General features: G+C 69.7%; 51 protein-coding genes (1 of these 51 running past the window's edge). 26 read left to right on the top strand and 25 right to left on the bottom strand.

What is annotated here, in order from left to right; genetic code table 11:
* A protein-coding gene (locus AB0J78_RS06370) for a Rieske 2Fe-2S domain-containing protein (RefSeq protein WP_363787603.1) crosses the window boundary here: on the top strand, window positions 1-720 show its 3' portion. It extends 156 nt beyond the left edge of the window; 720 of the gene's 876 nt are visible here — the last part of the coding sequence; its start codon lies beyond the left edge, outside the window; the stop codon is at window positions 718-720.
* A 34-nt stretch (window positions 721-754) separates the two neighbouring features.
* Here AB0J78_RS06370 and AB0J78_RS06365 read toward each other — a convergent pair whose 3' ends face one another.
* Window positions 755-967, bottom strand: coding sequence for a DUF2188 domain-containing protein (locus AB0J78_RS06365; RefSeq protein WP_363787602.1), 213 nt, complete (start codon window positions 965-967; stop codon window positions 755-757).
* A 172-nt stretch (window positions 968-1,139) separates the two neighbouring features.
* Here AB0J78_RS06365 and AB0J78_RS06360 point away from each other — a divergent pair, with 172 nt between their 5' ends.
* Window positions 1,140-1,529, top strand: a complete 390-nt coding sequence (locus tag AB0J78_RS06360; protein WP_363787601.1) for an ectoine synthase — start codon at window positions 1,140-1,142, stop codon at window positions 1,527-1,529.
* 23 nt (window positions 1,530-1,552) lie between these two features.
* Here AB0J78_RS06360 and AB0J78_RS06355 read toward each other — a convergent pair whose 3' ends face one another.
* The gene (locus AB0J78_RS06355; RefSeq protein ID WP_363787600.1) at window positions 1,553-2,203 is read right to left on the bottom strand and encodes a UdgX family uracil-DNA binding protein; all 651 of its coding nucleotides are present in this window, start codon (window positions 2,201-2,203) and stop codon (window positions 1,553-1,555) included.
* 217 nt (window positions 2,204-2,420) lie between these two features.
* Between AB0J78_RS06355 and AB0J78_RS06350 the strand changes: the two genes are divergently transcribed.
* The gene (locus AB0J78_RS06350) at window positions 2,421-2,762 is read left to right on the top strand and encodes a hypothetical protein (RefSeq protein ID WP_363787599.1); all 342 of its coding nucleotides are present in this window, start codon (window positions 2,421-2,423) and stop codon (window positions 2,760-2,762) included.
* A gap of 40 nt (window positions 2,763-2,802) precedes the next feature.
* Here AB0J78_RS06350 and AB0J78_RS06345 read toward each other — a convergent pair whose 3' ends face one another.
* From AB0J78_RS06345 to AB0J78_RS06325, 5 genes are all read right to left on the bottom strand, one after another.
* The gene (locus AB0J78_RS06345) at window positions 2,803-4,452 is read right to left on the bottom strand and encodes a phospholipase D family protein (RefSeq protein WP_363787598.1); all 1,650 of its coding nucleotides are present in this window, start codon (window positions 4,450-4,452) and stop codon (window positions 2,803-2,805) included.
* 89 nt (window positions 4,453-4,541) lie between these two features.
* A complete protein-coding gene (locus AB0J78_RS06340; RefSeq protein WP_363787597.1) occupies window positions 4,542-4,697 on the bottom strand; it encodes a hypothetical protein in 156 nt (51 codons plus the stop codon).
* Between the two features lie 102 nt (window positions 4,698-4,799).
* The gene (locus AB0J78_RS06335) at window positions 4,800-5,888 is read right to left on the bottom strand and encodes a DUF1015 family protein (RefSeq protein WP_363787596.1); all 1,089 of its coding nucleotides are present in this window, start codon (window positions 5,886-5,888) and stop codon (window positions 4,800-4,802) included.
* Window positions 5,885-6,892, bottom strand: coding sequence for an NAD(P)-dependent oxidoreductase (locus AB0J78_RS06330; RefSeq protein ID WP_363787595.1), 1,008 nt, complete (start codon window positions 6,890-6,892; stop codon window positions 5,885-5,887). Before AB0J78_RS06330 ends, AB0J78_RS06335 begins: the two co-directional genes overlap by 4 nt.
* Window positions 6,893-7,020: 128 nt before the next feature.
* On the bottom strand, window positions 7,021-7,263 hold the full coding sequence (locus AB0J78_RS06325; protein WP_363787594.1) for a hypothetical protein: 243 nt from the start codon (window positions 7,261-7,263) through the stop codon (window positions 7,021-7,023).
* Between the two features lie 261 nt (window positions 7,264-7,524).
* Here AB0J78_RS06325 and AB0J78_RS06320 point away from each other — a divergent pair, with 261 nt between their 5' ends.
* Window positions 7,525-8,547 (top strand): SDR family oxidoreductase, encoded by a 1,023-nt coding sequence (locus tag AB0J78_RS06320; protein ID WP_363787593.1) that lies wholly within the window; start codon window positions 7,525-7,527, stop codon window positions 8,545-8,547.
* Between the two features lie 57 nt (window positions 8,548-8,604).
* Here the strand turns inward: AB0J78_RS06320 and AB0J78_RS06315 are convergent, their stop codons facing one another.
* From AB0J78_RS06315 to AB0J78_RS06305, 3 genes are all read right to left on the bottom strand, one after another.
* On the bottom strand, window positions 8,605-9,033 hold the full coding sequence (locus AB0J78_RS06315; RefSeq protein ID WP_363787592.1) for an OsmC family protein: 429 nt from the start codon (window positions 9,031-9,033) through the stop codon (window positions 8,605-8,607).
* Between the two features lie 117 nt (window positions 9,034-9,150).
* Window positions 9,151-10,005, bottom strand: a complete 855-nt coding sequence (locus tag AB0J78_RS06310) for an SAM-dependent methyltransferase (RefSeq protein WP_363787591.1) — start codon at window positions 10,003-10,005, stop codon at window positions 9,151-9,153.
* A 163-nt stretch (window positions 10,006-10,168) separates the two neighbouring features.
* Window positions 10,169-11,482, bottom strand: a complete 1,314-nt coding sequence (locus AB0J78_RS06305; RefSeq protein WP_363787590.1) for a hypothetical protein — start codon at window positions 11,480-11,482, stop codon at window positions 10,169-10,171.
* 165 nt (window positions 11,483-11,647) lie between these two features.
* Here AB0J78_RS06305 and AB0J78_RS06300 point away from each other — a divergent pair, with 165 nt between their 5' ends.
* Window positions 11,648-12,247, top strand: a complete 600-nt coding sequence (locus AB0J78_RS06300; protein ID WP_363787589.1) for a hypothetical protein — start codon at window positions 11,648-11,650, stop codon at window positions 12,245-12,247.
* Window positions 12,248-12,266: 19 nt separating this feature from the next.
* Here AB0J78_RS06300 and AB0J78_RS06295 read toward each other — a convergent pair whose 3' ends face one another.
* Genes AB0J78_RS06295 through AB0J78_RS06285 form a run of 3 tightly spaced genes read right to left on the bottom strand, consistent with a single transcriptional unit; the run spans window position 12,267 to window position 14,396 of the window.
* Complete coding sequence (locus AB0J78_RS06295) at window positions 12,267-12,953, bottom strand: haloacid dehalogenase type II (RefSeq protein WP_363787588.1); 687 nt, start codon at window positions 12,951-12,953, stop codon at window positions 12,267-12,269.
* A 26-nt stretch (window positions 12,954-12,979) separates the two neighbouring features.
* Complete coding sequence (locus AB0J78_RS06290) at window positions 12,980-13,783, bottom strand: thioesterase family protein (RefSeq protein ID WP_363787587.1); 804 nt, start codon at window positions 13,781-13,783, stop codon at window positions 12,980-12,982.
* Between the two features lie 28 nt (window positions 13,784-13,811).
* Window positions 13,812-14,396 carry a TetR/AcrR family transcriptional regulator gene (locus AB0J78_RS06285; protein WP_363787586.1) on the bottom strand — a complete coding sequence of 195 codons (585 nt, stop codon included), beginning with the start codon at window positions 14,394-14,396 and terminating at the stop codon, window positions 13,812-13,814.
* Between the two features lie 80 nt (window positions 14,397-14,476).
* On the opposite strand from AB0J78_RS06285, the gene AB0J78_RS06280 reads away from it, so the two are divergent.
* From AB0J78_RS06280 to AB0J78_RS06270, 3 genes are all read left to right on the top strand, one after another.
* The gene (locus AB0J78_RS06280; protein WP_363787585.1) at window positions 14,477-15,511 is read left to right on the top strand and encodes an NADP-dependent oxidoreductase; all 1,035 of its coding nucleotides are present in this window, start codon (window positions 14,477-14,479) and stop codon (window positions 15,509-15,511) included.
* Between the two features lie 39 nt (window positions 15,512-15,550).
* On the top strand, window positions 15,551-16,252 hold the full coding sequence (locus tag AB0J78_RS06275) for an SDR family oxidoreductase (RefSeq protein ID WP_363787584.1): 702 nt from the start codon (window positions 15,551-15,553) through the stop codon (window positions 16,250-16,252).
* Between the two features lie 200 nt (window positions 16,253-16,452).
* A complete protein-coding gene (locus tag AB0J78_RS06270; RefSeq protein WP_363787583.1) occupies window positions 16,453-16,890 on the top strand; it encodes a glycerophosphodiester phosphodiesterase family protein in 438 nt (145 codons plus the stop codon).
* A 253-nt stretch (window positions 16,891-17,143) separates the two neighbouring features.
* Here AB0J78_RS06270 and AB0J78_RS06265 read toward each other — a convergent pair whose 3' ends face one another.
* Window positions 17,144-18,562 (bottom strand): alkaline phosphatase PhoX, encoded by a 1,419-nt coding sequence (locus AB0J78_RS06265; RefSeq protein WP_363787582.1) that lies wholly within the window; start codon window positions 18,560-18,562, stop codon window positions 17,144-17,146.
* Window positions 18,563-18,981: 419 nt separating this feature from the next.
* Here AB0J78_RS06265 and AB0J78_RS06260 point away from each other — a divergent pair, with 419 nt between their 5' ends.
* The 4 genes from AB0J78_RS06260 (at window position 18,982) to AB0J78_RS06245 (ending at window position 26,390) form a co-directional block, all read left to right on the top strand.
* Window positions 18,982-19,620, top strand: coding sequence for a TetR/AcrR family transcriptional regulator (locus tag AB0J78_RS06260; RefSeq protein ID WP_363787581.1), 639 nt, complete (start codon window positions 18,982-18,984; stop codon window positions 19,618-19,620).
* A gap of 9 nt (window positions 19,621-19,629) precedes the next feature.
* On the top strand, window positions 19,630-21,333 hold the full coding sequence (locus AB0J78_RS06255) for an AMP-binding protein (protein ID WP_363787580.1): 1,704 nt from the start codon (window positions 19,630-19,632) through the stop codon (window positions 21,331-21,333).
* Between the two features lie 18 nt (window positions 21,334-21,351).
* The gene (locus tag AB0J78_RS06250) at window positions 21,352-24,573 is read left to right on the top strand and encodes a carboxyl transferase domain-containing protein (RefSeq protein WP_363787579.1); all 3,222 of its coding nucleotides are present in this window, start codon (window positions 21,352-21,354) and stop codon (window positions 24,571-24,573) included.
* Window positions 24,574-24,803: 230 nt separating this feature from the next.
* On the top strand, window positions 24,804-26,390 hold the full coding sequence (locus tag AB0J78_RS06245) for an SLC13 family permease (RefSeq protein ID WP_363787578.1): 1,587 nt from the start codon (window positions 24,804-24,806) through the stop codon (window positions 26,388-26,390).
* Between the two features lie 55 nt (window positions 26,391-26,445).
* Here AB0J78_RS06245 and AB0J78_RS06240 read toward each other — a convergent pair whose 3' ends face one another.
* Window positions 26,446-27,075: a hypothetical protein gene (locus tag AB0J78_RS06240; protein WP_363787577.1), complete on the bottom strand. Its 630-nt coding sequence runs from the start codon at window positions 27,073-27,075 to the stop codon at window positions 26,446-26,448.
* A gap of 244 nt (window positions 27,076-27,319) precedes the next feature.
* On the opposite strand from AB0J78_RS06240, the gene AB0J78_RS06235 reads away from it, so the two are divergent.
* Entirely contained in the window at window positions 27,320-29,101 is a 1,782-nt protein-coding gene (locus tag AB0J78_RS06235; protein WP_363787576.1) for a CocE/NonD family hydrolase, read from the top strand.
* A gap of 160 nt (window positions 29,102-29,261) precedes the next feature.
* On the opposite strand, the gene AB0J78_RS06230 is transcribed toward AB0J78_RS06235, so the two are convergent.
* Window positions 29,262-29,966: a GntR family transcriptional regulator gene (locus AB0J78_RS06230; protein ID WP_363787575.1), complete on the bottom strand. Its 705-nt coding sequence runs from the start codon at window positions 29,964-29,966 to the stop codon at window positions 29,262-29,264.
* A 99-nt stretch (window positions 29,967-30,065) separates the two neighbouring features.
* On the opposite strand from AB0J78_RS06230, the gene AB0J78_RS06225 reads away from it, so the two are divergent.
* The 3 genes from AB0J78_RS06225 (at window position 30,066) to AB0J78_RS06215 (ending at window position 33,281) form a co-directional block, all read left to right on the top strand.
* Entirely contained in the window at window positions 30,066-31,232 is a 1,167-nt protein-coding gene (locus tag AB0J78_RS06225) for a mandelate racemase/muconate lactonizing enzyme family protein (RefSeq protein WP_363787574.1), read from the top strand.
* 110 nt (window positions 31,233-31,342) lie between these two features.
* Entirely contained in the window at window positions 31,343-32,707 is a 1,365-nt protein-coding gene (locus AB0J78_RS06220; RefSeq protein ID WP_363787573.1) for a cation:dicarboxylase symporter family transporter, read from the top strand.
* 1 nt (window position 32,708) lies between these two features.
* Window positions 32,709-33,281, top strand: coding sequence for a sulfite exporter TauE/SafE family protein (locus AB0J78_RS06215; protein WP_363787572.1), 573 nt, complete (start codon window positions 32,709-32,711; stop codon window positions 33,279-33,281).
* A 425-nt stretch (window positions 33,282-33,706) separates the two neighbouring features.
* On the opposite strand, the gene AB0J78_RS06210 is transcribed toward AB0J78_RS06215, so the two are convergent.
* Window positions 33,707-34,294, bottom strand: a complete 588-nt coding sequence (locus tag AB0J78_RS06210; RefSeq protein ID WP_363787571.1) for a nuclear transport factor 2 family protein — start codon at window positions 34,292-34,294, stop codon at window positions 33,707-33,709.
* Between the two features lie 228 nt (window positions 34,295-34,522).
* Between AB0J78_RS06210 and AB0J78_RS06205 the strand changes: the two genes are divergently transcribed.
* The 7 genes from AB0J78_RS06205 to AB0J78_RS06175 all read left to right on the top strand — a co-directional run bounded on the left by AB0J78_RS06205 (window position 34,523) and on the right by AB0J78_RS06175 (window position 41,925).
* Complete coding sequence (locus AB0J78_RS06205) at window positions 34,523-34,855, top strand: hypothetical protein (RefSeq protein ID WP_363787570.1); 333 nt, start codon at window positions 34,523-34,525, stop codon at window positions 34,853-34,855.
* 129 nt (window positions 34,856-34,984) lie between these two features.
* The gene (locus AB0J78_RS06200; RefSeq protein ID WP_363787569.1) at window positions 34,985-35,746 is read left to right on the top strand and encodes an IclR family transcriptional regulator; all 762 of its coding nucleotides are present in this window, start codon (window positions 34,985-34,987) and stop codon (window positions 35,744-35,746) included.
* Between the two features lie 169 nt (window positions 35,747-35,915).
* Window positions 35,916-37,835: an FAD-dependent monooxygenase gene (locus AB0J78_RS06195; protein ID WP_363787568.1), complete on the top strand. Its 1,920-nt coding sequence runs from the start codon at window positions 35,916-35,918 to the stop codon at window positions 37,833-37,835.
* Between the two features lie 68 nt (window positions 37,836-37,903).
* Window positions 37,904-38,833 carry an alpha/beta hydrolase gene (locus AB0J78_RS06190; RefSeq protein WP_363787567.1) on the top strand — a complete coding sequence of 310 codons (930 nt, stop codon included), beginning with the start codon at window positions 37,904-37,906 and terminating at the stop codon, window positions 38,831-38,833.
* Window positions 38,834-38,947: 114 nt separating this feature from the next.
* The gene (locus tag AB0J78_RS06185; RefSeq protein WP_363787566.1) at window positions 38,948-39,832 is read left to right on the top strand and encodes an aldo/keto reductase; all 885 of its coding nucleotides are present in this window, start codon (window positions 38,948-38,950) and stop codon (window positions 39,830-39,832) included.
* Between the two features lie 14 nt (window positions 39,833-39,846).
* Window positions 39,847-40,833 (top strand): aldo/keto reductase, encoded by a 987-nt coding sequence (locus AB0J78_RS06180; protein ID WP_363787565.1) that lies wholly within the window; start codon window positions 39,847-39,849, stop codon window positions 40,831-40,833.
* 174 nt (window positions 40,834-41,007) lie between these two features.
* Window positions 41,008-41,925, top strand: a complete 918-nt coding sequence (locus AB0J78_RS06175; RefSeq protein WP_363788130.1) for a helix-turn-helix transcriptional regulator — start codon at window positions 41,008-41,010, stop codon at window positions 41,923-41,925.
* Between the two features lie 60 nt (window positions 41,926-41,985).
* Here the strand turns inward: AB0J78_RS06175 and AB0J78_RS06170 are convergent, their stop codons facing one another.
* From AB0J78_RS06170 to AB0J78_RS06145, 6 genes are all read right to left on the bottom strand, one after another.
* Window positions 41,986-42,783, bottom strand: coding sequence for an SAM-dependent methyltransferase (locus AB0J78_RS06170; RefSeq protein ID WP_363787564.1), 798 nt, complete (start codon window positions 42,781-42,783; stop codon window positions 41,986-41,988).
* Between the two features lie 69 nt (window positions 42,784-42,852).
* Window positions 42,853-44,052, bottom strand: a complete 1,200-nt coding sequence (locus tag AB0J78_RS06165) for an MFS transporter (protein ID WP_363787563.1) — start codon at window positions 44,050-44,052, stop codon at window positions 42,853-42,855.
* Window positions 44,053-44,069: 17 nt separating this feature from the next.
* On the bottom strand, window positions 44,070-44,957 hold the full coding sequence (locus AB0J78_RS06160) for a dihydrodipicolinate synthase family protein (RefSeq protein ID WP_363787562.1): 888 nt from the start codon (window positions 44,955-44,957) through the stop codon (window positions 44,070-44,072).
* 99 nt (window positions 44,958-45,056) lie between these two features.
* On the bottom strand, window positions 45,057-46,388 hold the full coding sequence (locus tag AB0J78_RS06155) for an aminotransferase class I/II-fold pyridoxal phosphate-dependent enzyme (RefSeq protein WP_363787561.1): 1,332 nt from the start codon (window positions 46,386-46,388) through the stop codon (window positions 45,057-45,059).
* 194 nt (window positions 46,389-46,582) lie between these two features.
* Window positions 46,583-47,776, bottom strand: coding sequence for a DUF418 domain-containing protein (locus tag AB0J78_RS06150; protein ID WP_363787560.1), 1,194 nt, complete (start codon window positions 47,774-47,776; stop codon window positions 46,583-46,585).
* 128 nt (window positions 47,777-47,904) lie between these two features.
* Window positions 47,905-48,405, bottom strand: a complete 501-nt coding sequence (locus AB0J78_RS06145) for a DUF5994 family protein (RefSeq protein ID WP_363787558.1) — start codon at window positions 48,403-48,405, stop codon at window positions 47,905-47,907.
* 210 nt (window positions 48,406-48,615) lie between these two features.
* Between AB0J78_RS06145 and AB0J78_RS06140 the strand changes: the two genes are divergently transcribed.
* The 3 genes from AB0J78_RS06140 (at window position 48,616) to dnaE (ending at window position 53,553) form a co-directional block, all read left to right on the top strand.
* On the top strand, window positions 48,616-49,188 hold the full coding sequence (locus AB0J78_RS06140) for a GNAT family N-acetyltransferase (RefSeq protein ID WP_363787557.1): 573 nt from the start codon (window positions 48,616-48,618) through the stop codon (window positions 49,186-49,188).
* 145 nt (window positions 49,189-49,333) lie between these two features.
* On the top strand, window positions 49,334-49,789 hold the full coding sequence (locus AB0J78_RS06135; protein WP_363787555.1) for an STAS domain-containing protein: 456 nt from the start codon (window positions 49,334-49,336) through the stop codon (window positions 49,787-49,789).
* Between the two features lie 173 nt (window positions 49,790-49,962).
* Window positions 49,963-53,553 carry a DNA polymerase III subunit alpha gene (dnaE, locus tag AB0J78_RS06130; protein ID WP_363787553.1) on the top strand — a complete coding sequence of 1,197 codons (3,591 nt, stop codon included), beginning with the start codon at window positions 49,963-49,965 and terminating at the stop codon, window positions 53,551-53,553.
* 79 nt (window positions 53,554-53,632) lie between these two features.
* Here the strand turns inward: dnaE and AB0J78_RS06125 are convergent, their stop codons facing one another.
* The gene (locus AB0J78_RS06125) at window positions 53,633-54,895 is read right to left on the bottom strand and encodes a phosphodiester glycosidase family protein (RefSeq protein WP_363787552.1); all 1,263 of its coding nucleotides are present in this window, start codon (window positions 54,893-54,895) and stop codon (window positions 53,633-53,635) included.
* Between the two features lie 142 nt (window positions 54,896-55,037).
* The gene (locus AB0J78_RS06120) at window positions 55,038-56,201 is read right to left on the bottom strand and encodes an MFS transporter (RefSeq protein WP_363787551.1); all 1,164 of its coding nucleotides are present in this window, start codon (window positions 56,199-56,201) and stop codon (window positions 55,038-55,040) included.
* Window positions 56,202-56,741: the final 540 nt, after the last annotated feature.

Raw genomic sequence — 56,741 nt, 5'->3', positions numbered from 1 at the left:
CACCCCGCGTTGACCGACGTTCCGGTGGGGGCGATGGCGACGGCGCTGATCCTCGATGCCGCCGAGTCGCTCACGGGCTCGCAACGATGCGGCGAGGCCGCGGACGGCGCGCTGGCGGTGGGGGTGTTGGCGACCCTGCCCGCGGCGCTGACCGGCACCTCCGACTGGCGTGACCTCATGGGTGAGACCAGGCGGGTCGCGAGTGCGCACGCCCTGCTCAACGTTGGCGGCCTCGTGCTGAACATCGCGTCCCTCGTGGGACGCGTTCGGGGCAGTCGCCGATGTGCCAAGGCGAGCTCCGGAGCAGCCTTCGCGCTGTCCTCGATCGCGGCTCACATCGGAGGTGAGTTGAGCTACGGCATGAGCGTCCGGGTCAACCAGGACGCGACCCACACCGGTCCTGCCGAGTTCACCGACGTCCTCGCGGAGGAAGACCTGGCGTCCGATGCGCTGATGCGGCTGGAGGTCGACGGTGAGTCCGTGCTGCTCGCGCGCTCCCGCACGGGCGCACCGGTCGCAATCGCGGCGGTGTGCAGTCACGCCGGAGGCCCGTTGGAGGAGGGCGAGCGGGATGGTGACCGGGTGGTGTGTCCCTGGCACGGCTCTTGCTTCGAGATGGAGACCGGCGAGGTTGTCAACGGACCCGCCGTCTTCCCGCAGCCGCGGTACGAAGCCCGTGTGCGCGCCGGTCGGATCTCGATCCGGCGCGCCGAACCCTGAGCACGGGGCTCGACCACCGACGCCCCGACTCCTATCAGATCGTTCGCCGGTCCTGCACCTGACCGGAAAGTCCGTGGATGATCACCGCTCCACCGTCGCCGTGGCGGAGCTGCGAACACGCCTCGTCGATCGCGTCGCACTGCCGTGGAACGTGGAACTCAGCACCGGCACCGGTGACCTTCCAGCCACCTGCGCGCTGGTCCGGCACCACGTGACATTCATCCGTCTCGCGTTGACCTGCAGGCACGGATCTCGCTCCCCAACGTCGGGTCCACTTCAACCGCTGTGATTCCCGGCTGCGGCGCGGCACAAACCCCGCCGCGCTTGAGCCGCCGTGGTTTCGGAACGGCGCATCCGGGGTAGGAACCGTGCTGCGTGGTCTGGGCGTGAGCCCAAACCGTTCGGCCTGGGAGGGCACCGTGTTCGTACGCGACCTGGACGACGTCACCGGCACCGAAGACGATGTCGAGACACCGAACTGGCGCAGCAAGCGACTCCTGCTCGCCAAGCACGGAGCAGGTTTCTCGGTGCACGAGACGACGCTCCAGGCGAACACCGTCAACGACTTCTGGTACGCCAACCACGTCGAGGCCGTGTTCATCACCCACGGGGAAGGTGAGCTCACCGACCAGGAGACCGGCGACATCTACCAGCTCCGTCCCGGAACGGTGTACCTGCTCGACGGGCACGAGCACCACCAGCTGCGCCCGACGACCGAGATGCGCGCGGTCTGCGTGTTCAGCCCGCCGCTCACGGGCAGGGAGGTCCACGACGAGGACGGCGTTTACCCGCTGATCACCGACAGGTGAGCCCGGCCGCGGTGGCGCGACCATCACCGGAGCGCGTCCGAGGCGGTGCGGAGATCGTTCCGGAAGCCGAGGTACGCGGCCTCGCGGTCCGTGGCGCGCAGGACCGAAGAGGGGTGCACCGTCGCGAGGACGTAGTCCGGGCCGTGCTCGCCGACCTCGAAGCCTTCCGGGAAGTCGAGCAGGACTCCGCGGTTGCGGGTGACGCGGAAGGACTCACCGAACAGCGCCTTGGCCGCGGTCGCGCCCAGGCAGACGACGAGTTCCGGCTTTACCAGGCGCAGTTCGGCGGCGAACCAGGGCAGGCACGCGCGCACCTCGCCCACGCTCGGCTTCTTGTGGATCCGCCGCTTCCCCCTCTCGGCGGGCACGAACTTGAAGTGCTTCACCACGTTGGTCAGGTACACGTCGTCGCGGCGCAGACCGGCTTCGCGGAACGCCCGGTCGAGCGTGCGGCCAGCGGGGCCGACGAAGGGGTGGCCCTCCACGTCCTCGGAAGCGCCCGGCTGCTCACCGACCAGCAGGACCCGAGCTCGGGCAGCGCCCTGACCGAAAACGGCTTGGGTCGCGTTCTCGTGGAGGCCGCATCCCCGGCAGGCCTGGACCGCGCTCTCCATCGCGGACAGGCCACCGGTCGCGGGCACGAACGCCTCGGCGCCGGCTTCTCGCTGCGGCATGGTCCCTCCGTTCGTCCGGCGTCTCCGCGCACCGTTGGTCCCGTTCGGGTACCCGGCCGCAGCAGCGGCACACGAACAGCACGTGACGACGGCAGAAGCGCGCTCAGGCCGTCGACGGCGGAGCCGACGTCGCGGAGCGTGGTAGGAATGGCGATGGCCGATGTCCTCGCGGTTCGCGACTCGGTCCCCAGACCTTCCACCGAGAGGAACGAGATCGATGAGCGAGCGAACACCGGACCCCGATGTCGAGCAGCTGACGATCTGGCGCAACGTGCTGGACGCTCTGGGGCAGCTCGACGCGGCCTGGGGGAGCGTGGTGGACGCCTCCGAGGGCAGCGATGGCGTTGCGAGTTCGTCTTCGCGCTTCCCCGACGGGCTCGCTCTGGCGCTCACCAAGGCGGGGATGAAGGGCTCCCAGGCGCTGGCCGGTATCGCCGATGCGCTGAACCAGCGCTCAGGCGAGGACTTCTCGGAGGTCGCCGAGGCCCAGGCCGAGGCGGACGCGCTCTGGAGCGCGATCCACGCCCGGATCAGCGAGAACGAGTCGGACCAGGACTGATACGGCGAGGGCGGCTCGCCCTCCGCTTCGGTCCGGCGGTTCACCAGGTGGTTCCGGGCGGTGCGTGTTCGGACGTGCGAGCCCGGCCCGATCTGAACCGGCCGCGAGACCAATCGGCCAGTCGCGCTCGCATCGGACGGCCGTCGGGATCGATCACCAGTCGGCCCAGGGGGACCGCCCACAACCGCGTTGCCGCGGACTTCGCGCGCCGGGGGTGGCTGCGCAGTTGCCCGCGTGGTCGAGGTGTCCCCCGCCCGGCCTCGTGCCACGCGTCGAGCTCAGCGGCAGCGCTGCGCAACACCTCCACGCCGTTGCCGGCATCGGCAAGTTCCGAATCGTCCCCGGACTCCCGTCCCAGGTGCTCTCGCCACAACCGGAGGCGCAGTTCGCGCGCGAAGCCGGTCGTCGGTCGCCGGTCGTCGAGCACCGCTGCGGTCAGCTCGGTGTCGTAGGTCCAGGAACGGCGGTTGAGGTTCGCCGATCCTACAGCTGCCCAGCTGTCGTCCATGACGCACACCTTCGAGTGCAGGTAGGTCGGGAGTCCTCTGTCGTTCTCCAGCTCGAAGACGTCGACCCGATCGCCACCGGCCTCCTGCAGCAGCTCCATCGCCTTGTCCTGCGCGGCATCGCAGGTGGCGACTTCCACGGCGCCGCCTTTCTCGGGGTGAGCGGGCACCACGGCGACCAGGCGCAGCTCGGGTTCGCGGCGCAGCGCCGCGGCGAAGGCTTCAGCCACCATCGGGGACCAGAGGAACTGGTCCTCGACGTAGACGAGTCGCCGGGCGCGCCGAAGGGCCTTGGCGTAGCCCCGCGCGACGCTGCGTTCCCCGCTCCTGGCGAACAGGTGCGGAGGGTGTTTCGTCGGGTAGGTGCGCAGCAGCTGCACCGAGTGAGGCCCGCTGCGAGCTGGTCGGGGCAGCCGTTCGGGTAGTTCCTCGGCCTCGGGTTCACCTGGACCGAAGCGGCGTCGGAGCCGGGCGAGGGGACCGCGCAGGCGGGTGACGGCGTCCTGCCAGCGTTCCCGGAAGCAGTGCTCGACGTCGTCCACCGCGGGGCCCCGCACCTGCAGGTGCGCGTCGTGCCAGGCCGGTCGCTCGCCGTAGCGCTCGCTGTCGATGGAGAGCTGGACCTCGCCGTCACCGCGATGCTCGTGCTCGTCCAACCGGCTCGGGCACGGGTCGATCCCGCCCAGGAACGCGATGTCGGTCTCGGGACGTCGCGGGCGCCGGATCACGAGGAACTTCTGGTGGTGACACCCCGCTGGGCGAACTCGCTGGTCCAGCACCACGCCGGCACCCATCTCCCGCAACGAGGAGGCGAAATCCCGGTTCGCGGAAACGAGGTCGTGATCGAGGTCCAGGTACGGCCACCACAGCAGCGCGTGGACCGATGCGCCCTCGCGCAGAACGCGGGCGAACTGCGCCCGCATCGTCGTTCCCGTCCCATCGAGGCGCTTGTCCTGGTCGACGATCCACGCCGAGAGGTAGACCTGGTCACCGGCGTGGACGTCGGACAGTTCAGCGACGAGCCGGGGGAAGTACTCAGCACCGTCGATCAAGGGGTGCGCGAGGTTGCCCTCGGACCACGCGACGTTGCCCGGGCCGAGGGCGTCGAGCCTCGACCACGGGTTGCCGCGCTCGGTGTGCGTCAAGAACCACTCGGCGGGGGCGGCTCCGCTCGTTCCGGTCATGCGCCTGCCAGAAGTGATGGGTTTGCAGCTGATTTCGTCGACCCGCTCCCGCCGGAGTCGCGTGCGGTGTGCGGGTGCGTGGTGGTTGTTCAGAACCAGTGGGTTCGGCCGCCGATCGCGTGGCCGGTGCGGCCGGCGATGGCGAGCACGGCGCCGAGGACGACGGCGACGATGCCGAGGATCCAGATGATCTGGACTCCGGTGAGGTATCCGACGATGAGGAGCACGATTCCGAGCGTGATCATGGCTGCTCGTCCTTTCGCGGTGGGTTGTCCGTATTCCAGGCCTACCCGCTGCGATCAAGTTCTACGCATCGGTGACCGAGGAACGGCGCGGACATCGGCGGTTCACGTCGGGTCGGTGAGGTCGCGCAGGAACAGGCCGGGGGCCGGTTTGGGCGCGAACCACGTCGATTTCGGTGGCATCACGAGGCCCGCGTCGGAGACCGCCATGATCTGCTCGACGCTGGGCGGGCGGGCCACGAACAGCACCGCTTCGTCAGCGGGGTGGCGGCAGCTCTCGGGCGGGCCGTTGCCGCAGGAGGTGGGTGAGATCCCGAGCCCTGGCAGCACTTCCTCGTCGAGCGAGACGATGTCGAGCGAGGTGCGCACGTGCCCGTCCGGGCCGTGCGGCCGCAGCTTCAGCCGGTAGAACTCGTCGGCGAAGCGCACCACCACGACACCCGGTTCCGGGATCGCCGCCGAGCGCCCATCCCACCTCTCCAGCACCAACGAGGAGTCCAGCTTCGCGAGGACCCCTGCGGCCGCTTCACCGGACGCGGGCAGGCAACGGTGATAGCCGAAGACCCGCATCTCGTCGGCGGGGAACAGCGCGGCCAGCGTGAACGCGGCCGGGTGCTCCGGGTCGACGTGGTGGCGCGCGACGTAGCGCTGGGCCGCGGCCATCCGGTGGTGACCGTCGGCGATGTAGAGCGCATCGAGGCCGCGCAGGCCCAGCTCGGTGGCCCGCGCGAGACCCGCGTCGCGCGAGAACCACGCCGTGTGCCGCGTGCCGTCTGCGGCCGTCAGGTCCACGTCGGGCTCGGTCCGGGTCACGCTCTCGGTGACCGAGCGCAGGGCTCGGTCCGGGGAGTGCGCGAGAGTCACGGGCGTCCGCTCGATCCCGGACTTCGCGGTGGACTCCTCCAGCAGCCGTTGGCGGTCGGGCTGGGTGGCCTCGTGCGGCCGGATCCGCCCGGCCTCGTACTCCTCGACCGGGACCTCCACGATGACACCGGTCTGCTCGTGGTTCCCGTTCGCGATGCGGTAGACGACCGCGGCCGGACCGGGCATGCGCTGGTACCGATCCGAGCCGAGCGCTTCCCGGATCCGCATCGCACCGGCCGGGTTCTCGCCGCCGCGGCGGTCCACGCGGAAGCCGCGCGGCAGCCTCGCGATGACTCCTGCGTCGGTCGCCTCGGTGCGCGGGGTGCTCATGACGGGTCGTTCGCGGAAAGGGACGGGGCGAACTCCCGGGTTCGGGGGTTCACGCAATGCAATGCCGTGCCCGCTTTCGCGTACTCCTCGATGACGTGCACGGTCTCGGCGGCGACGGCGGCCTGGGCTTGCTCGGTCGACGCTCCGATGTGGTGGGTGCCGCAGACGTTCGGGTGTGCGGCGAGGCGGGAGCGGAAGGTGTCCGTGCCGGTGGTGGGTTCGTCGGCGTGGACGTCGATCCCGGCCCGGACTCCCTTGGTCTCCATCGCCTCGATCAGCGCGTCCTCGTCGATCAGGTCGCCGCGCGCGGTGTTGAGGATGATCGCGCCGGGGCGCACCTGTGCCAGCAGCTCCCGGTCGACGAGCCGCCTGGTGGTGTCGGTGGCGGGCACGTGCAGCGACAGCACGTCGCAGGTGCGCGCGAGTTCGGGGAGGTCGTCGACGAAGGTGATCCCGATGTCCTGGGCGCGTTCCAGGGTCTGCTGGTCGCGGCCGGGCTTGGACACGGCGTGCACCCGCGTTCCGAACGCGGCGGCCCGTTCGGCGAACGCGAGGCCCACCTGACCGAGCCCGACGACACCGACGTCACGACCGAAGATCCCGCGCGCGTGCGAGTAGCGCTTCTTGTCCCACTTGCCCGCGCGCAGGTCGGCCACGCCATCCGCGATGTTCCGGTCGATGGCCAGCAACAGCGCGCACGTCAGCTCGGCGACCGCGATGGCGTTGCGGCCGGGCACGTTGCAGACGTAGATGCCCAGGCGCGAGGCGGTGTCGGTGTCGATCGTGTTGGTTCCCGAGCCGGCTCTGATCACCAGCCGCAGCGCGTTGGCCGATTCCAGCGCCTGAGCTGTCACGCGGGTGCTGCGCACGACCAGCGACTCGTACCCGGCGATCTCCGCGGGCAGCTGGTCCGCGGTCGTGTCGGGCTCGTAGACGCAGTCGTGCGCTGCGGCGAGTCGGTTCCGGTGTTGCTCGGGGAAGGCGTCGGCGATCAGGATCCTCATCGGGCCCTCCAGACGATCAGCGCACCGCGCGGCGGGGTGGAGACGCGGGAATCCGTGTTGCTCATAACGCACCTCGGTGCTGATGACGCAATGGTGCGGGTGGCGTTCCAGGTGCGTCAACACCTCGTTCAGGGCACGCGTTCGGTGTGAGCCGTCGCGTCAGCGGTGACTGAAATCAACCTGCTCCGGGCGGCAAGGCTCACCGTTCCGAGGAGCTCGCCCGGCGGGATGTCGGCCGGCAGATGATGCGTCGCCTTGCCCTTGCCCTGTTCGGATGTGGGCGCTTCCTCCGCGTCCGGCCTGATCCGGTCGCCGGTGCCCTCGTCGTAGGACGTGTCGTCGTCGGTGCCTGCGGCGGGGATCTGCGTCACCGGTTCACCTTCTGCCGGAGTCGGCTCGTGTTCGCCACGTGTCCCGCTCGCCATGATTACCTCCCAACACGTTCTGTTCGAACGCCCGTCGAGTTACCCGAAGGGGCGATGGCCGCAAACCCGCCCGAGTCCGGCCGCCCACCGGCCGGTGTTGCGGTGACGGTTTCGCGGGTAGCCCGGAAGGCGATCGGCGCGTGTGCTGCTGCGCGCGATGGAAAAGATCGTGGCTTCACCTTCGACGGCAGCAAGGGAGGTGCGGGAGTGCGAACCGCAGCGCGGTCACAGGTCGTCGTGATCACAGGTGCGACCGGTGGGGTGGGGCGGGCCGTGGCCCGCGAATACGCTCGGCGGGCTCGGGGCGTGGCCTTGCTGGCTCGGGGCGGCACCGGGTTGAAGGCGGCTGCTGAGGAGGTCCGTGCCGCCGGATGCGCGGCATTGCCCGTGGAGGTCGACGTCGCCGATGAGGAGCAGGTCAGCGACGCCGCCGACGAGGTCGAGGAACGTCTCGGCCCGATCGACGTCTGGGTGAACGCGGCGTTCACCTCGGTGTTCGCACCGTTCTCGGAGATCGCTCCGAAGGAGTTCCGCCGCGTCGTGGAAGTGGACCTCCTCGGATTCGTCCACGGGACGCACGCGGCGCTGGAACGGATGCGTCCGCGCGATCGAGGAACGATCGTGCAGGTGGGTTCGGCGCTGGCCTATCGAGGAGTGCCGTTGCAGTCGGCCTACTGCGCGTCCAAGCACGCCGTGCAAGGCTTCCACGAGTCGCTGCGGTGCGAGCTGCTGCACGAGGGCAGTGGTGTGCGGGTGACGATGGTGCAGCTCCCCGCCGTGAACACGCCGCAGTTCTCCTGGGTGCTGTCGCGGTTGCCGAAGCATCCGCAGCCGCTGCCACCGATCTTCCAGCCGGAGGTGGCCGCCCGAGCCGTGGTGCACGCCGCCGACCACCCCCAGCGTCGCGAGTACTGGTGCGGGGGCAGCACGGTGGCCACCTTGATCGCCAACGCGTTGGCGCCGGGGGTTCTGGACCGCTACCTCGCCCGCTACGGTGTCGCGGCCCGGCAGACGGACGTGGTCGCCGATCCTGACCGGACCGCGAACCTGTGGGCACCCGCCGACGGAGATTCGGGCCGCGACTACGGAGCACGGGGTGTGTTCGACGACAAGTCGCACACCCGCAGTTGGCAGCTGTGGGCGTCGCAACGCCACGGTGCCCTGGCCCTCGCGGCGGTCGGTGCGGCCGCGCTGGCGGCTGCCGTGGCGTCGAGGCAACGGCGACTCTGACGTTCAGCCCGGAGTCACCGGCCCGAGGGCGTTTCTGGCTCGGTTGCGGCGGCGGGGTCACGACGACAGGGAGGCCGTTAGGGAGATCGTCGTGCCTGCGAGGGCCTGGCTCACGGGGCAGTTGGCCTTGGCGTCCTCGGCTGCCTTGCGGAAAGCCTCCTCGTCGACACCGGGCACGTCGGCCTGGACCGTGAGGTGGATGCCTGTGATGCCCTCGCCCGGTGTGAAGGTGACTTCCGCTCGGGTGTTGAGCTTGGTGGGCGGCGTGCCGGCTTGGCTGAGTCCGTTCGAGAGCGCCATGGAGTAGCAGCTGGAATGGGCGGCGGCGATGAGTTCCTCGGGGCTGGTCTTGCCGTTGGGCTGCTCCGCGCGGGACGGCCAGGACACCGGGTACTGCCCGATCTCGGAGGAGTCCAGGGCCACGGTGCCGGTGCCTTCCACCAGGTTGCCTTCCCAGGTGGTGTGTGCGGTGCGCGTGGTGGTCATTCCGGTCCTTTCGGGTCGGCAGAACGGGGACGCTCCCCGAGGGTGAGCGTCCCCAGCATCCGACCAAACCTGACCGCCCGCACCTCGCGCCTCGACGGCCCCGTGGTTGGCAAGGAGTCAGGTCTTGATGCCGACGGCGGCCCAGATCTTGGTCCGCTCCGGTTCCGCGAGGGTTTCGTGGGGTTCTGAGCGCCACTCCGAGCAGTACACGGCTCCGGGTTCGACGATGTCGAATCCGGTGAACAGCTCGGAGGCCTGGGCGCGGGGTCGGTAGGTGACCGGAACGCTTGTCTCGTCGAAGATCGCTTCGACCTCGCGCATCTGTTCCGGCAGGTCCTCATCGGTGAGGTGGCTGATCGCGAGCGCACTCCCGGGGACGAGCCCCCGGCGGTACCGGGCGAGCAGGTCGGTGACGTCATCGCCGACCCAGTGCAGCACCGCGGCCATCATCAAGGCGACCGGTTGCGAGAAGTCGAGCAGCCCCGCGGTCTCCGGTGCGTTGAGCACGGCTTCGGGATCGCGCAGGTCCTCCTCGATGATCGCCGTGTTGGGCTGATCCTGGAGCAGGCGCCGGGTGTGCGCGGCGGCGATCGGTTCGTTGTCCACGTAGACCACGCGGGCATCGGGGTTCATCTCGTGCGCGGCGTCGTGGACGTTGCCGACGGTCGGAACGCCCGAACCGAGGTCGAGGAACTGGGTGATGCCGCGTTCCAGGCAGAAGCGCACGGCGCGACGCAGGAATGCGCGGTTGGAGCGGACAACGGTTCGCGCGTCGGGATCGACCTCGAGCAGCTTGTGGAACGCCTCCCGGTCGGAGGCGAAGTTGTGGTCGCCGCCCAGGCCGTAGTCGTAGATGCGCGCCGGATTCGGCAGCGAGATGTTGACCTCGTGCTTCGAAAGCCCGATGGCATCACGGGATCCGCTCGCATCAGCGGACGCATCGAGGTGCTCGCCGAACCGGTGCTCTGGCATCGTTCCCCCCCTGGTGGATCGTGATCGCGGGCAGCGATCTTACGCAACCGGGTACACCACCCGGGAGTGCTCCATGAGGGTGATGGCCGGCTGCGACCGGAGGGGCGCGTCCGAACCGAAGTGGACCGGGCGGATCCGGCTGGGTCAGCGTGGGCTCCGCCCCTCACTGGGCGTCGTGACCTCGGTCGTGCCAATCGCGCATGTGCGTGGCGTGCGTGCGCAGGTAGGCGCCGGGTTTGAAGAAGTGGTCGTAGAAGTCCAGGTCGAGGTGGTGGGCCTGGACGTAGTTGAGGATGAACACCGTCGGCACCGTTGCGGGGAACTTGCCGAAGGTGTCGAAGAGGTACTGGGCCTGGAGCGCCACGCAGGCCTTGAACGCGTCGTCGTGGACCTGGGCGCTCCCGCGGAACCCGGGGCTGTCGCTCCAGGCGCCCGGCGTGTCGTGGTGGAACGGACCGCCGGGTCCGAACTTGCGTTCCGCGAAGGCCTCCACCGCCGCCCTCATGTCCTGGTGGTGAGGTGGGCAGTAGGCCTCGAAGACCCCTTCGCGGCCGGTGGGGTTGGGCGTCGACCAGCGCTCGTCCTCGTCGTAGCGGAATCCGAGGCCGGGCACGTCGGGGTCGCCCGAGGCGCCGAGCATCGAGAACCGGTCGATCCCGTCGAACATCCAGCCGCCGAGTCCCATCGCCTGCAGCATGAGCACGCCCGCGTAGCAGGCGGTCGCGAGCTCGGCCGTGGCTTCGGTGAGCGCGTACTGCTCGGTGAAGGTCAGTGGGAACGGTTCGTCGACGTCGACCAGTCCGCTGAACTCGTCGAGGCCGGGGATCGTGCGGTCGTTGATGTCGTCGTAGATCGCGTAGCCGTTCTGGACGAAGAAGCACAGCACGGCGATGAGGTGTTGTGCCAGGTCGGCCACCGGGATGACCAGCAGCGAGCCGGGAACGTTGACGCACCAGGTGTTGTGCCCCTCGAGGTGGGGCTCCTCGGCGGGCAGGTGCAGCCTCGCGGTCGAAAGCTGTTGTGACCGCGCGCGGTGGCGCTCGACCATCAGCTCGGGGGTGACCTCCTCGACCGCCGGGTCGACGAGTGCGCCCGCGTCGCGGGTGGGGAAGTAGTAGAGGCCCGAGTCGTCGGTGAAGAACAATTCGGCGGTGTGGAACCCGGCCGCGGAGGGGAAGGTGCGCCCGGCCGCGCTTCCGGCGTAGTTGGAGACGTGCGGTGCGTAGCGGGCGTGCCGGGTGATCGAGTGGTGCCAGCCCGTCGTGCCGCCCATCGCGCTGAGCACGAGCATCCGTTCGAGCTCGGTGAGCGAAAGGGGTTCGTGCCGGGAGCGGTAGGCGAGGGGGCCGTCGGGGATCTCGTTTCCCATGGCGAAGCGTCGGGAGCGTCGACCGAAGAGCGCTTCCACCAGCGGGAAGGCCGCTAGGTCCGCCATCGCCTCGGTTTCGGCGGGCATCCTCTGGTTGAACTTCACCACGACTGATCATCCCCGTCCCTCGGTGTCGCGGTTCAGTCCAGCGCCGGGGCGGGGAAGTGACCAGAGTCGGAGGTCATCGTTCGCAGTCCACGCTTCGGATCCTGGGGCGAGGAGCACGACCATCGGTCGGAGCGGCATCGCGAGCGCCCGCTAAGGTCTTCCCGCGTGACTACTGCTGAGCAGGTCGAGCGGCTGACGGTGCGGGTGGCGCGGTGGCGGCGGATCATGGCGCTGTGCCTCAGCCCCGTGCTCGGGGCCCTCACCTTCTTCGGGTTTCCCGTGCCGCAGTCGGACGGGCCGGGGTACGCCTTCCGCGGGGTGTTGACGGTCCTCGTGCTCGGGCTGGTGTGGGTCCTGATGCTGCGCACGCGGTTGCTGCTGACGGCGGACGAGATCAGCCAGACGGCGTTCGGCGCGCCTCGGAAACGGGTGGCGTTGGCTGAGGTCGCCGAGGTGCTGCGCGTGCGGGTCGTGGTCACCGGGGAGGGTGGTGCCAAGACCTGGTTCTTCCTGGTCGATCGGGACCGGCGGCGGCTGTTGGCGATCCGCGAGGAGACCTACGACGGCGCGGAGCTGGCCGGCCTGCTCGAACGGCTCGGGCGTCCGGTGGTGGAGCTGCGCGGTGAGCTCTCGGCCAAGGAGCTGGAGCGGCGGCGACCGGGGTTGGTGCCGTGGCACCTGCGGCATCCGGTCTTGATCGGGCTCACGGCCGGGTTCGCGATCGTGGCGCTGGCCGCGGTCGTGGCGATCGTGCTGAGCAGTTGATCAGCACGATCGTTCGCCTTCACGCGTCCTGTCCGGCTTCGGGCAGCGTGGCGATCCGCTGGGCGACGTCGACGAGATCGTGTCCGACGACGTCGGCCGGGATGAACACGTCGCTGTAGACGCCTTCGAGGCGGTCGGCCCATCCGGTGGTGAGTCCGGCTCGTTTGGCGCCGTGGCAGTCGAACGCGTGCACGGCCACCAGGGCTACCTCGTGCGGGGCGCGGCCGATCTGGCTGAGGGCGTGGTCGTAGACGCGGACCGGCGGTTTCCAGCTGTGGACGTCGGCCACGCTGATGACCTGGTCGATGTGGTGATCGAGTGCGTTGTGCTCGAGGAATCGGGTCGTGGTCTCGGTGGTGCCGTTGCTCAGGCAGACCATGGAGATGCCCGCGTCGGCGAGCGTGCGCATGGCGGGTTCGACATCGGGGTGCGCGGGGAGTTCGTGGAACCCGGCCAGGACGTGGGCGATGGCGTCGTCGTCGAGGTCGCCGCGGGAGAGCGTCTTCAACGCTGCCGCGGCGACGGCGGGGAAGGTCGCGTAGTCACCGGCGAGGGTCAGGGCCATGCCGTCGCGCAGGAGTCGGTCGAACCAGCGCTCGAGCAGTTCGGGGGCGAGTCCCGCGTCGGCGAACCGGGGCCGCAGGGGTTCCAGGGACATGAGCGTTTCGACGACGTCGAACGCCACCGTGCGAGGTCGAGTGGGCATGACTTCCTCCTGTCCCGGTGTGGTGGTCATTCAGGTGGGTTGAGGCGGATGCCCGCGAGCTGGGTGGCTTGGGCGACGAGGCGGTCGCGGCTGTCCCAGACGAAGCAGGACTCGTCGACGCGGTTGTCATCGATGAGCTGCGCCTTGTGCAGGATCTGCACCGGGCCGGGTGCGGGCAGCGCGCGAACGTAGGCGGTGAGTTCCAGGGTGGGCACCCAGCCGGTGATCGCGATGTTCATCGTGGCGGGTGGGAAGGAGTCGACGGCGTAGAGCAGTGAGATCGGGTCGAAGTGCTCCCCCTCGGGGAGCTCGAGCCATCCGCGCAGCACGCCGGAGCCGGTCGGGGTGCCCCGGCTGAAGCCGGAGTCGTCCGGATGGATGCGCAGGTCGACCTGGTCCATGATGGCCACGCCTCGGGCCCCGTTGACCGGCTCGCAGTCGTGCTGCGCGAAGGACGCCGGTTCGGGCATGCCGTCGCTCCACTGCGGAGTCGCGTCCGGCGCGAGTACTCCGATGGTGAACGTCGCTTCGACGCAGGGGGTGTCGTCCTGGGTCATGCGGGCGCGCACTTGGCTCGCCGAGCGCCCGGCTCGCAGCACTTCGGTGGCGAGGTGGACGGGGCCGGGTTTGGGGGAGCTCAGGTAGTGCGCGCTGGCGGCGAGCACGTGCTGGTGCGTCGCCGACTGCGTTGCCGCGCGCCCGAGCATCGCGAGCAGGTAGCCGCCGTTGGGTTTGCCGCCGATGGTCCACTCCGGATCGGCGTCGGCGGTGTACACGCCCGGTGAGATCTCGTCGATCCGGCTGACGTCGGCGAAAGTGGTCGTGGTCATGGTCGAATCCGTTCGCTGGTGGTGCGTGTCAGTTCCGGGTCGCGTCGTCCAGGATGGCCAGAGCGTTGGTGATGCCCTGGTCGAGGATCGCATCGGAGAGGGTCGGGTCGGCCATCGCGCGGGCGAGCTGCAGCGTCCCGAAGAGCGTGGCGAAGAGGCTGAGGACGCGCGTGCGCGCCGAGTCCGGGTCGTCCGGCGCGAGGCGCGCGGCGATGTCGTCGGCGATGGTCACCAGACCGTCGGTGTAGGCCTGCTTGACGGTGTCGTCGCAGCGCGCGATCTCGTCGAGCAGTGCCGCGGACGGGCAGCCGCGCTCGGGGGCGTCGCGATGCTCGGGCGAGAGGTAGTCGCGGATGAACCGCTCGACGCCGGCCCTGTCCGGTGCGCGTTCGTCGAGCATCGCTCGTTGCCCGGTCAGCTGCTCCGCGACGACGGTCGTGACGAGGTCGTCCTTGGACGTGAAGTGCTTGTAGAAGGCGCCGTTGGTCAGGCCCGCGTCCTTCATGAGCGTGGCGACTCCGGAGCCGTCGAGGCCGTCCTGCTTGAACCGGCGGCCGGAGGTCTCGATGATCCTCCGCCGCGTGGCGTCCTTGTGCTCCTTGTCGTACCGCACCGCTCCTCCTCCGCACGTGCTGGTCCGCCGCTGGCGGTCCGTGCTAGTTTAAATGGAGTACGGTCGTAATTCAATGGCGCGTGATCTCGACGCCGGGTGAGCGCAGGAGGCAGGTCGCGATGAAGGCGTTCGTCGTCGAGTCCTACGGTGCGGACGGTCTGCGAGCAGCAGACGTGCCCGATCCGGTGGTGGGAGAGCGGGACGTCCTCGTCCAGGTCCGGGCGGCCGGGATCAACCCGTTGGACAAGATGGTCCGCAACGGCGAGTTCAAGCAGCTGCTGCGCTACGAGCGACCGTTCGTCCTCGGCCACGACGTCGCCGGTGTCGTGACGCAGGTGGGCGCCTCGGTCCGCCGGTTCGAGGTCGGTGACGAGGTCTACGCCCGGCCTCGCGATCTTCGGATCGGCGCGTTCGCGGAGTTCATCGCGATGGACGAGGACGACGTGGCGCACAAGCCCCGGTCGTTGTCGTTCGAGGAGGCCGCCGCGGTGCCGCTCGTGGCGCTGGCGGCCTGGCAGGCCCTCGTCGACCTCGCCCACGTCGAGGCCGGGCAGAAGGTCCTCGTGCACGCCGGGGCCGGCGGCTTGGGTTCGACCGCGGTTCAGGTGGCCAAGCACCTGGGTGCTCACGTCGCAACCACCGCGCGCGCCGAGAACGCCGCGGCCGTGCGGGAACTCGGCGCCGACGAGGTGATCGATTACCGGACGACGGACTTCAGCGACGTGCTCGCCGGTTACGACGTCGTGCTCGATTCGCTGGGTGGGGCCAACCTGGAGAAGTCGCTGTCGGTGCTCAAGCCGGGCGGTCTGGCGATCAGCGTGGTCGGCCCGCCCGACCCCGCCTTCGCCGAGCAACTGGGCCGCCCCGTGCTGAAGCCGGTCCTGTCGCTGATGAGCCGCAAGATCCGCAAGCAGGCCAAGAAGCTCGGGGTGCGCTACTCGTTCTTCTTCATGCGCGCCAACGGAACTCAGCTGGCGGAACTGGCCGACCCCTACGGCAGCGCAACGTTGCGCCCCGTGCTCGACCGGACCTTCCCCTTCGCCGACCTCCTGGAAGCCATGGCGCACGTCGAGCGGGGACGCGCCAACGGCAAGGTCGTCGTCACCCTGGACTGACTCGTCCGGGCTGGATCTCACGCAGTTTGGAGCTGGAAGATGACCGAGATCAAAGGTGCCGTCGCACTCGTCACGGGCGGCAGCCGCGGCATCGGCAAGGCGCTCGTGGAGGAGCTGTTCGCGCGCGGTGCGAGCAAGGTCTACGCCACGGCCCGCGACCCGAGAACCGTGACACATCCTGACGCCGTGCCGGTGCGACTGGAGGTCACCGACCCCGACTCTGTCGCCGCCGTCGCCGAACAGGCGGGGGACGTCACGATTCTGATCAACAACGCGGGCGGTTCCGTCGGAGTTCCGATGCTGGACTCCTCGATCGAGGACATCCGGCGGGAGTTCGAGACGAACTTCTACGGCCCGCTGCTGGTCTCCCGCGCCTTCGCGCCGATCATCGAGCGCAACGGCGGCGGTCACGTCCTCAACGCCCACTCGGTGCTGTCCTGGCTGGGCAACGGCGGTTCCTACAGCGCTTCCAAGGCTGCCCTGTGGTCGCAGACGAACTCGCTGCGCTTGGAGCTGCACTCGCGCGGCATCGCGGTCACCGGCCTGCACATGGGGTACGTCGACACCGACATGGCCGCCGGGGTCGACGCCCCCAAGGTCAGTGCGGCCGAGGTCGCCCGGCTGGCGGTCGAGGGCATCCAGGTGGGAGCGCACGAGGTGCTCGCCGACGACCTCTCGCGGCGGGTCAAGGCAGGACTCTCCGCCGACCTGACCGTCCTGTACCCGCAGCTCGCCGGCTGAGTTCCGGCCGCGCGGTCTGCTGGCTCAGCACGATCAACTCGATGTCGCGTTCCGGCGTGGATCTGGAGCGGGGCGGGTTGCGGTGTAACGTTCAGGCGCGCGACACCGGTGGGCCAGGATGATCAGGTCCGCGATACCGGATGTCCTCAGTATTCTCCCGTCTTTCCGGACAAAACTGGCACTGACGAGGGGATCGACCTATGTTGCACCGGGTCGCGGCGGTGGCTGCAGCCGCGCTGCTCACGACGATGACGGTGGCGACGGCGGTGACCGCGGCTCCAGCGGAGCCGACCGCCACCGTCACCAACATCGCTCACCGGGGGGCGTCCGCCTACGCGCCGGAGAACACCCTGGAGGCCGTCCGGCTGGGTGCCGAGATGCGGGCCGACCTCGTCGAGATCGACGTCCAGCAGACCAAGGACGAGCAGCTGGTCGTCATCCACGACACCACGTTGTCGCGCACCACGGACGTCGAGCAGAAGTTCCCCGACCGGGCGCCGTGGAGGGTTTCGGACTTCACGCTGGAGGAGATCCGCACGCTCGACGCGGGCTCCTGGAAGGACCCGCGCTACACCGGCGCCGTCGTGCCCACCTTCGCCGAGGTCCTCGACGTCCGCAACACCCGCCCAGCAGCCTGACAACCGGCTCCCGCAAGCCGACCCGGAATACTCCGGTAATCAGGAATCCGATTACCGGAGTATTCCGTTACTTTCCGGATTACCGCCGTAATCAGGGACCGGATTACGGCGGTAATCCGGGAAGTCGGCGCGGGACGTGACACTCCGGGGCACCCCCGTGCGCCGTCCGCTGCGTGGGGGGCGGTTCGTGGGGTAACAGCGACGCCCCGACCAGGTCATCTCTGGTCGGGGCGTCGCTGTTGCAGGGGGTGGGTCAGGCGCCGTGGAGACGGTCCCAGGGGCCGGTGATGGCGTAGAGGACGCCGGGGGTCTGGACGCTGGCGAAGAGGGTGTTGCCGTCGGGGGAGTAGACGGGGCCGCAGAACTCGCTGTACTGGGGCTCGGCGTCGGTACCGGTGTTGATCTCGTTGCGGGCCAGCGGGTAGGTCTGGCCTTCGAAGGTCGCTCCGAACAGGTGCTGCTGCCCGTCACCGTCCTCGGCGAGGATCAGGCCGTTGCCGCGGGAGGAGACGGTGATGTTGTCGGGGCCGTCGAAGTTGGCGCTGTCGTCCTGGTCGTACTCGAAGCGCAGCTTGAGCTCGATGGTCTGGTTGCGCGGGTTGTAGAACCACACCTGACCGTCGTGCGGGGTGCCCGGGCTGTCTTCGACCCGGGCGTAGCTGCAGACGAAGTAGGCTCCACCGTCGCCCCACCAGGCACCTTCGAGCTTGCGCCCGCGGGTGATCTGGTCGTCGGTGAACTGCTTGCGGATCGAGGTCGTGGCCGCGGCGCGGTCCGCCACGGCCACCCAGGTCACGCCGTAGGTGGTGCCGACCTCGGTCGCGCGGGACAGGTCGTCGACGTGCTGACCGGACTTGTCGGCGGCCTTCATCGCTTCGAAGGTGCCGTCGTCGTCGCCGAGCGCGCGGAGCTTGCCAGGGCCCAGCGGCAGTGCGGAGGCCGGCGGGGTGAAGCGGTAGAACAGGCCGTTCGGGCCCGACGCGTCTTCGGTCTGGTAGATGTGCCCGGTGTTCGGGTCGACGACGGCTGCCTCGTGGGAGAACCGGCCGAGCGCCTTGATCGGCTTCGGGTTCTGGTTGGCCTCGCGGTTGTAGGGGTCGACCTCGAAGGTGTAGCCGTGGTCGAACTGCTGACCGTTCTGACCGGCCTTGTCCTCGGTCTCCTCGCAGCTCAACCAGGTGTTCCACGGGGTGCGGCCACCCGCGCAGTTGGTGGAGGTGCCGGCCAGTGCGACGTACTCGGTGACGCGGTTGCCCTCGGCGTCGACCTCGACCACGGTGCAGCCACCGGGGGAGACCGGGTCGTAGGTGAGGCCGTCGAGCCGGGGCACCGGGAACTCGGGGTTCTGGCTGACCTTGATCTCGTGGTTGTAGACGATCACGCTGCCGCCGTCCGGGCGGATGAAAGCGGCCATGCCGTCGTGCTTCTGCGGCGTGGCTTCGCCGGATTCGAGCTTCGTCTTGCCGGCTTCGGTGACGATCTTGTAGCTGAACCCGGCGGGAAGCGACAGCAGCCCCGCGGGATCGGGTACCAGCGGCCCGTAACCGGCGGGCTGGCCGTTCTCGGCCGAGGCCGGGGCGGCGGCGGTGACTGCTCCGACGTTGCCGACGAGGGCGATCCCGATGCCGCCCAGCAGCGAGCGGTTGACGAACTGCCTGCGAGAGAGATCCATGTGCGACTCCACGTGAGAACGATCGGAACAACGCACCAGCCTCGTCGGCCAGCGGGTACGTTCGATGAACCCGGCGAAGCGAAAGCGCGTCGGCACCGCGAATTCGGCACCTGTTCCGGCGATGTGGGCAGCTTCCTCGGCCACGCTGCCACCCGCGCTCGAACCGCCTCGGCCGGATCCGGGGTGCGGTGCGGCTCGCGTATTGACATGGACGTCAACGTCAACGAGTGTTGGTCGGGATCACCTGCCGTCACTCGTTCCGGAGGGGCTGCTTTGACCACATCCATCCCCGAGTTCGGCCATCCGGCATCGACCTGCGGCGACCCGGAAACCGTTCCCGGACAAGGCTTGTCAACCCCCTGATGTCCGCTTCCCGGGCGCGCGCCGAAGGTCGGCACCGAGGTCACGACAATGGAGTCGTGACGACAAGTGATGCCCAGGAGCGCGCGCGGGCCAATCGCCGGGAGACGTCGGGCCCTCGGCGCGAGGAGCTGCTCGCTGCCGCCGCCACGTGCTTCGACGACCTCGGCTACACGGCGACCACGGTCGAGCTGATCGCGGCTCGGGCGCAGACCTCGCGCCCGACCTTCTACGCCTACTTGCGATCCAAGGACGAGGCGTTCCTCGCGGTCACCGAGCAGGTCTGCGCCCAGCTCGAATCCACCCAGCAGCTGGACGGGATCGAGTCGCTCCCGCCGGTCACCGTGCTGCGGTCGACCACTCGCGCGTTCGCCGAGGCGATCTTCGCCAACGGGTCGCTCGTGGCGCAGATCGACAGCCGTGCCGGGGTCGATCCCGACGTGGACGCGCTGTGGAGCACGCTGCGGCGTCGGCTGGAGCGGCGCTTCACCAACTACCTGTCCGGGCTGGACCCGGCCACGATCGATCCTTGCGTGCCACCCCAGCAGCTGGTGTCGATGCTGAGCGACTCGATCGTCCGCGGCGCCGCCCGCCTCGGTCACGCTCCCGACGAGGACCGCGAGCAGTTCATCAACGATCACATCCGGCTCACCGAGCGCGCCGTCGGCGTCGTTGCCGACTCGCGGCCCGAACCGTAGGAGGCCCGAATGCCGTCGTCCCGCCGTGAAGAGGCTTTGGCCGAGGTCCGCCGCCTGCAGGCGGCCAACTGGCCGGAGCAGGTGCCGGGCACCGTCGTGCACCCCGTCGAGGTTCCCGCTCTGCCCGAACACCTCCGGCACTGGGCCAAGACCCGCCCGGACACCATCGCGATCTCGTTCTACGGCCGCGACATCACCTACGCCGAGTACGACGAGCTCAGCGACCGCTTCGCCGGATGGCTCGGCGAACGCGGTGTGGCGGCGGGGGACCGGGTCGGCGTGTTCCTGAGCAACTGCCCCCAGTTCCTCATTGCGATGGTGGGCGTTCTCAAGGCGGGCGCGGTGCACGTGCCGATCAACCCCATGTTCCGGGGCCACGAGCTGCGGTACGAGCTGGACGACGCCGGTGTGACGCTGCTGCTGGCGCAGGATGAGTTCGCCGACCTCGTGGAATCGGTGCGCGGCGACACGCCCGTGCGGCACGTGGCCTACACCGGTCTCGCCGACCTGCTCACGGCCGAACCCGACGTGCCGGTGCCGTTCGAGCTCACCGCCGAGCGCTCGGACTGGGCCGAGATCAGCGCCTCGGCGCCCGCTGCAGCGCGGCCGAGCGATCCCGACGCGCTGGCGGCGCTCAACTACACCGGCGGGACGACCGGGCTGCCGAAGGGCTGCGAGCACACCCAGCGGCACATGGTCTACACGGCGGCGACGGCCAGCGCGGCCGGCGGGACGCAGGTGGGCGATCCCGATGTCGTGTCGCTGAACTTCCTGCCGGTGTTCTGGATCGCCGGCGAGGACTTCGGCATCCTCAAACCGCTGGTTAACGGCCAGCAGGTCGTGCTGATGACGCGCTGGGACCCGGCCACGGCCGTCACCCTGATCGAGCGCCACGGCGTGACCGACCTGGTCGCCACGGTCGACAACTACGTGGAGCTGATGGACGAACCGGGTTTCGAGGGTGCGCGGCTGTCGTCGCTGCGCAACGCGCTCGCGGTCTCGTTCGTGCTGAAGCTGACCCCGGAGGTCCGGGCGCGGTGGCGGGACGCCACCGGCAGCGTCCTGCGGGAGGCGTCCTACGGCATGACCGAAACGCACACGGCCGACACCTTCACGCTCGGGTTCCAGGACGGCGATCGGGACCTGCACGCGGACCCGGTGTTCTGCGGGCTGCCCGTTCCGGGCACCGACGTGCTGATCGTCGACGACTCCGGCGATCCCGTGCCGGTCGGCACGTCGGGGGAGATCATCGTCCGGAGCCCGTCGATCCTGACCGGCTACTACGGCCGGCCCGACGCGACCGCGGAGACGATCCGCGACGGCTGGCTGCACACCGGCGACGTGGGACGGCTCGACGAGTGGGGAGCCCTGCACTACCTGGCGCGCGCCAAGGAGATGATCAAGACCAACGGGATGAGCGTGTTCCCGTCCGAGGTCGAAGCCCTGCTGCGCCTGCACCCGGCGATCCGGTCGGTATCGGTGGTGCCCCGTCCCGACCGCGCGAAAGGGCAAGTGGCGGTGGCGTTCGTGGTGGTGGACAGCAGCGCCGCGAGCGAGGACCTGCGCGCATGGGCGAAGGACAACATGGCCGGGTACAAGGTGCCCGAATTCGTCGTCGTCGACCAGCTGCCGATGACGGCCACGGGCAAGGTGCGCAAGGGCGAACTGCTCGACCGCGCCGCAGAACTGCCCGCCGCCCGTGACCGCGCGTAGACCGAGGGGTTCGTGACGATGAAGAAGCTCCTGATCGCCAATCGCGGTGAGATCGCGCTGCGCGTCGTGCGCACCGCGCGCGAGATGAGGGTCAGCACCGTGGCCCTGTACGCGGAGGACGACGCGGACACCCCGCATGTGCACGCCGCCGACGAGGCGTTGCCGCTGGTCGGAGCCGGCCCGGCCGCCTACCTCGATCACGCGGCGGTGCTGGCCGCCGCCGCGCGCTCCGGCGCCGAGGTCGTGCACCCGGGCTACGGGTTCCTCTCGGAGAACGCGGAATTCGCGCGAGCCTGCGCCGCGGCGCAGGTCGGCTTCGCAGGACCGGATCCTGCGGTCCTGGAGACCTTGGGCGACAAGGTGTCGGCCCGCGCCGCCGCGGTCGCGGTCGGCGCGCCGGTGCTGCCCGCCACCGCCGGTGCCGCGACGGTCGAGCAGGTGCGCGCGTTCCTCGCCGAGAACCCGGGCGGCATCATGATCAAGGCGCTGGGCGGTGGTGGCGGGCGCGGCATGCGGGTGGTGCGCGACGCCGCTGCGGTGGACGAGGCGTACCGGGCGTGCGCGGACGAGGCCGAACTGGGTTTCGGGAACCGAGAGGTGTTCGCGGAGGCCCTGTTCGACGGTGCCCGGCACGTCGAGGTCCAAGTGGTCGCGGACGGCACGGCGGCCCTGGCGCTCGGTGACCGGGACTGCAGCCTGCAACGGCGGCACCAGAAGCTGCTCGAAATCGCCCCCGCAGCAGGTCTGGAACAGGCAGCGCGTCGCGGTGCGCACGAGGCCGCGGTGCGGCTGTGCCGAAGCCTCGGGTACCGCGGCCTGGCCACGGTGGAGTTCCTGGTGCGGGGCGAGGAGCTCGCGTTCCTGGAGGTCAATCCCCGAATCCAGGTGGAGCACACCATCACCGAGGAGATCACCGCCGTGGACCTGGTGGCCGCGCAGCTCGCCCTCGCGGACGGAGCGGGGCTGCACGACCTCGCGCTCCCGGACGGTGTGGTGGCGGATCCGTCCGGCGTGCGCGGCGAACCCGCGGCCGCCGCGAACACGGCGGTGCAGGCCCGGGTGAACCTGGAAACGATGACCGCCGACGGCGGCGCCGCGCCGACTGCGGGCACGCTCACGACGTTCACCCCGCCCACCGGGCCGGGAGTTCGCGTGGACACCTTCGGTCTGCCGGGCCTGGTCGTGAGCCCGCGGTACGACTCCCTGCTGGCCAAGGTGATCGTGCGCGCGGGAACCCGCACCACCGCGCTCGCCAAGCTCGACGCGGCCTTGGGCGAGTTCGCGATCGACGGAGCCGCCACGAACATCCCCTTCCTGCGCGCCCTGCTCGCCGACGACGAGCTGCGCGCGGGTCCCGTGAGCACCGCGTTCCTGGCGGACAACGTCGCACGACTGGTGGCCGAAGCGGGCGCGAGCACCTCCGCGCCCTCACCCGGCACCGCGTTGGAGCTGGGGCCGGGGGAGGAGGTCGTTCGCGCCCCGATGGCGGGCACCGTCGTCTCGGCCGCCGCTGAAGGCGAGGAGGTTCCCGCGGGCGGCCAGCTGGCGGTGCTGGAGGCCATGAAGATGGAGCACGTCCTGTCCGCCGAACACCCGGCGCGAGTGGTGCGCCCGCTGGTGCCGCCGGGCCGTACGGTGGCTCCGGGCGATCCGCTCGTGGTGTTCGTGCGGACCGACGAGGTGGAGGCCGAATCGGCCTTCGAGCTCGACCTGGACTCCTCCCGGCCCGACCTCGACGAGTTGCTCGAACGGCAGGCCATCACCCAGGACTCGGCACGCCCCGAGGCGGTGGCCAAGCGTCACCGCCTCGGTCGCCGCACCGCGCGCGAGAACATCAGCGACCTGGTGGATCCGGGCAGCTTCGTCGAGTACGGGTCCCTGGTTCTCGCGGCCCAGCGCAGCCGACGGTCCGAACAGGACCTGATCACCAACACTCCGGCCGACGGACTGGTCGGCGGCGTCGCGACCATCGGCGCGGACCGGTTCGGCCGGGCGGCGGCCGAGGCCGTGGTGATCTCCTACGACTACACGGTGCTCGCCGGGACGCAAGGGATGCGCAACCACGCCAAGACCGACCGGATCCTCGGGGTGGCCCGGGACCGGGAGGTTCCCGTGGTGCTGTTCGCCGAGGGCGGTGGTGGCCGACCCGGCGACACCGATGTGGATGTCGTTGCGGGGTTGGACGTTCCGACGTTCCGCTTGCTGGGATCGCTGCGCGGCGCTGCGCCGACGGTGGCGATCGCCTCCGGTCGCTGCTTCGCCGGGAACGCCGCCCTGGCCGGTGCCTGCGACGTGGTGATCGCGACCCCCGAGGCGAACATCGGCATGGGCGGGCCCGCGATGATCTCCGGCGGTGGGCTAGGGGAGTACCGGCCCGAGGACATCGGACCCATCGACGTCCAGCGCCGCAACGGTGTCGTCGACCTGGTCGCCAGGGACGACGAGCACGCCGTCGACCTGGCGCGCCGGTACCTGGCGTACTTCCAGAGCCCGCTGTCCCCGGGCGAGGGCATCGAGTGGGAGGCGCCCGATCCGCGGCTGGCCCGGCACGTGGTGCCCGAGAACCGGTTGCGCGCGTACGACGTCCGCAGCGCCATCGACGCCATCGTCGACGTGGACTCGGTGCTGGAACTGCGCTCGGACTACGGCGTGGGCATCGTGACGGCGTTGGTCCGGGTGGAGGGCGTGGCGCACGGCCTGGTGGCCAACAGCAGTCACCACCTGGGCGGCGCGATCGACGCCGAGGCGGCGGACAAGCTGGCCGACTTCCTGGCGCTCTGCGAATCGGGCGGGTTGCCGATCGTCTCCCTCTGCGACACACCGGGATTCATGGTGGGACCGCGGGCGGAGGAGGACGCGACGGTCAAGCGCTTCGGCGAGCTGTTCGTGCTCGGCGCTCGCCTGACGGTGCCGTTCGGCGCGGTCGTGCTCCGCAAGGGCTACGGGCTGGGCGCGATGGCGATGACCGGCGGCTCCTTCCGGGCCCCGCAGTTCACCGTGGCCTGGCCGACCGGTGAGATCGGCGGGATGGGTCTGGAGGGATCGGTCCGGCTGGGCTACAGCAAGGAGCTCGCAGCCGCACCCGACGAAGCCGCACGGCAGCAGCTCTACGACAGCCTGGTCGCCGAGGCCTACGAGCGCGGCCGCGCGCTGCGCGCGGCCACCACCTTCGAGCTCGACGACGTCATCGACCCGGCCGACACCCGCCGCTGGATCAGCACGCTCCGGCCCCGCGACTGACCCCGCGAGACGCTGAAGCGCAACAGGTCGGGGAGACCGTTCGCCGTCGCTCAAAAGCACTGCGGGCGAACCCGGCTCGGGCGGGGGTCTGACTTATTGAGACACCGCATGTATCAATCCGGCGGAAACATGTATTTCACCTTCGTGATTCAGGCGCTTACGGTTCGAGAGATCTCAGATTCACGTGGTCTCACCTACGTCTCTTCCAGCTTGGATTCGAGGGCAAAGCAATGAGCAACCCACTGAGGGGGGAGTCGGACTCGCGACCATCCCCCGCGGGGACCGGGACCGCGGAGCACTCCGCCGCCGCGGCTGCGGAGCAGAAGGGCGATGCTCTCGACTCCGGTGGCAAGCGCCACTGGTGGCTCTTGGCCCTGGGACCGGTGGCCGGCCTGGTGCTGGCTCTGGTCCTTCCGTCCTCGTTGCCCTTCGAGGGCCGTGCGGTGGCCGGTTGCGCGCTCTGGATGGCGATCTGGTGGATGACCGAGGCCGCCCCCATCCCGGTGACCTCGTTGCTGCCCTTGGTCCTGTTCCCGATGTTCGGCATGGCCAGCATGAAGGAGGTCGCGGCTCCCTACGCGGACGCGGTCGTCTTCCTCGTGCTGGGCGGCGTCATCCTCGGACTGGCCACGGAGAAGGCCAACCTGCACCTGCGCGTGGCGTTGCTGACCATCCGGGCCGTGGGCACCCGGCCGGCTCAGATCGTGTTCGGTCTAATGGCCGCATCCGCCTTCATCTCGGCCTGGGTGTCCAACACCGCGACGGCCGTGATCATGGTGCCGATCGCGGTGTCCATCCTGCGGCTGGTGCGCTCGGTCGACGAGCAGGCAGCGGGAAAGAAGTTCGCCGCGTCGATGCTGCTGGGCGTCGCCTACGGCGTGACCATCGGATCGACCGCGACCCTGATCGGGCAACCTCCGATGGCCCTGATGAAGGCCTACCTCGGCAAGGCCCACGACTTCGACCTGCAGTTCGGCCACTGGATGCTGGTGGGCGTTCCGTGGGCCATCGTCCTGCTCTTCGTGGCCTGGCTCGTGCTGACCAAGCTGGTCTTCCGCGCCGAGGTGGACGAGATCCCCGGCGGTGCCGAGATGATCCGGTCCGAACTGGCGAAGCTCGGACGCATGACCACGCCGGAACGCCGCGTGGGCACCATCTTCCTGTTCGCGATCTCGTTCTGGGTCTTCGTGCCCTTCATCGCTGACATCCCGGTCGTGGCGCAGGCCTTGCCGTTCCTCGGCAGGATCTCCGACACCCAGGTCGCCATGGCCGCCGCCATCGCCTGCTTCCTGGTGCCTGCGGAGAAGCGCTCCGCCAACGGTGACGGCACTCCGCTCCTGCGCTGGTCCGCGGCCAAGGAGATCCCGTGGGGCTTGTTGCTGCTGTTCGGTGGCGGCTTGTCGCTGTCGGCGATGTTCACCGCCACCGGCTTCAGCGAGTGGCTCGGCCGGCAGGTCGGCGGCCTCGTCGGTGTGCCGTCCTGGCTGGTGCTCCTCGTTGTCGTCGTCGTCAGCCTCGCGCTGACCGAGCTCACGTCGAACACGGCCACCGCGGCCGCGTTCTTCCCGATCTTCGGTGCCGTGGCCGTCGGCCTGGGCCTGGACCCGCTGTTCATGACCATCGCGGTGACCCTCGCGGTGTGCTCGGCCTACATGCTGCCGGTGGCCACGCCGTCGAACGCCGTGGCCTTCGGCTCGGGCGAGGTCTCCATCAAGCAGATGGTCCGGGCCGGCGTCTGGCTCAACGCGCTCTCGCTGATGCTGATCATGCTGGTCATGTACACGCTGGTGCCGCTGCTGTTCGGCTCCGCCCTGTAGCGGTGGCGGATGTCCCGTGCGGCACCCCGCGGGAACTTCGTTGCGGGGTCTCCCGTCAGATCTTGCCCCCGTGCTCCACGGTGCGGTGTCCGAGTTGTCGGCTGAACTCGGCGCAGAAGCTCTCGGAGAGCGACGGCCAGTCCCAGAAGTCGAAGGCCAGGGCACCCACGGCGAATGCGGGATTCCACTGCCACTCGGTGACCGGGACGGAGGCACCGCAGGCGGAGCAGGGTGCGGCCCCCTCACCGGTCTCCTTCCAGGCGGCGATGGCGTCCTCGAACGGCTGCCAGACCTCGCTGTTCGTCTCGTACTCCGTCGGGTAGTTGATGACCACCGTCTCGCTCTGGCACCGCGGGCAGAAGGCGCTCGAGGCCGAGTCGATCCCCTCACCGCCGGCGTAGTGGGCCCGACCGACGATGACGGCCACCGGGCCCGGCAACCAGTCCGGGTTCGAGGAGTCGTCAACGGCTCGCGCCCAGTTGGGGCCTCGCACGTAGCCCTTGTCCACGGGGTGGCTGAACACCCGGTCGCTGGACATCTCACGCGTGATCAGGCCTTCGGAGACCATCCAGTCGACCATCCGCTCCGCGAGCCGCCCGGCGTCCTCGCCGGTGACCTCCACATCGACGATCCGCTCGAAGTAGTCGCCCATCGTCTCCACCGCCTCTCTTTCAGTGATCAACACTGTGCCACCACCCTCCGACACCTGTCCTGGAATCGGAGGAAACGCCGGGAGTTCGAAACCGGTAACGGTGTGAAAAAGGTTCCTGACTCGCGGCGTTCGATCCTCTAGCGTCACCCGGACGAATCCGCCGGGTGACGTTGAGTTCACCCGGGCGAGGTGCCGTGCGCACCAGTGCCGGGAGGGTGGTCGCTGCATGACAGAGCGGGCGTTGACCAGGAAGTCGTGGCGCCGTCGAGGCGCTGGGGTGGTCGCAGCTGCGATCGCGGCGGTGATGGTGCCTGCGGTGCCGCCGGCGCAGGCGTCGGGCGTGGCGTACCCGGACGCGGAGTGGAGCGAGGCGTGGATCTCCTCCCCGTCGAGCGCGGGCGAGGCGACGCTGCACGCGGACGTCCTGCGGCCCAAAGGCTCCAAGCCCACAGACAAGACGCCGGTGATCCTCTCGATCGGGCCCTACTTCAACCACTCCGGTCAGACCGGGCCCGCCGGTGCTGTCGAAGGCACGCCCTACGACCCGATCGGGCCCAACGACGGCCCATCGGAGCGGTTCCGGGACTTCGTCGAGGGCTCCGGGCTGCTGGAGAAGGGCTACACGTTCGTCATGGTGGACCTGCGCGGCTTCGGCGGCTCCACCGGCTGCCTGGACTGGTCGGGGCCGGGCGAGAAGGCGGACGTGGTCAACGCCGTGCAGTGGGCGGCGAGCCAGCCGTGGTCGACGGGCCGGGTCGGCATGTACGGCAAGTCCTACGACGGGTTGACCGGGCTGGTCGGGGTCAACGAACGGCCTCCGGGGCTGGCCGCGGTGGTCAGCCAGGAACCCGTGTACGACGACTACCGGTACCTCTACGGCGACGGGATGCGACGGCTGAACTCGGTCGCGACGCCCGCCCTCTACGACGGCATCGCCGCCACACCGGGACCGATCACCGACGCTCCTCGGTACAACCTCCAGAGCCTCAGCGATCCGGTCTGCCTCGCCCAGAACTTCGCGCAGCAGGCAGGCGATGACAGGCACGACTCGGCCTTCTGGCAGGAGCGCAACCTGATCCCCGGTGCCTTGGGTTCCAACGTGCCGCTGTTCCTCACCCAGGGCCTGACCGAGAACAACACGGTCGCCGACGGGATGCAGGAGTACCTGGACAACCACCCGGGCTACGAGCGGAGCTGGCTGGGCCCGTGGGAGCACGTGCGCGGCAACGACGTCGACGAGACCGGTCGCCTGAAGATGGGTCGTCAGGGCTGGTTCGACGAGGTCATGCGCTTCTACGACCGCTTCCTCAAGGACCAGGCGCCGGCCGTCCCGGACCCGCCGCACGCGGTGCAGACCAACGACGGCGCGTGGCGCTCGGAGGCCCAGTGGCCTGCGGCGGACATGCGCGAGTTCCGGACGCCGTTGAAGGGCGGCACCTACGTCGACCACGCCCAGTCGGTCTCGACCGCGGCCAACTCCTCGTCCGGTCAGCCCACCGATCCGGCCGTGACCTCGGGTGTGTGGACCGTGTCGAATCCGCTGCCGCACGACGTGCACCTCTCGGGCTCACCGGCAGCCTCGATCGACGTGACGACGTCGATGCCGAACGCCAACCTGGTGGTCGACGTCTACGACCTCGGCTCGGACGGCACGGGCCCGCTGATCACGCGCCAGGGCCACCTCGTGCGCGAGCCGGGTGAGTCGACCGTCCCGCTGCGCCTCTGGGGCGCCGACTGGAAGCTGCCTGCCGGTCACCGCATCGGCGTGCGCGTCACCGACAACAACCAGGACTGGTGGGCCATGGCGGCACCCAGCGGCCAGACCGTCACGGTCCGCGGCGGCTCGGTGGACCTGCCCTTCCTGGAGCACCGCCGGACGATGACCGTGCAGGGCGCACCGGGCGTGCAGCTCGCCGGCTACCTCGAGCAGCAGCGGGCGAGCGCCCCGGCCGATGCCGTGGGTGGTGCCGTCGACTTCGCCCTGCCGGGCCCGCTGGTGGATCCGCCGCCGGACTCGGTGTTCACCGGCGGCTACGTCGAGCCGGTCGGCGGGCGCTGACCGCAGGAACACCGCGGCGGGGCGACTCGATCTGGATTTGCCCCGCCGCGGTCGTTGATGTCACCGACGAGAACGGTTGGCCCTGGCGGAATCCGGACGGGTTCAGGAGGGAAACCGCGACGAGCACCGGGATGCCGTCGGAATGCTCGTCGGCCGTCGGTCAGCTGGCTTCGGAGGTCGTTTCCCCTGCGGTGCGGCGCTCGCGCTGTTCGAGGGCGTCGATCGCCGAGCCGGTGAGGCTGCGTTCGATGTGGGCGCGCATGAGCTCTCGCGCACCGGCGCCATCGCCGGCTTCGACGAGGTCGACCAGGTCGTGGTGTTCGCGGTGGTCCCGCGTGCGCGGTTCCTCGCCGGGCGGCAGCTCCAGGCCGATGCGGCGGTAGCGATCGGACTTGTCCCAGAGGTCGTCGAGCATCCTGATCAGCACGTCGTTGCGCGAGGCCAGGTAGAGGGCCCGGTGGAACGCGCGGTGCGCGGTCAGCGCCTCCTCGCCCCAGGCGCGGGTGACGGGTAGCAGGCGCGCTGCGGCTGCGCGCAGCTTGGCGAGGTCGTCGTCGCTGCGCCGCTCGGCGGCCAGCTCGGCGGCCGTGGGATCGAGGGAGAGGCGGACCTCGAACAGCTGGCGAGCCTCGCCGGCGCTCATGCTCGCCACGCGGGCGTCGCGTTGGGAGTCGAGGTCGATCAGGCCTTCGCTGCTGAGCCTGCGGACCGCTTCGCGCAGCGGGGTGAGGCTCATGTCGAGCTCGGCGGCGAGTTCGTGTTGGGCGAGCCGGGAGCCGGGCAGCAGCGTTCCGGAGAGGATGCGCTCGCGGAGCTCGACGTAGGCGACGTCGCCCTTGCTGGAGAACGCGTGCGCGCCGCCCATCTCTCGCTTCTCCTCCGCGCTGAATCAGGGGTTGTGCTGGAACTCGTCCCGACTCTAGCATCGGCGTGCAATTTATAAATTACAACGAGGAGTGATCCGATGAAGATCACCGCAGTGCACGAGGGCACCGTCCCGATCAGCTCGTCGATCCGCAACGCCTGGATCGACTTCAGCTCGATGGACTGCTCCATCGTGGCGGTCGTGTCGGACGTGATGCGGGACGGCGAACCGGTGGTCGGCTACGGGTTCAACTCCAACGGCCGCTACAGCGCCGGGGAGATCCTGCGACGCAGGGTCGTCCCCCGGCTGCTGGACGCCGACCCGGAGGCGCTGCTCGCCGAGGATGGTCAGCTCGATCCCACCCGCGCGTGGGACTTCATGATGAGCAACGAGAAACCCGGCGGGCACGGCGAGCGCTCGGTGGCGGTCGGCGTGGTCGACATGGCGCTGTTCGACCTCGCCTCGAAGCTCGCCGATCAGCCCCTCCACCGCTGGCTCGCGGGCCGCTACGGAGACGGTGAGCCCGATGACTCGGTGTTCGTCTACGCCGCGGGCGGCTACTACGCACCGGGAAAGACCCTGCGCGACCTGCAGGACGAGATGCGGGGGTTCCTCGATCAGGGCTACAGCGTGGTCAAGATGAAGATCGGCGGGGCGAGCCTCGCTGAAGACCTCGAACGCATCGAGGCCGTGCTGCAGGTCCTCGACGGCGACGGCTCGCGCCTGGCCGTCGACGTGAACGGCCGATTCGACCTGGCGACCGCGCTCGAATACGGCAAGGCCATCGAGCCCTACGGCCTGTTCTGGTACGAGGAGGTCGGCGACCCGCTGGACTACCAGCTCAACGCCACCCTCTGCGAGCACTACGCGGGCCCGGTCGCGACCGGTGAGAACCTCTTCTCGCTGCAGGACGCGCGCAACCTGATCCGCTACGGGGGCCTGCGTCCGGATCGCGACTACATCCAGGTCGATCCCGCGTTGAGCTACGGGCTCACCGAGTACCTGCGGGTCCAGGAGATGCTCAAGCAGCACGGTTGGTCCTCGCGACGCTGCATCCCGCACGGAGGCCACCAGTTCTCCCTGCACATCGCCGCAGCGCTCAAGCTCGGCGGCAACGAGTCCTACCCGGGCGAGTTCCAGCCGACCGGCGGGTTCGCCGACGGTGCGGTGGTCGAGAACAGCTACGTCGGCCTGACCGAAACGCCCGGCATCGGATTCGAGCGCAAGGCCGCCTTCCACGAAGTCCTGCGCGCGCTGCACAGCTGAGCCACGGCGGGGCCGCCACCTGCGGTCCCGCTCAGCGGGCCAGGTGCTCCGGCACCGGCCTCCCGATCGGTTTCCACCCGCCCACAACGTCGTGCAAGGGAGCAACAACGATGTCGTCTACGACAGCCCCGGATCGCCCGCAGCGATCCCGTTTTCGCAAGCTGATGGGCGAACTCTGGTTCCAGGTCGTGGTCGCCGCAGTCCTGGGCGTGGCCGTCGGCCTGGCGTTCCCGTCCGTGGGAGATGACCTCAAGCCGCTCAACGACTGGTTCATCGCCCTGGTCAAGATGATCGTGGTCCCGGTGGTCTTCTGCGTGATCACCACGGGCATCGCCGCGATGGACAACCTGCGCAAGGCGGGGCGCATCGGGGCCAAGGCGATCGGCTACTTCCTGGTGCTGTCCCTGGTGTCCATGTTGATCGGTCTCGTGGTCGGCAACGTGTTCCGGCCGGGCGAGGGGATGAACGTCGACCCCGCGACCCTGGACGCGGGGAGCATCCCCGCGGAGGTCACCGAAGAGCACGCGAGTTTCACGGGGTTCATCTCCAGCCTCATCCCCGATTCCCTGTTCGGCGCCATCACCGGTGACGCGATCCTCTCGGCGTTGGTGGTCTCGATCGTCTTCGGCGTCGCGCTGAACATGGCCGGCCCCCAGGCAGCGCCGCTGACCCGGGGGATCTCGGCCCTGTCGGGAGTGGTGTTCCGCATCGTCGGCTGGGTCATGCGGTTGGCGCCGCTCGGCACCTTCGGCGCTCTGGCCACCGTCGTGGCCACCTACGGCGCGGGCAGCCTGCAGCAGCTCGGCTACCTGATCCTGCTGTTCACGGCGACCTGCCTGGTCTACGTGATCGTCGTGCTCGGCGCGATCATGCGAGCCTGCAAGCTGAGCTTGTTCGGCCTGATGCGATTCCTCAAGGCCGAACTGCTCGTCGCGTTGTCGACCTGCTCCAGCGAAGCGGTCCTGCCCCAGCTGGTCCGGAAGCTGGAGATGATGGGAATCGGGCGGCCGGTCGTCGGCATCGTCATCCCGTCCGGGTTCTCGTTCAACCTCGACGGGTCGGCGGTCTACTTGACGATGGCGTCGCTGTTCCTGGCCCAGGCCTTGGGCATCGACCTGTCCTGGCAGCAGCAGCTGGTCATGGTCGGCGTCATGATGCTGACCAGCAAGGGCACCGCCGGGATCGCCGGTGGCGCGTTCATCGTGCTGGCCAGCACGATCACCGCGGTCGGCCACATGCCGCTGGCCGCCCTCGCCCTCATCGTCGGCATCGATCGCATCCTCAACGAGGGCCGCGTGTTCATCAACGTCCTCGGCAACGCCGTCGCCGCGATCGTCATCGGCAAGTGGGAGAAGGACTTCGACGTCGACAGGGCCAACGCGGTCCTGCGCGCAGGACCGGCCGAACTCGAGCAGATCGAAGCCGAGCACGACGCGGCCGACAACCGCGCCGTCGCCAGCCGGCCGCAGGGCTGATGTGAACCGAACCCGGAGGTTCGCCGGCGCGTGGAACGCGCACGGGCGAACCTCCCGTGGTCGATCTGGAGCGAAGGGCGTCAAGGCCGAGGACCACCGGGACCTCGGCGACGTCCACTCGATCCGCCGGCTGACCGACGAGAACCACTCCGGTGCCTGCCGTGCCCGGGACGGTCGCGTGAACTGGCGTTCCTGCGTGCCGAAATCAGTGCTCGCCGGAGCGGCCGTCGGTGTGCTGACCGGGCTGTTCGGCGTCGGCGGCGGCTTCATCGTCGTCCCGGTGCTGACGCTGCTGCTGGGCTTGGGCGCTCAGCAAGCGGTCGCGACGTCGCTGGTCGTCGTCCTGATCAACTCGGTAGCCGGGCTCACCGCCCACCTGGATGCGGTCGACAGCATCGATCACCGGGTGCTGCTGGTGTTCGCCACGTCGGCCCTGGTGGTCTCCCTCGTGGCGGCACGGCTGGCCACCAGGCTCAACGCCTCCGCGGTGCGCCGCTGGTTCGCCTTCGTCGTCCTCGCCGTCGCCGCGTTCGTCGCTGCGGCCGCGATCGTCAACCCCTCGGCCTTGGGCTGAGATCCGCCTGCCTCCGAAAAACGGGGGCACGAATCAGAAGGAAGTGATGATCATGTGTCGTCGTGTGGACTGCCGCACCTGCGGCAAACCGACCTACGCGGGCTGCGGCCAGCACGTGGAGCAGGTGCTCGCAGGAGTGCCGAAGTCCCAGCGGTGCCACTGCACGCCGGAACCGGGAGCAGCGAGCAGACTCCTCCGAAAGGTGTTCCGCCTCGGCTAGCCGGCCGGGCTCGGATGTTCGTGATCACGTCCGGTGGTGTGATCGGTTGGGGTCGCTGTGCTGAGCCAGTGCGATGCGTGGCGGTCCCGGCGATGGAGTGGCCGATGGACGAAATCACCGGTCTCTCATCGACGTCTCGCAGGAATGTGCTGCGGGGGCTGAGAGAGCGACGAAGAGGCCGGTCTGGTGGCGAAGTTGATTACCGTCACTCGCCGCGTGGGCCATCCGATAGGAAGCTCGCCAGCCATGCCGAAGCCGCCAGGAACAGCCCGCCCAGAGCCAGTGCCCGTACGAGGGAGGCGGTCGGGATGCGTTCGAGATCGTGCGGCAGGAACTTGCGGCGGGTCAGCATCGGCCCAACCCCGGAATGCCACCAGTGCCTCCACAACGCCGGCTGGCGAGCGAGCAGCGCTACCGCGGGGAACGGGTTGAACTTCGCGCGTCGGCACGTGATGCGGCCTTCGTCGTCGAGCGTCAGTTGATCTGTGATTTCGAGGTGGAGGGGCAACCGGCCTAGAGTTCCGGTGAGAAGCAAGCTGATGCGCACAGTGCGTCCGTCGGCAGTCCACCGGGTCACCTGGCCCTTCAGGTCCGGGACCAGCTCGATCAGCCTCCCGTACTCCTCCGCCAGAGCGTGCCGACCCACGCGGTTTCGGAGCAAGGGCTGGACCAGCTTCACCTCGTCGGCGAGCAGATCGTCCCAGGCGTGGGGATGTGGGGTGTGCCATCCATCGGCGAACGCAGCTACAGCGGCTTCGACGGCCACGTCGTCTGCGGAGTTCTGAAGGCCCACAACTTCTCCTCTCGAACGTGACGCACGCCCGGTCTTTTCATGTCGTCATCCTCCACGGGGCGAAGGAAAAAGCCGGAGTTGCGAGTCCCGCTGACATCGACTCCCGGTCTACCTGCAGATTGACCAGGGACGCGGCTGGACCGTGGACGGGCACGTCGAGCTGTTCCGCGCGCTGAAGGGGCCGAAGAAGCTCGACATCGGTTCCTACCCGCCGATGCAGTCGCGGCCGTGGGTCGAAGAGCACGACGAGATGTTCCGCGGCACCGCGAACTCGACGAGCGCACCACCGACGGCGACCCGCACCACCCGCACACCCGCGCCGTGCCGGTCGAACCCGGTGAGGTCGAGGAGTACGTGCTGCGGCTCTACCCGTTCGCCGCCACGTTCCTGCCCAGGCACCGGCTGGTCGCCGAGCTCTCCAACGCCGAGCCGCTGGCCGACGCGCACAACGCGCTGCTCCCGCCGGATGCCTTCCACCTGCCGGTCGGGCGCCCGGTGACCCACAAGGTCTACCGCGACGCGCAGCACCCGTCCCAGCTGGTCCTGCCGTGCACGGTCTGACCGCTGGGCGATCACCGGGCCGCGGTTGCGCAGGGAGTCCTTCGGCCAGTCGGTCATGGCCTGCGCGGGAGCGGCCGCGCAGCTCTGGAATCGGATATTCTCCAAAGCAGAACCGGAATCGGAGGGTTGATGGCCACGGAGATGAAGCAGCCCCCGACGTACGCCATCGCCAGCGTTGATCACGCGTTGCGGCTGGCGACGATCCTGCAGCTCGAAGGCGGTCTCAGCGTCGCCGATGCTGCTGAGCGCCTGGGTGTCGCGCGATCGACCGCCCACCGGTTGCTCGCGATGCTCGTCTTCCGGGATTTCGCCGCGCAGGACGACAGCAAGGTCTACCGCCCTGGTCCTGTGCTGGAGCTCGCCTCGCATTCGCGGTCGACGGCCTCCCGGTTGCGGCAGGCGGCTCTGCCGCACCTGCACCGGCTCGTCGACGAGTTGGGGGAGTCGGTCAACCTGACGGTGCGCACCGGGAGCACCACCCGGTTCATCGCCTGCGCGGAGTGCCAGCAGGCGCTGCGGGTGGGATCCCGCGAGGGGATGGTCTTCCCCGCGCACCAGACCACCGCGGGCCTGCTGCTGCTCTCCGAGCTCACCGACGAAGAGCTCGACTCCACCTACGCCGGAGCAGCTCAGACCGAGGTGCCCGACCTGGACGCGCTGCGCCGGGAGCTGGCGAAGGTCCGGCGCAACGGATTCGCGCTCAACCAGGGGCGTTCGGAGCGCGGGGTCGTGGCCATCGGCGTGCCCGTTCGTTCTCCGGAGGGTGCTGCGATCGCGGGGCTGTCGGTTTCGATGCCCAGCGTGCGGTACGACCGAGGGCGGCTGCGGCCGATCGTCGCGATCCTCGCCTCGGTCGCGAGCGCGCTGGAGAAGGACCTGAACGAGCGCTGACCACGGCCTCCGTTGCTCACGCGTGCGGAACCGGCCAATTCTTCACAGCAGAACTACCTGTTCCTCAGCCGAGGACCGTCGCAGGGTGGAACGCGCTACCCGGTGTCCGGGCGGAGCTCAGCGGGCGCCCCAGGCCCGCGGAGTTCGACGCGAAGAGGAGTTCAGACCAGTGCAGTTCTACCTTGACGGTTACAAGCCCGGCGACCCGTTCGTGGACGAGCCCCACCCATCTGTAGCGGAGCGGCCTCCCGGGCTGCCGGACACCGCTGACGTGGTGATCATCGGGTGCGGTCCGGCCGGACTGGTCCTGGCGGCCCAGCTCGCGCAGTTCCCGGAGCTGCGCACGGTGATCGTCGACCGGCGAGACGGACCGCTGGAAGTCGGCCAGGCCGACGGGGTCGCCTGCCGCACCGTGGAGATGTTCGAGGCGTTCGGCCTGGCCGACCAGCTCATCCACGAGGGCTACCAGGTCAACGAGGTGAGCTTCTGGCGGTCGGACCCCGAGGGCAGCGGCGCGATCGTGCGCGCCGGGCGCGTCGACGACGTGGAGGAGGGCATCTCGGAGATGCCCCACATGATCGTCAACCAGGCCCGGATGCTGGCCTACCTGCGCGACCACATGCGCCGCTCGGCCAGCCGAGCCGAGCCGTACTACGGGTTGCACGCCACCGACGTCCAGGTCGACACCGATGGCGAGCACCCGGTCGCGGTCACGCTGCAGCACGTCGAGAACTTCGAGCCCACAAGCGAGACCTCGACGATCCGGGCCAAGTACGTGGTGGGCTGCGACGGTTCGCGCAGCGGCACCCGGGAAGCCATCGGACGCCGCCTGGAGGGGGACGCGACCAACAGCTCGTGGGGTGTGCTGGACATCCTGGCCGTCACCGATTTCCCCGACATCCGGCTCAAGTCGGCCATCCACTCCGAGCAGGGCAGCATCCTGATCATCCCGCGCGAGGGCGGTTATCTGGTGCGGCTCTACATCGAGCTCGACAACGACCGCGACGGCGAGATGCTGCGCGACCGCAGCGCGACGCCGGAGAAGCTCGCCGCGGTCGCGAACCGCATCCTGCACCCCTACTCGATCGACGTGAAGCACGTCGGCTGGTGGGCGGTCTACGAGATCGGCCAGCGCCTCTGCGACCGCTTCGACGACGCGGACGAGGCGCGTGAGCCGAGGGTGTTCATCGCCGGCGATGCCTGCCACACCCACAGCGCGAAGGCCGGGCAGGGCATGAACGTCTCGATGGCCGACGCATGGAACCTCGGGTGGAAGCTGGGCGCGGTGCTACGCGGCACGTCCCGGCCCGAGCTGCTGCGCACCTACTCAGAGGAGCGGCAGGCCGTCGCCCAGCAGCTCATCGACTTCGACCGCGAGTTCGCGGCCCTGTTCAGCGCCCGCTCGGACGGCGACGAGGGCGGTGCGGATCCGGAGAAGTTCCAGCACTACTTCCGCGAGCAGGGCCGGTTCACCGCCGGGGTCGCCGTGCGCTACCAGCCTTCCCCGCTCACCGCGGCATCACCTCATCAGGGTCTGGCGGAGGGGTTCCCGCTGGGAATGCGGTTCCACTCGGCTCCGGTGATCCGCCTGGCCGACGCCAAGCCGGTGCACCTCGGGCACGCGGCCCGCGCCGACGGCGCCTGGCGCCTCTACGCCTTCGCCGACCGCGCTCACCCGGGAAGTGCCGACTCACGGCTGCGGGATCTGGCCCGGTTCCTGGCCTCCGGAGGATCGCCGATCGCCCGGTTCACCCCACCCGGTGCCGACCCCGACTCGGTGATCGACGTCCGGGCGGTGCTGCAGCAGGGACATCGCGACATCGCAGTCGACGACCTGCCGCCGGTCCTCCTGCCGCGCAAGGGACCGTTCAGGCTCGTCGACTACGAGAAGGTCTTCTGCCCCGACCCGGCCACCGACGTCTTCGACCTGCGCGGTCTGGACAGGGAACGCGGCGCTCTCGTGGTCGTCCGTCCTGACCAGTACGTGGCCCACGTCCTCCCGCTCGACGCCCACCAGGAACTGGTCGACTTCCTCGGCGGAGTCCTCGTCGAGGTCGCGACGTCCGCGGCCCTCTCCGGCGGGAGCTAGAGCGAGCGGTGGCGGGTCGGGCTGGTTGGGTGGGACCGTGGCGTCATCCCGCACCTGGGGGGCGCACCGTGCATCTCGATCCCGAACTGGCCGCTGCCGTGCCCGCGTTGCCTGACCTGCACATCCACGACCTCGACGGCGCTGGGGCGCGGATGGCGGAGCTGGCCGCGAACGTTCAGCAGGAGGTGCCCGGCGAGGTCACCACGACCGACCACGAGGTTGCGGGTGCCGAGGGTGTGCCGGTGCCGGTCCGGGTCTTCCGCCCGTCCGATGCGCCCGGCCCGCTGCCCGCCGTGCTCCTGCTGCACGGGGGCGGGTTCGTGATGGGAGGCGTGGATTCCCTCACCGCGCAGGCGGTGGACCTGTGCGCGCACCTGCCCGCGGTCGTCGTCGCCGTCGACTACCGCCTGGCCCCCGAGCATCCGTACCCGGCGGCGTTGCGGGACTGCGAGGCCGCGCTCGGCTGGCTCGCGTCGGAGTCCGAGCCGCTGGGCGTGGACGCCGCGCGCATCGGGGTGTACGGCATGAGCGCGGGTGGCGGGCTCGCCGCCGCCCTGACGATGCTGGTCCGGGACCGGGGCGGCCCGCCGGTGCGCTTCCAGGTGCTCGACGCCCCGGAGGTCGACGATCGCGTCGAGACGTTCTCGGCACGCACGTTCGACGCGACACCGCTGTGGAACCACGACGACGCGGTGCTGAGCTGGCGGCACTACCTGCGCGGCTGGGACGGGGACGTCCCCGCGTACGCCGCCCCGGCCCGAGCGGACGACCTGTCCGGCCTGCCCGCGGCCTACGTGTCGGTGTACGAGAACGATCCGCTGCGCGACGAGGGCTTGACCTACGCCTCCGGCCTGCTGCGCGCGGGCGTGTCCGTCGAACTGCACCTGTTCCCCGGCACCTTCCACCGCTCGACGGTGCTCACGGGCGCGGCGGTGTCCCAGCGCCAAGTCACCGAAACCCGCGACGCGCTCCGCCGCGCTCTGCACCCGGCCCCATGACGCCACGTCGACCGGACGAAACGACCGTGAAGATTTCATCGGATCGGGGGGACTGGGAGTACCTGGCTCAGTGGACACTCCCAGGCCGGTCGCGGCGGGCTTAGCGTCGAGGGCATGACGATTTCGACGTTCAGGCTGAACAACGATGTGGTGATGCCGTCGGTCGGGTTCGGCGTTTTCCAGTCGGCGCCGGAGGAGACGACCGCGGCCGTCGAGGAGGCGTTGCGGGTCGGTTACCGGCACGTCGACACCGCTGCGGCGTACGGCAACGAGCGCGAGGTCGGTGAGGCGGTTCGTCGTTCGGGTCTCTCCCGCGACGAGGTGTTCCTGGAGACCAAGGTCTGGATCACCGATTACGGTTACGACGCGGCGTTGCACGCCTTCGACAAGGCGATCGACAAGCTCGGTGTCGAGCAGCTGGACCTGCTGATCCTGCACCAGGCGTTGCCCGGTGAGTTCGACCTGACGATCCAGGCCTACCGGGCGCTGGAGAAGCTCCACGCCGACGGCAAGGTCCGGGCGATCGGCGTCTCGAACTTCATGCCCGGACACCTGGACCGGCTGCTGAGCGAGACCAGCGTGGTGCCTGCGGTGAACCAGATCGAGGTGCACCCGTACTTCCGCCAGTCCGAGCTGCTGGCTTACGACGCCGAACGGGGCATCCTCAACCAGGCTTGGTCCCCGATCGGCGGGATCACCTTCTACCGCGACGGTTCCCATGGGTCCACGTTGGAGGATCCGGTGATCGGCGAGATCGCCGAGGGGCACGGCAAGACCCCGGCGCAGGTGATGCTGCGCTGGCACCTGCAGCAGGGCCGCCAGGTGATTCCGAAGTCGGTCACGCCAGCGCGCATCGCGGAGAACTTCCAGGTCTTCGACTTCGAGCTCACGGCTGAACAACTCGCCGCGATCGACGGTATGGACACCGGAATCCGGGGTGGACCGGAGCCGGAGGAGATCACCCGCGAGAAATTCGGCATCGAGATCCCGGAAGCATGAGGAGGAGCCGCACGATGCACAAGCGCACGCTTGGCCAGGGGCTGGAGGTCTCGGCGATCGGGCTGGGCTGCATGGGCATGTCCCAGAGCTACGGCCCCAACCCGGGTGACCGCGACGACATGATCGGGGTGATCCGCTACGCCGTCGAGGAAGCGGGCATCGACTTCTTCGACACCGCCGAGGTCTACGGGCCCTACGTCAACGAGGAGCTCGTCGGCGAGGCGCTGCGGCCGCTGCGGGACCGGGTCGTGATCGCCACCAAGTTCGGCTGGGACATCCAGGACGGGAAGATGGTCGGCACGAACTCCCGGCCCGAGCAGATCCGCCGGGTCGCCGACGAGTCGCTGGGGCGGCTGGGCATCGACGTGATCGACCTGTTCTACCAGCACCGGGTGGACCCGGACGTGCCGATCGAGGACGTCGCCGGGACGGTGGCCGAGCTGGTCGAGGCGGGGAAGGTCCGGCACTTCGGGCTGTCGGAGGCCGGTGCGGGCACGATCCGCCGCGCACACGCGGTGCACCCGGTGACGGCGGTGCAGAGCGAGTACTCGCTGTGGACCCGCGATCCCGAGCCGGAGGTGCTGCCCGCCTGCGCGGAGCTGGGCATCGGTTTCGTGCCGTTCAGCCCGCTCGGCAAGGGCTTCCTGACCGGCACGGTCAGCACCTCGGAGTTCGCCGAGGGCGACATCCGCAACACCATCCCGCGCTTCGACGCCGACAACCTCGACGCCAACCAGACGCTGGTCGACCAGGTCCGGAGGCTCGCCGAGGACAAGGGCGTCACCCCAGGTCAGATCGCTCTGGGTTGGTTGCTGGCTCAGCAGCCGTGGATCGTCCCGATCCCCGGTACGCGCCGGCCCGGCCGCATCGACGAGAACGCCGGTTCCACTCGGGTCGCCCTGTCGGCCGATGAGGTCGCCGACCTCGACGCCCTGGCCGCGCGGACCGGGGTCAGGGGTGACCGCTACAACCCGGTGGGCATGTCCATGGTCGGTCTCTGACCTGCGCGGGTGCGTCGAGCACCCGCTCGGCGCTCACGTGATGGTGAGGAAGCCCGTTGAAGCGCAATCGCCTTCAGCGGGCTTCCGTCGCGATCGGAAGCGGTAGCTGCCACACCATGCCTCACGGCGCCTCGTGCCGGGCAGCGCACCGGGTAATGCCAGTACCTGGCTGTGCTGCGGCGAGCGGCTTACGTTGGGTGCATGGGCAAGACCGACCACCGGACGGAGGTCCGCGAGTTCCTCAGCTCGCGGCGGGCACGCATCACACCGGAGAAAGCAGGACTCCCGGCCTACGGCGGAAATCGGCGGGTCAAGGGCCTGCGCCGCGAGGAGGTCGCCATGCTCGCGGGCATCTCGGTGGACTACTACGTCCGGATGGAGCGCGGCAGCCTGGCCGGTGCGTCCGAGAGCGTGCTGGACAACGTGGCACGGGCGCTTCAGCTGGACGAAGCAGAGCGAGAGCACCTGTTCGCCTTGGCTCGTGCGGCGGGGCCTGGTCGTCGTCGGCGCACCAGCGTGCCGACCAGCGTGCGTGCGACCGTGCAGCAGGTCCTCGATGCGATCAGTGACGCTCCGGCGTGGGTGCGCAACGACCGCCACGACGTGGTGGCGATGAACGACCTCGCTCGTGCGCTGTACGCGCCGGTGCTGGCCGATCCCCGGCGGCCGGCGAACACCACGCGGTTCGTCTACCTCGATCCGGCCGCCCGGGACTTTTTCGTGGACTTCGACAAGATCGCCAACGACGCCGCGGCGATGCTGCGCTTGCAGGCGGGTCGCAATCCCCACGACCGCGCGCTGATCGAGTTGGTGGGGGAGTTGTCGACGCAGAGCGAGCTGTTCCGCGAGCGGTGGGCCTCGCACGACGTGCAGCTGCACCGCAGCGGCCGCAAGCGCCTGCGCCATCCGGTGGTGGGTCAGCTCGACCTGGACTACGAGTCGATGGAACTGCCCTCGGAACCGGGTCTGACGCTCAACATCTACACGGCACCGGCCGACAGCCCGACCGCGGATGCGTTGAAGCTGCTCGCCAGCTGGGCCGCCACCCAGGACCACGCCGACCTCGACCCAGCCGAAACCGACAAGAGCTGACGGGAGCGCCGAGCGGCCGAACGTCGAATCGTCACCTGGGTGGGGACTCCTGTGCGCTTGTCACCGTGGGCGGGCTACTGCGGCGTAGCAGGCGGAGCGTTCCGGGTGGTCGCCCGGCGGGGTCTCGGGGCGCCACTCGACGGTGTAGACGACGCCCGGGTCGATGAGGTCGAAGTCGGCGAGCAGGCTCTCGATCTCGGTTCTGCTGCGGAGCGTCATCGGGTTCCGGCTGTCGTCGAAGAACGGGGCCGCGGCTCGCATCTCGGGCAGGTCGCTGGTGAGGTGCGAGGCGATCAGGTACGAGCCGGGTGCCATGGGGGCCTGGTAGTCGCGCAGGAGGCGTTGGGGTGCGGCCGCGTCGTTGACGTAGTGGAGCATGCCGACCATCAGCAGGGCCGTGGGCTGCTGGAAGTCGATGAGCCGCAGCGTGTCCGGGTGTTCGAGGATCTTGTGCGGTGCGCGGATGTCCTCGCTGAGGATGACGACGCGCGGGTTGGCGGTGAGCATGCTGCGGGCGTGCGCCACGGCGACGGGATCGTGGTCGACGTAGACGACGCGGGATTCGGGATCGACCTCCTGGACGACCTCGTGCACGTTGCCGACCGTGGGGATTCCGGAGCCGAGGTCCAGGAACTGCCGGATGCCCTGGTCGAGGCAGAACCGCAGCGCGCGGTGCAGGAACGCGCGGTTGGCCCTGGCCGCGTCGCTGAGGTACGGGAAGACTTCGAGCGCAGCGCTCTGGGCCCGTCGGTCGGATTCGAAGTTGTGCGCTCCGCCGAGGGCGTAGTCGTAGATCCGCGCCACGCTCGGCTGGTTCCAGTCGATCTGCGAAGGAACCCAACTCGGAACTTCCTCCACCGCGTCTCTCCTCGATCGGTTCCCAGCGGGGAGCGGAGTATGCCACGTCGGTGACCGAGGCATCCAGGGTTACCGGATCGATCGTGCGCGTCGGCGCTCGGTCGTCGAGGCCAGGGCCGCTGCGGTGGTCAGTGCGATGGCGAGCGCGAGGGGCAGGTGGACGGCGGGGCCGATGATGGTCCCGGCGAGCGCTGTGCCCGCGGAGCCGGCGGTGATCTTGAGCGCGCCGGTCCAGACGAAGACCTGACCGCGCATTTCGGGAGGGGCGTACTCGTTGCGGGCTGCGAGGGTCGAGGCGAAGAAGTAGCCGTTGGCGATGCCGGCGGTCGCGTAGGCGGCGGTGGCGAGGCTGAAGGAGGGGGCGAGGACGACCGCGACGAGGGTGACGGCCACGACGGCGGCCAGCCGTGTCATGAGCCGGTCGGCGTTGCCTTCGAGCGGGCGGGCCATGACTCCGATGGATCCGGCGAGGTTGCCCAGACCGTAGGCGGCGGTGAGCATTCCGGCGGCTGCGGCGTCGGTGCCGAGCAGACCCGTGCTCGCGACCGCGGTGATCGGCAGGGCGGCCACGCTGAACGCGACGATCATGGTCAGGTAGAGCGTCCGGCGCAGCGGGCCGGTGGACAGCATCACCGCGAGCGTGCGCGCCGGACGCGGCACGTCGCGGGCGTCGGCCGCCGGTGGTGAGGGCGGCAGCAGCATCACGAAAGCCGCGGCGAGGCAGGTGCCCGCGGCCAGCACGAGAGCTGCGGTCAGCGGTGAGGCCCAGGCGGAGACCGCTGCCACGACGCTCGGCCCGACCGTGCCGCCGATGCCGTAGGTGGCGACGTCCCATCCTTGCGCCCGGCGCTGGCTGGTGCGGCTGGGACCGGCGATGGCGGGCAACCGGCTGCTGATGCCTCCGGTCAGCAGCGGGCCGAGCAGACCGGAGGCGATGAGCAGCACCGCGGGCACGAGCGCGTGCGCCACGGGGTAGAGCAGGACGGCCGCGGCGAGCGTGGCGCCGTGGACCACGCTCGCCAGCGCGATCACGCGGCGTCCGTCTCGTGCCGTGTCGAGGCTGCGGGCCACGAAGGGGCCGAGCAGGTGCGGTGCGGTGATGCAGGCGCCGAGCGCACCGGCCAGCCAGCCCGGATCTCCGCTGGTGGTGACGAGCAGGACGATGGCCACGACCGCGCCACCGTCGGCCGTGCGCGCCAGGGTCGCGGCCAGGACGTACCGCAGCAGGGCGCCGCTGCGGGTTCGCGTGGTCGTGCTCTCCTCGGTCATCACCTCCCGAACCACCCTCAGCGAAGTTCGAGTCGCTGGACGACTCGGGCGACCGCGGCGCGATCGTCGTCGGGCAGTTCGCGCAGCGGTCGCGGCAGGTTGGGATGGTCCACGAGACCGAGGATTTCGGCGATCGCGGAGACCACGCGGAGGCTGCCGTGGCGGCCGAACAGCTCCCACAGCGGTTGCAGCCGTTGGGACTCCGCGGCGGCCGAGGCCGCGTCACCGGCCTCGGCCGCGCGGGTGATCGCCAGGGCGGGTTCGGGCAGAGTCCCGGCCACGACGGAGTACCAGGCGTGGCACCCGGCGTTGAGACCGGTTGCGGCCAGCGGATCCCCGCTGACACCGACCGTCACCGACGGCAGCGACGTGCGGAGCGCGGAGACGCGTTGCTCGGCTGCTCCGGGGTCGGTGGGCACCCCGGGGATCTTGATGGAGGCGACGTGGGGGAGCTCGGCGATGCGGGCGTAGAGGGCGTCGGTGAAGGTGAAGTGCGTGGTCCCGGGGTTGTCGTAGACCACCAGCGGAACCGAGAGCTCGGCGGTGACGTCCTCGTAGAGGCCGAACACCTCGTCCTCGGTGAGCGCTTGGTAGGACACCGGCGCCAGCAGCACGCCCGAAGCGCCCGCCTCTTGGGCGTCCTCGGCGAGTTCGAGGACGTCGCGGGTGCGCAGCGAGCCGATGCCGACGATCACCGGGGTCGTTCCCGCGTGGTCGACGGCCAGTCGCGCCGCGCGGGCGCGCTCGGCGCGGTCCAGGTACGGGTACGAGCCGGTCGAGCCGAGCGCGGTGATCGAATCGACGCGCGCAGCGGCGAGCCGCTCGACGAGCCCGGCGAACGACTCCTCGTCGATGCCGCGCTCGGTGATGGGCGTGAGCGGGAACGCGCTGAGGCCGGTGAACATGAATCCTCCCGAAGGTCAGGCCGGCAGCGCGGTGGGGAGCGCTGCGCGAAGCAGGTGTCGGTGGCGTAGGACGGGAGCGTGCTCGTCCGGAGCGGACATTCAGGTTCCCTTCTTCGAGTGCAGGACCGCGGCGAGGTCGGCGGCGAACGCCTGAGCCTGCTGCGGGCTGATGTTCGCGGTGGTCACCCGCAGCGCTCCCGCGCCGCGCTCGGTGACCGAGAAGTCGGAACCGCCGCGCACCGCCCAGCCGCGGGCGGCCAGCGCGTCGATCAGCCGCTTTTCCCGTCGCCCCACCGGAATCCAGGCGTTGAGCCCGTCGCGGTCCGGTGGCAGGTGGATGCCGTAATCGTGCAGCGCACCGGTCAGCGAGCGCAGGCGCTGGGCGTAGGTGTCGCGGGCGTGCCGCAGCAGCCGCGCGGTCTCCTCGTCGTGCAGCATCGTCGCCACGATGTGCTGCAGGGCGTGGCTGATCCAGCCCGCCGTCGAGCTCAGCCGTGCGCTCAACTGGGCCGTGCTGTCCTCATCGGACAGCACGAACGCCAGTCGCAGGTCTGGTCCGAGGAACTTCGACATCGACCGCACCAGCGCCCAGCGCGGCGCGCTCGCCGGGGTGATGCGGTGGTAGGGCCGGGCCGAGATCGCCGAGAAGTGGTCGTCTTCGATGACCAGCACCTCCGGGTGCCGGGACAGCAGTTCTCGCAGCTCCTCGGCGCGTTCGCCGGTGAGGCTCGCGCCGGTCGGGTTGTGCGCCCGCGGTGTGCACACGACCGCCCGAACGCCGACCTCCAGCGCACGGGACAGCCCCTCCGGCGTCATCCCGTCCGCGTCCACGGCCACCGGCACGCTCCGGTAGCCGTTCAGCCGCATCGTGCCGATGCTCGACAGGAAGCACGGATCCTCGACCGCCACCGCATCACCGCGGGTGAGGTGCGCGCCGAGCAGGCGCTCCACCGCATCGGCCGCGCCGTGGGTGAGCACGAGCCCGCGCGGAACGGCCCCGACCTCGGGGGCCATCTCGGAGTCGGCCCACGCCGCCAGGCGCTCGTTGATCGGCGGATGTCCGTACAACGCCGGCACGTACCCGGACCCGAAGGCCGTCCGGGGATCGGGCAGCAGCTCGATCCCCGGGTTGCCGTCGGAGAGGTTGACCAGCTCACGAGCGGCGCCGCGCCCCTCGCCGTCCAGCGCGGGAACTCCGAGCACGACGGTTCCCCCGCGACGCCGCGTCTCGACCAGCCCCGCCGCGGCCAGCTGCGCGTAGGCGGCCGCGACCGTGTTGCGGTTGACCCCCAGGTCGGCGGCGAGCCCGCGGATCGGCGGCAGTGCGGCACCTTTCGCCAGACCGCCGGAGTTGATCAGCCTGCGGATCGACTCGACGATCTCCGCAGCGCTGGACCCGGCGATCGCCTCGGGATGCTCTCTGCGCGCCACTCCGACGACGTTAAATGTCCTAGGACATAAAATCGATTGCGAGTGGTATGGCTCACGGAAGGTCTCTCCTCGGTCCAATTTGCCACAGCTGTCGCTTCAGTGATGAATGAAATCAATCATGGTCAGGCGGGTTCGCCGCGCCACCGGCCGGGGCGCGGAAGGTGGTTCCCGCGCCCCGGCCGGTGTTCGTGATGTCAGCGCGCGATCAAGCGGGCTGGGGCGGTGGAGGCGTGGTGGAGCGCCCATTCGAGGGGGCCGCGGTGCAGCAGCGCCCGCCAGGCGGTCGTGATCAGCACGGTCGCGGCGACCAGCGCCAGCCAGGGGGCGTAGGGGTTCTCGACGCTCATTCGTCCCAGCTGTTCGGCTCCGAACGCCTTCAGGGCGAGCAGGTGCCCGGCGTAGGCGGTCAGCGCGAGCGCCCCGACCGAGGAGATCGGCAGCAGCAACCCGCGCAGTCGCTGACCGAACAGGCACAGCCCGATCACCGCGATGGCCACGCCACCGGCACCGATGATCTCGAACGGGGTGCCGCTGTGCGCGGAGGCGGTGAGCAACCAGACGGCGGACGTGGTCGGCGCCGTCCCCAGGCTGGACGACATGACCGCGTCGAGGATCTCCGGCGGGAGCCCGTCAGGAAGCGTCGACAGCAGCCTCTCCTCACCACCGAAGAGGTTCATCGCTACCCACGAGCCGCCGTAGCCGAGCACCCCCAGGCCCACGCCCGAGGCGATCAGCTTGCCGCGCACCGCGAGGAGGTCGAGCTTGCCCAACGTCATGCCGATGAGCAGGAACGGCAGCCAGGTCAGCACCGGGTACGCACCGGTGAGCAGCAGGCCGTGGACGACGGTCCACAGTCCTTCCGCCGAACCGAAGTCGCCGAAGCTCGGGGCGTATCCGAGCTGGTTGGTGTCGATCCCGCTCCGCAGCGCGAACGACAGCAGCGGTGCGCCGATCGCCAGCACCGCGGCCAGGATCGCCAGGGCACCGGCGCGCAGCCGCAGCAGCGGGATCGAGAGCAGGAACAGCACCCCGTAGAACGCCAGGATCACCATCGCGGGCACCTGAAGCGTGGTCAGGGCGACGCCGAGCAGGAACAGCAGGACCGCGCGGACGGCGATGCGCACCCTGGCACCGCGCATCCGGGACCCGTCGAAGGGCTGAGATCCGCCGCTGAGCAGCGAGATCGACACCCCGGCGAGCACCGCGAACAGTGCCGCCGCGCGGCCGGCCGCGAGTGCGGACGGCCAGGCGGTGGGTGGCATGACGTGCGCGGCGAACATGCCGAACACCGCGAGCCCCCGCGCCACGTCCAGGCCGACCAGCCTGACCTGGTGCGCCCGCTTCGGAGGGTCGTGTTCGCTGGTGATGATCTGCGTCGTCGAATTCACGTGCAAGACAGTCGCAGTCGCGGTCGGGTCCGCGGATCGGCCGCGAGGCCCGATCAACTAGCACTTTGGGACAGCTCCGCACTACTACTCCTGGACGACGCAGGAGCGGCGACTCAGCCAACGGCGTCTCATGTGGACAGAAGTCTGTCAGCTCGGGAGCAGGTGGCCTCCTTCGCTCTCCCAAACTGCTTCCGACGACTCTTCCGACGAGGTCGGATCATCGGCCAGCAGCTCGGCGGGGGAGGCGATGCTGTTGCGCTCGGCCGCCCTCGCCAGGGCCGCGTTCCCGCGGGGTTCGGTCGTGTCGGCGGGATGAGCAGCAGGACCAGGTGGTGCCCGCTCGGGTCCGTCAGGCTGACCGTGCGCCGGTCGAGCGTGCGGAAGCCTTCGAGGCGCACCTGGTGTCCCTGGACGCGGAGCTTCCTGGGGGCCGGGTTCCACGCGGTCAGGTTGTAGGCGAGCCGGGTCATCGGTCCCGAGGTGGCGGTGAGCGCGGTGAGCAGCGACGTGAACTCCGTCGCCGGGTCCGTCGAACGTGGCCACCAGGCGCCGTCGACGAATCCCCGCGAGCCGGTCGCGGGCTTGAGGGTGAGGCGTGCGGCGCTTCCCGGACGCTGGTCGGGTCCCATGGCGGAACTCCTTCCCGGTCGGTCGACGACCGGTGCTGACCCCCGGGACTGCGGGCTGGAGCGCTCACGTTGCCGAGAACCTCGTTGATCTCAGCCTACGCCGGAAGTCCTTGATCAGGGCGTGGGCGGCTTCGATGCCCGGCTCGACGGGTGCGCCGTGGCAGGACTGATGTCCCTTCCGGCTGACGGGCCCGCCGCTAGGCTGGCCACATGGCTGAACGCCTGGTCACGGACCGGTTGATCCTGCGGAGCTGGGAGATGGAGGACGTGCCCGCGGCCTTCGAGGTCCTCGGGCACGCCGATGTCGCCCGCTGGCTGAGCCCGATCATGGACCGGGTCCCGGACCTGGCGGCGATGCGGGTGCTGCTGCGGCAGTGGATCGTCGAGGACCTGCGGGCCGAACCTCCCACCGGGCGGTGGTGCGTTGAGCGACGCGAGGATTCCGCGGTGATCGGTGGTGGGACGCTGCTGCCGCTGCCGCCGGGCGGCGAGGACCTCGAAATCGGGTGGCAGCTGCATCCCGAGGCGTGGGGGCAGGGCTACGCCAGCGAGGCGACCTACGCGATGGCGCGGTGGGCGTTCAGCAACGACGCCGATGAGCTCTACGCCGTCGTGCGGCCGGAGAACACCCGTGCGGTGTCGACGATCCGCCGCAACGGCATGGAGTGGGTGGGCGAGACCGGCAAGTACTTCGGGCAGCCGATGCAGCTGTACCGGCTGCGGCCCGCTGAACTCGGCAAGATGGGACCGGGTGCGCTTCCACCGGGTTTCGAACCCGAATGAGCGGAGTAGCATTGGCCTAGCTGGTTGAGCAGAAGGCTCACCGTTTCAGGCGACGCGGTGTCGGTGTTTTCGCGGTTGCTCCCCTCGTCGATTCGCCTCCACGATCACGCCTGCCTGCCGGTTCCGCGAACTCCGGGAGCAGCACATGACCGCAGCACGAACCCGCGTCCAGGACGCAGCGCTGGTCACCTTCGACGAACGACGCACTGCACCGGCCACCGAGGTGTCCGGACCACCTGGACTGCGCGTGCAGCTAGCCCGCCCGCGTGCCGATCTGACCGTGCTGACCGCAGCGGGCGACATCGATTCCAGCAACGTCGCCGAGCTGGCGGGTCTGCTCTGGCCCGCGCTGCTCGTCGAGCACACCTCGATCGTCCTCGACTTCACGGCGGTCACCTTCCTCGGCGTCGCCGGGCTGGAGTTGCTCTCCGCGGCGAACACCTACGCCCCGCATCGAGGGTTGCGGATCGTCCTCATCGCCGGTCAACCGGCGGTCGAGCGCGCCGTGCGCGCCGGCAGCCCCGAGCTCGCCCTGGACCGGGCACCTCACCTGGCGGCCTGCACCGCGATCACGTCGCCGGCGCGGATGCTCACCGCCTAGCCGGGCCCGGTGACGCGGGCAACACGCCCGGACGTGGGGAAATACGTGAACTGCCTGGTCAGGAGCGTCCTGCCTGGATGGCAACACGAGGCGTGGTGATGCGAGGGAGCATCGCGTTGGACGGATAGAGTTCTCCTCCGTCCAGTCCTCGAATCACAGCCGGAGACGCCCGCGTGTCTGATCAGTTCGTTCACCTGCACGTGCACACCGAGTTCTCGATGCTCGACGGTGCTGCCAAGCACGATGCGCTGTTCGCCGAGGTCGCTCGGCTCGAACAGCCCGCGGTGGCGATGACCGACCACGGCAACATGTACGGCGCGCACTCCTTCTACAACAAGGCCGTCAAGTCCGGGGTGACGCCGATCATCGGCATCGAGGCCTACATCGCTCCGGAGAGCCGGTTCCACAAGAAGCCGGTGTTCTGGGGCGCGCGTGCGCGCACCGGGAAGAAGGAGGTCGACGAGTACGGCGAGAGCGGCGACGTCTCCGGCGCCGGTGCCTACACGCACATGACGATGCTCGCTCAGAACTCCACCGGCCTGCGCAACCTGTTCCGGCTGTCGTCGCTGGCCAGCATGGACGGGTTCTTCCGCAAGCCGCGCATGGACAAGGAGCTGATCGCCGAGCACGCCGAGGGCATCATCGCCACCTCCGGGTGCCTGGCGGGGGAGATCCTCACCCGGCTGCGGCTGGGTCAGAAGCAGGAGGCGCTGCAGGCCGCCTCGGACTACAAGGACATCTTCGGGGCCGACCGGTTCTTCATCGAGGTCATGGACCACGGCATCCAGATGGAGCGCAACATCCGCGGTGAGCTGCTCGACATCGCCCAGCAGCTGGACCTGCGGACGGTGGCGACCAACGACAGCCACTACGTGACCTCCGATCAGGCCGGGCACCACGACGCGCTGCTGTGCCTGCAGACGCGCTCCATGATCGCCGACACCGACCGGTTCAAGTTCAACGGCGACGGCTACCACATCAAGAGCTCGGAGGAGATGCGCGAGTACTGGGACACCGAGGTCCCGGGCGCTGCCGACAGCACGCTGCTGATCACCGAGATGGTGGAGGGCTACGAGGAGGCGTTCGCCGCGCACAACCGGATGCCGCAGGCGAAGGTCGAGGCCGGCCGCACCGACGTGGAGATGCTGCGCGACGAGGTCGAGTCGTTCATCCCGAGTCGCTTCTCCGGCGACAGCTTCACCCAGGAGTACCGCGACCAGCTCGAATGGGAGCTCAAGGTCATCACCGAGAAGGGGTACAGCTCCTACTTCCTGGTGGTCGGCGACATGATCCGGTGGGCCAAGAACAACGGGATCCGGGTGGGGCCGGGCCGTGGTTCGGCTGCGGGCGCGCTGCTGTCGTACGTGCTGCACATCATCGACATCGATCCGCTCCAGCACGGGCTGCTGTTCGAGCGGTTCCTCAACCCCGAGCGCGACTCGCCGCCCGACATCGACATCGACTTCGACGAGCGTCAGCGCGAGCGGGTCATCCAGTACGCCAAGGAGAAGTACGGCGAGGAGTTCTTCGCCAAGGTCATCACCTACGGCACGATTAAGACCAAGGCCGCGTTCAAGGACGCCGCCCGGGTGCACATGGGGCAGGCGGGTTTCCAGCTGGCCGACCAGTTCTCCAAGGCGCTGCCCGCGCCGATCGCGGCCAAGGACATCCCGCTGTCGGGCATCGTTGACCCCGACCACGAGCGCTACCCGGAAGCCGCCGAGGTCCGCTCCCTGATCGAGACCGATCCGCAGATCGGCAAGATCTTCGACACCGCCCGCGGACTGGAGGGCCTGATCCGCAACGCGGGCGTGCACGCCTGCGCGCACATCATCTCGCGGGAGCCGCTGCTCGACGTGCTGCCGCTGTGGAAGCGCGACGACGGCGAGATCATCACCGGCTGGGACGGCCCGCAGTGCGAAGACGTCGGCCTGCTCAAGATCGATATTCTGGGCCTGGTCAACATGACCACGATCGACGACACCGTGCGGATGGTGAAGAACAACCACGCCGTCGAGGTCGAACCCCTCGACATCCCGCTGGATGACGACGCGACCTACGAGATGCTCGGGCGGGGCGAGAGCCTGGGAGTGTTCCAGCTCGAAGGTGGCGGCATGCAGTCGCTGCTCAAGCGCATGCAGCCCACCCGGTTCGGCGACATCGTCGCGTGCGTGGCGCTGTACCGGCCGGGTCCGATGGACGTCAACGCGCACCTGGACTACGCCGACCGCAAGAACGGCAAGAAGCCGGTCGAGCCGATCCACCCGGAGCTCGACGAGCCGCTGAAGGACATCCTGGGCGAGACCTACGGTCTGATCGTCTACCAGGAGCAGATCATGGCGATCGCCCAGAAGGTCGCCGGGTACACCCTCGGACAAGCCGACCTGCTCCGACGCGCGATGGGCAAGAAGAAGAAGGAGGTGATGGACGAGCAGTTCGCCCGGTTCGAGGCCGGCATGAAGGAGCGCGGCTACTCCAAGGCCGCGATCGACCAGCTGTGGGCGACCGTCCTGCCCTTCGCCGGGTACGCGTTCAACAAGTCCCACGCCGCCGCCTACGGGCTGGTGACCTACTGGACCGCCTACCTCAAGGCCCACTACCCGGCCGAGTACATGGCCGCGTTGCTGACCGCCAACAGCAACAACAAGGACAAGACGGCCGTCTACCTGTCGGAGTGCCGGCGCATGAGCATCCAGGTGCTGCCGCCGGACGTGAACGAGTCCATGACCGAGCACACCGCGGTCGAGGGGCGCATCCGCTTCGGCATGGGCGCGATCCGCAACGTCGGCGCCAACGTGGTCGAATCGGTCATCGCCTCCCGCGAGGAGAAGGGGAAGTTCTCGTCGTTCTCCGACTTCCTCGACAAGATCGAGATCACCGCGTGCAACAAGCGGGTCATCGAGTCGCTGATCAAGGCCGGTGCGTTCGACTCGCTGCGCCACACCCGGATGTCGCTCAACGCCCACCACGAGGCCGGGGTCGATGCGGTGATTGGGCTCAAGCGCCAGCAGGCGATGGGGCAGTTCGACCTGTTCGGGGGCGATGACGCCGGTCCCAGCGAGGAGACCTCGCCGTTGGCGCACTTGCAGTTCACCGACGAGGAGTGGCCGCGCAAGCAGCTGCTGGCCTACGAGCGCGAGATGCTGGGGCTCTACGTCTCCGCGCACCCGCTCGACGGTGCCGAGAGGCTGCTGGCTCCGTACCAGGACACCAGCATCGCCGAGCTCGTCGGCGGCGAACGCGAGCCCAGCGGGTACGGCAGCAAGGAGCAGCAGCCCAAGATCGCCGGCATGATCTCCGGCATCCAGCGGCGGCTGAACAAGAACGGTCAGCCCTGGGCGATCGTCACGCTGGAGGACTTCGAAGCCAGCATCGAGGTGCTGTTCTTCCCGAAGTCCTACGAGATGTTCGCCGACTGCCTGGTCGAGGACAACGCGCTGGCGGTCAAGGGCCGGGTCAACGAGCGCGAGGGCGAGATCAGCGTGTTCGCCTCGGACGCCGTCCCGATCGACATCACCGCGGCCGAGACCGACCCCGGCAGCGAACCGCCCCTGGTGCTCAAGGCCGATTCCCGCAAGCTCAACGCCGAGGTGATCAGCGAGCTGAAGCAGACGTTGACCGCGCACAAGGGGACCACACCCGTGCACGTGCACCTCGGCAAGACGCGGCTGGAACTGCCGCAGTGGCCGGTCAACGTGTGCACCGAGCTGGTCTCGGAGCTCAAATCGGTGCGCGGCATCGCGGTCGAGCGCGCGGGGAGATGACCGCCGGAGGTTCTGGCCGCTCGGGACTCATCGCGTGGAATCGCCCGTCCGACGGGGACGGGCGATTCCACGCGGCGTCCTAGTCCTCGACGTAGACGAGGGCGTCGCCGACGGCTCGTTCTTCGCTGCCGCTGGGCTTGTTGGCGAGGGCGCCGTCGACCGACATGGTGGTCGAGCCGCCGCCGTCGAGGTTGACCGCGTCGGTCAGGCCCAGCGCCTGGGCGACGGCGGCGGTCTCGTCCATCGTGGTGCCGACGCTGGTTGTCTGCCTGCCGTCGATGGTGGCCAGCACGATCGTGCCGTCCGGGGTGGTTCCGGCGATGGTGCGCGGGTTGCGCGCGAAGAAGTCACCGGACCCCGGTGGCACGACCACCTCGCCGTCGGCCGTCAGCCGGTAGCGGCCGTTGACGCCGAACAGGCCCGGTCGCAGGTCGACCTGGTCGCCGTTCTCGTCGGTCAAGGTCGAGGACTTCTCGAGGCAGCCCCGCTCGGTGATCGCCAGCAGTGCTGCCGTGTCCTGCCCGGTCGCCTGCAGCGAGGTCTGGTCGGCCGCGAGCGTCGTGCCGCGAGTCGCGGAGCTGCGCACGACGCATCCGCGCTGGTCCAGCACGACTTCGGTGCCGGCCCCGGACGGGGTGGGGCCGAACTCGGGATTGAACCAGACCACGTCTCCCGGCTGGGCGCACTGCGTCTGGTCGGGCAGCTCGGCGCATTCGGACGGGACCACCGGCGGGTGGTTGAGGTGTTCCAGCGGCATGGTGGCCTCGGTCTGCCGGTTCCGCACCGACCCGGACCAGGCGGTCCGGCCCATGAGGACCTGGTCGCTGTTGCTGTCGACGATCAGATCGGCCTCGGCCTCGGCGGTGGTCGGCTCGCTGAGCAGCTTCCCGCCGTAGACGCCCAGGCCGACCGGGTCACCGGGGTACTGCGGATTCGCGGAGAAGGTGAAGAAGGAGGCGTTGACCCCGGCCACGGCGCCCGAGAGGCGCACCAGGTCGGTGGTCTTCTCGACCGGCGCGAGATCGGGACCGTAGGTCGCTTCGACGTGGCCCTGGGCCTTGGTGGGATCGATGGTGAGCACGTTGACCACCCAGGGGCCGCGGGTGGTGGTGTTGATCTGGTCCGGCGGGGCGGGCTCGGTTCCGCGGACGATCCGCGTCAGTGCGACGCCCTCGGCCAGCGCGCGCGTCGATCGCGTCTCCGCCAGATCGGGGTCGCCGAGCGGGAGCCGGTCGCTCTCGGCGTCGGCGCTGCTCGTCGGGAGGAAGGGGAGGACGGCCGCGATCGCGAGTCCCGCCGCGAGAGCGGGCGAGCGGCGCGTGCGTCGGGATGTCGGGGTCATGCGCCCAGGCTCGACGGCCCGCGGAACGTTCTCGGGTTCCTGCGGTTGGCCAGTCGGTGAAGTGTTCATGACGCGGGCGTGGCACCGCGCTCCGCCGCAGCGGATCGACGAGGGCCGGAGCCGGTGGTTGATCTGGGGCCGGTCACGAGCGGTTGACCGGGAGGTTGCGGGCGAGGACGCCGGTGAGGGCGAGTCCGGCGGCGGTGACCCAGAGGACGCCCGCCGCTCCGAGCCCGGCCGCGACCATCCCGATGGCTCCGGGGATGATGACCTGGCCCGCGCGGTTTCCGGTGAGCCGCAACGACATCGCGCGGCCGCGAGCACCCGGTGGGGCGGACTCGGCGAGCCAGGACATCGTCAGCGGCTGTCCGACGCCGAGTCCGAAACCGGCGACGGTGACCGCCAGGAGCAGCAGCCACACCGGTGCGGGGGCGGCGGTGACGCTGATGCCCGCGGCGGCGCCGAAAATGCTCAGGATCAGCAGGCGGCGGCGTCCGATCGCCTCCGAGAGCCGCCCGAGGAAGAACCGCGAGGCCATCGAGGAGGCGGCGCGCAGCACCAGCAGCGTGCCGATCAGGGATGAGGCGATCCCGCGTTCGGCTCCGAGCGCGGGCAGGTAGACCAGGGAGATGTCGACGGCGGCGAGCACCGCGCACGCCGTCAGCAGCGCTCCGGCCAGTCCCGGCAGCCGCAGCAGTTGGCGCACGCCGACGTTCTCGGTGGTGGCCGGGCCGCGTTGGGTCCGCGTGCTCTCGATGGCGAAGGTCAGGGCGACCAGCGCGATCGCGACGGCGATGCCCGCCTGGAAGATCGGTGCGGTGTCCGGAATCGCCTTCGTCCCGCCGAAGGCCACGATCATCAGCGGTCCGGCGGCCTGGCCGAGCGAGGCGGCGAAGGTGTAGTAGCCGAACGCGGAGTCCATCCGGCCCGAGGTGGTGCTGTTGGCCACCAGCGCCTGCTGCCCGACGATCGCGCCCAGGTGCGCGGTGCCGAGCACGACGCTGCCGGCGATGAGGCCGGGCACGGTGTGGCCGAGCGCGAGCAGCAACGTGCCTGCGGCGCACATCAGCAGGCTGCCGGCCAGCATCACCCGTCGTTCGCCGAGCCGGTCGACGATGTGCCCGGCCGGCAGCGCCAGCACCAGCGGGACGAGTGCGAAGCTGCCGGAGAGCACGCCGAGCCACGAGGCCGGAACGCCGAGTTCGAGCGCCCGGTAGGTGGTGGCGGGACGCAGGACGAAGGTGATGAGCTGGGTGAGGGCGGCGTGGCCGAGCAGCGCCCAGACCTGCCGGTTCGCGTTGATCATCGGTGCAGGCGGCGGCCGGCTCGGGCCGCGGGTCTGGTGTCAAGGTGCTCGCTCATCGCTGCGGTTCCCTCGGCACAACAGCCATCGAAGCCCCGCGCGGCCGCAGCGCCGTTCGGGTGGTTGACAAGCATCGCGGAGACTGGTCCTGCGATGCGCGCGAGCATCATCGCAGGAATGCTACCTCGACCACGGGGCGAGCTGTCCTCGGCGGTGCGCACGCCGTGTCGTCCGCGATACGAGAACTCAGCGCACGTCGGAACTTCCACACCCGCGGCACCGACCGACGAGGAGGGCGGTGCGAGTTCAGCCCCACACCTGAAAACTGCGGCTCCGCCGCGTTCTTCAACCACGACCAGGAGCCGGGCTGGTCGAGAAAGCCGGTGGCCGGGCGGCGAAGGCCGCCCGGCCACCCCCGGTGGCGGGGTCAGTCTCCTGTGTGGAGGTTCTTGGAGATGAGGTCCATGACGGAGGAGTCGGCGAGGGTGGAGACGTCGCCGACTTCGCGGTTTTCGGCGACGTCGCGCAGCAGGCGGCGCATGA

Source organism: Saccharopolyspora sp. NPDC049426, assembly GCF_040676935.1.
Classification (GTDB): domain Bacteria; phylum Actinomycetota; class Actinomycetes; order Mycobacteriales; family Pseudonocardiaceae; genus Saccharopolyspora.
The sequence above is the reverse complement of the archived record's forward strand: the minus strand, read 5'-3'. Positions and strand labels throughout refer to the sequence as shown.

What these genes read in the sequence shown, in the direction of transcription:
- AB0J78_RS06355 (WP_363787600.1), bottom strand. Translation starts at nt 2,203, where the DNA reads ATGCCGCAGCGAGAAGCCGGCGCCGAGGCGTTCGTGCCCGCGACCGGT.
- AB0J78_RS06200 (WP_363787569.1), top strand. Translation starts at nt 34,985, where the DNA reads ATGGCCACGGAGATGAAGCAGCCCCCGACGTACGCCATCGCCAGCGTT.
- AB0J78_RS06275 (WP_363787584.1), top strand. Translation starts at nt 15,551, where the DNA reads ATGACCGAGATCAAAGGTGCCGTCGCACTCGTCACGGGCGGCAGCCGC.
- AB0J78_RS06340 (WP_363787597.1), bottom strand. Translation starts at nt 4,697, where the DNA reads ATGATCACGCTCGGAATCGTGCTCCTCATCGTCGGATACCTCACCGGA.
- AB0J78_RS06250 (WP_363787579.1), top strand. Translation starts at nt 21,352, where the DNA reads ATGAAGAAGCTCCTGATCGCCAATCGCGGTGAGATCGCGCTGCGCGTC.
- AB0J78_RS06185 (WP_363787566.1), top strand. Translation starts at nt 38,948, where the DNA reads ATGACGATTTCGACGTTCAGGCTGAACAACGATGTGGTGATGCCGTCG.
- AB0J78_RS06245 (WP_363787578.1), top strand. Translation starts at nt 24,804, where the DNA reads ATGAGCAACCCACTGAGGGGGGAGTCGGACTCGCGACCATCCCCCGCG.
- AB0J78_RS06160 (WP_363787562.1), bottom strand. Translation starts at nt 44,957, where the DNA reads ATGTTCACCGGCCTCAGCGCGTTCCCGCTCACGCCCATCACCGAGCGC.
- AB0J78_RS06125 (WP_363787552.1), bottom strand. Translation starts at nt 54,895, where the DNA reads ATGACCCCGACATCCCGACGCACGCGCCGCTCGCCCGCTCTCGCGGCG.
- AB0J78_RS06135 (WP_363787555.1), top strand. Translation starts at nt 49,334, where the DNA reads ATGACCGCAGCACGAACCCGCGTCCAGGACGCAGCGCTGGTCACCTTC.
- AB0J78_RS06145 (WP_363787558.1), bottom strand. Translation starts at nt 48,405, where the DNA reads ATGGGACCCGACCAGCGTCCGGGAAGCGCCGCACGCCTCACCCTCAAG.
- AB0J78_RS06120 (WP_363787551.1), bottom strand. Translation starts at nt 56,201, where the DNA reads ATGATCAACGCGAACCGGCAGGTCTGGGCGCTGCTCGGCCACGCCGCC.
- AB0J78_RS06270 (WP_363787583.1), top strand. Translation starts at nt 16,453, where the DNA reads ATGTTGCACCGGGTCGCGGCGGTGGCTGCAGCCGCGCTGCTCACGACG.
- AB0J78_RS06255 (WP_363787580.1), top strand. Translation starts at nt 19,630, where the DNA reads ATGCCGTCGTCCCGCCGTGAAGAGGCTTTGGCCGAGGTCCGCCGCCTG.
- AB0J78_RS06180 (WP_363787565.1), top strand. Translation starts at nt 39,847, where the DNA reads ATGCACAAGCGCACGCTTGGCCAGGGGCTGGAGGTCTCGGCGATCGGG.
- AB0J78_RS06335 (WP_363787596.1), bottom strand. Translation starts at nt 5,888, where the DNA reads ATGAGCACCCCGCGCACCGAGGCGACCGACGCAGGAGTCATCGCGAGG.
- AB0J78_RS06140 (WP_363787557.1), top strand. Translation starts at nt 48,616, where the DNA reads ATGGCTGAACGCCTGGTCACGGACCGGTTGATCCTGCGGAGCTGGGAG.
- AB0J78_RS06165 (WP_363787563.1), bottom strand. Translation starts at nt 44,052, where the DNA reads ATGACCGAGGAGAGCACGACCACGCGAACCCGCAGCGGCGCCCTGCTG.
- AB0J78_RS06310 (WP_363787591.1), bottom strand. Translation starts at nt 10,005, where the DNA reads ATGCCAGAGCACCGGTTCGGCGAGCACCTCGATGCGTCCGCTGATGCG.
- AB0J78_RS06330 (WP_363787595.1), bottom strand. Translation starts at nt 6,892, where the DNA reads ATGAGGATCCTGATCGCCGACGCCTTCCCCGAGCAACACCGGAACCGA.
- AB0J78_RS06345 (WP_363787598.1), bottom strand. Translation starts at nt 4,452, where the DNA reads ATGACCGGAACGAGCGGAGCCGCCCCCGCCGAGTGGTTCTTGACGCAC.
- AB0J78_RS06315 (WP_363787592.1), bottom strand. Translation starts at nt 9,033, where the DNA reads ATGACCACCACGCGCACCGCACACACCACCTGGGAAGGCAACCTGGTG.
- AB0J78_RS06225 (WP_363787574.1), top strand. Translation starts at nt 30,066, where the DNA reads ATGAAGATCACCGCAGTGCACGAGGGCACCGTCCCGATCAGCTCGTCG.
- AB0J78_RS06265 (WP_363787582.1), bottom strand. Translation starts at nt 18,562, where the DNA reads ATGGATCTCTCTCGCAGGCAGTTCGTCAACCGCTCGCTGCTGGGCGGC.
- AB0J78_RS06220 (WP_363787573.1), top strand. Translation starts at nt 31,343, where the DNA reads ATGTCGTCTACGACAGCCCCGGATCGCCCGCAGCGATCCCGTTTTCGC.
- AB0J78_RS06295 (WP_363787588.1), bottom strand. Translation starts at nt 12,953, where the DNA reads ATGCCCACTCGACCTCGCACGGTGGCGTTCGACGTCGTCGAAACGCTC.
- AB0J78_RS06290 (WP_363787587.1), bottom strand. Translation starts at nt 13,783, where the DNA reads ATGACCACGACCACTTTCGCCGACGTCAGCCGGATCGACGAGATCTCA.
- AB0J78_RS06230 (WP_363787575.1), bottom strand. Translation starts at nt 29,966, where the DNA reads ATGGGCGGCGCGCACGCGTTCTCCAGCAAGGGCGACGTCGCCTACGTC.
- AB0J78_RS06350 (WP_363787599.1), top strand. Translation starts at nt 2,421, where the DNA reads ATGAGCGAGCGAACACCGGACCCCGATGTCGAGCAGCTGACGATCTGG.